The 44484-nt window shown below is 29.8% G+C and carries 41 protein-coding genes; 38 read left to right on the top strand and 3 right to left on the bottom strand.

The features are described 5' to 3' along the window. The first annotated feature begins 351 nt into the window (after positions 1 to 351). From ABHC41_RS09070 to ABHC41_RS08890, 37 genes are all read left to right on the top strand, one after another. A complete protein-coding gene (locus ABHC41_RS09070) occupies positions 352 to 1452 on the top strand; it encodes a DUF4178 domain-containing protein (protein WP_195237816.1) in 1101 nt (366 codons plus the stop codon). A gap of 12 nt (positions 1453 to 1464) precedes the next feature. Beyond that, positions 1465 to 1887 carry a DUF350 domain-containing protein gene (locus tag ABHC41_RS09065; RefSeq protein ID WP_092925649.1) on the top strand — a complete coding sequence of 141 codons (423 nt, stop codon included), beginning with the start codon at positions 1465 to 1467 and terminating at the stop codon, positions 1885 to 1887. Continuing rightward, on the top strand, positions 1887 to 3410 hold the full coding sequence (locus tag ABHC41_RS09060) for a polyamine aminopropyltransferase (protein WP_092925651.1): 1524 nt from the start codon (positions 1887 to 1889) through the stop codon (positions 3408 to 3410). The genes ABHC41_RS09065 and ABHC41_RS09060 overlap by 1 nt, the downstream gene beginning before the upstream one ends. Before the next feature lie 527 nt (positions 3411 to 3937). Continuing rightward, complete coding sequence (locus ABHC41_RS09055) at positions 3938 to 4138, top strand: 4Fe-4S binding protein (RefSeq protein ID WP_207733559.1); 201 nt, start codon at positions 3938 to 3940, stop codon at positions 4136 to 4138. A 12-nt stretch (positions 4139 to 4150) separates the two neighbouring features. Then, positions 4151 to 5299 carry a 2-oxoacid:acceptor oxidoreductase subunit alpha gene (locus ABHC41_RS09050; protein WP_271893096.1) on the top strand — a complete coding sequence of 383 codons (1149 nt, stop codon included), beginning with the start codon at positions 4151 to 4153 and terminating at the stop codon, positions 5297 to 5299. Further along, on the top strand, positions 5281 to 6093 hold the full coding sequence (locus ABHC41_RS09045) for a 2-oxoacid:ferredoxin oxidoreductase subunit beta (RefSeq protein WP_271893094.1): 813 nt from the start codon (positions 5281 to 5283) through the stop codon (positions 6091 to 6093). Before ABHC41_RS09050 ends, ABHC41_RS09045 begins: the two co-directional genes overlap by 19 nt. A gap of 18 nt (positions 6094 to 6111) precedes the next feature. Then, positions 6112 to 6645, top strand: a complete 534-nt coding sequence (locus tag ABHC41_RS09040) for a 2-oxoacid:acceptor oxidoreductase family protein (RefSeq protein ID WP_092925659.1) — start codon at positions 6112 to 6114, stop codon at positions 6643 to 6645. Between the two features lie 65 nt (positions 6646 to 6710). Further along, entirely contained in the window at positions 6711 to 8381 is a 1671-nt protein-coding gene (locus ABHC41_RS09035; RefSeq protein ID WP_166505487.1) for a methylmalonyl-CoA mutase family protein, read from the top strand. Between the two features lie 20 nt (positions 8382 to 8401). Continuing rightward, complete coding sequence (locus ABHC41_RS09030) at positions 8402 to 8800, top strand: cobalamin B12-binding domain-containing protein (RefSeq protein WP_092925663.1); 399 nt, start codon at positions 8402 to 8404, stop codon at positions 8798 to 8800. Positions 8801 to 8813: 13 nt separating this feature from the next. Further along, positions 8814 to 9752, top strand: coding sequence for a methylmalonyl Co-A mutase-associated GTPase MeaB (gene meaB / locus ABHC41_RS09025; protein WP_166505486.1), 939 nt, complete (start codon positions 8814 to 8816; stop codon positions 9750 to 9752). Positions 9753 to 9761: 9 nt separating this feature from the next. Beyond that, the gene (mce, locus tag ABHC41_RS09020) at positions 9762 to 10172 is read left to right on the top strand and encodes a methylmalonyl-CoA epimerase (protein WP_166505485.1); all 411 of its coding nucleotides are present in this window, start codon (positions 9762 to 9764) and stop codon (positions 10170 to 10172) included. 49 nt (positions 10173 to 10221) lie between these two features. Then, a complete protein-coding gene (locus ABHC41_RS09015) occupies positions 10222 to 11769 on the top strand; it encodes a carboxyl transferase domain-containing protein (RefSeq protein WP_271893091.1) in 1548 nt (515 codons plus the stop codon). A gap of 14 nt (positions 11770 to 11783) precedes the next feature. Next, positions 11784 to 12167, top strand: coding sequence for an OadG family protein (locus tag ABHC41_RS09010; RefSeq protein ID WP_166505483.1), 384 nt, complete (start codon positions 11784 to 11786; stop codon positions 12165 to 12167). Positions 12168 to 12188: 21 nt separating this feature from the next. After that, positions 12189 to 12578 carry a biotin/lipoyl-containing protein gene (locus tag ABHC41_RS09005; protein WP_207733558.1) on the top strand — a complete coding sequence of 130 codons (390 nt, stop codon included), beginning with the start codon at positions 12189 to 12191 and terminating at the stop codon, positions 12576 to 12578. 187 nt (positions 12579 to 12765) lie between these two features. After that, a complete protein-coding gene (locus ABHC41_RS09000; RefSeq protein WP_243240021.1) occupies positions 12766 to 13917 on the top strand; it encodes a sodium ion-translocating decarboxylase subunit beta in 1152 nt (383 codons plus the stop codon). A gap of 162 nt (positions 13918 to 14079) precedes the next feature. Next, positions 14080 to 14847: a class I SAM-dependent methyltransferase gene (locus ABHC41_RS08995; protein ID WP_166505481.1), complete on the top strand. Its 768-nt coding sequence runs from the start codon at positions 14080 to 14082 to the stop codon at positions 14845 to 14847. A 107-nt stretch (positions 14848 to 14954) separates the two neighbouring features. Then, complete coding sequence (locus ABHC41_RS08990) at positions 14955 to 16283, top strand: DUF389 domain-containing protein (protein WP_166505480.1); 1329 nt, start codon at positions 14955 to 14957, stop codon at positions 16281 to 16283. Between the two features lie 194 nt (positions 16284 to 16477). Beyond that, on the top strand, positions 16478 to 16858 hold the full coding sequence (locus ABHC41_RS08985) for a hotdog domain-containing protein (RefSeq protein ID WP_166505479.1): 381 nt from the start codon (positions 16478 to 16480) through the stop codon (positions 16856 to 16858). A 160-nt stretch (positions 16859 to 17018) separates the two neighbouring features. Next, positions 17019 to 18461, top strand: coding sequence for a Na+/H+ antiporter NhaC (gene nhaC, locus ABHC41_RS08980; protein WP_092925681.1), 1443 nt, complete (start codon positions 17019 to 17021; stop codon positions 18459 to 18461). A gap of 611 nt (positions 18462 to 19072) precedes the next feature. Beyond that, positions 19073 to 19876 carry an enoyl-CoA hydratase-related protein gene (locus ABHC41_RS08975; protein WP_195237811.1) on the top strand — a complete coding sequence of 268 codons (804 nt, stop codon included), beginning with the start codon at positions 19073 to 19075 and terminating at the stop codon, positions 19874 to 19876. Between the two features lie 11 nt (positions 19877 to 19887). Further along, complete coding sequence (locus ABHC41_RS08970; RefSeq protein WP_271893085.1) at positions 19888 to 20730, top strand: 3-hydroxybutyryl-CoA dehydrogenase; 843 nt, start codon at positions 19888 to 19890, stop codon at positions 20728 to 20730. Between the two features lie 59 nt (positions 20731 to 20789). Continuing rightward, a complete protein-coding gene (locus tag ABHC41_RS08965) occupies positions 20790 to 21974 on the top strand; it encodes an acetyl-CoA C-acetyltransferase (RefSeq protein ID WP_195237810.1) in 1185 nt (394 codons plus the stop codon). Positions 21975 to 22004: 30 nt separating this feature from the next. Further along, a complete protein-coding gene (locus ABHC41_RS08960; protein WP_092925689.1) occupies positions 22005 to 23129 on the top strand; it encodes an acyl-CoA dehydrogenase in 1125 nt (374 codons plus the stop codon). 22 nt (positions 23130 to 23151) lie between these two features. Beyond that, on the top strand, positions 23152 to 23949 hold the full coding sequence (locus tag ABHC41_RS08955) for an electron transfer flavoprotein subunit beta/FixA family protein (protein WP_166505475.1): 798 nt from the start codon (positions 23152 to 23154) through the stop codon (positions 23947 to 23949). Positions 23950 to 24007: 58 nt separating this feature from the next. Next, complete coding sequence (locus ABHC41_RS08950) at positions 24008 to 24982, top strand: electron transfer flavoprotein subunit alpha/FixB family protein (protein ID WP_166505474.1); 975 nt, start codon at positions 24008 to 24010, stop codon at positions 24980 to 24982. A 90-nt stretch (positions 24983 to 25072) separates the two neighbouring features. Beyond that, a complete protein-coding gene (locus tag ABHC41_RS08945; protein ID WP_092925695.1) occupies positions 25073 to 25453 on the top strand; it encodes a hotdog domain-containing protein in 381 nt (126 codons plus the stop codon). A gap of 22 nt (positions 25454 to 25475) precedes the next feature. Further along, positions 25476 to 26321, top strand: coding sequence for a 3-keto-5-aminohexanoate cleavage protein (locus tag ABHC41_RS08940; RefSeq protein ID WP_092925697.1), 846 nt, complete (start codon positions 25476 to 25478; stop codon positions 26319 to 26321). Positions 26322 to 26342: 21 nt separating this feature from the next. After that, entirely contained in the window at positions 26343 to 26996 is a 654-nt protein-coding gene (locus tag ABHC41_RS08935; RefSeq protein ID WP_271893081.1) for a 3-oxoacid CoA-transferase subunit A, read from the top strand. Next, positions 26997 to 27656, top strand: coding sequence for a 3-oxoacid CoA-transferase subunit B (locus tag ABHC41_RS08930; protein WP_195237809.1), 660 nt, complete (start codon positions 26997 to 26999; stop codon positions 27654 to 27656). Positions 27657 to 27671: 15 nt separating this feature from the next. Then, on the top strand, positions 27672 to 28703 hold the full coding sequence (locus ABHC41_RS08925) for a zinc-binding alcohol dehydrogenase family protein (RefSeq protein WP_092925703.1): 1032 nt from the start codon (positions 27672 to 27674) through the stop codon (positions 28701 to 28703). A gap of 19 nt (positions 28704 to 28722) precedes the next feature. Beyond that, entirely contained in the window at positions 28723 to 29973 is a 1251-nt protein-coding gene (gene ablA, locus ABHC41_RS08920; RefSeq protein ID WP_092925705.1) for a lysine 2,3-aminomutase, read from the top strand. Between the two features lie 105 nt (positions 29974 to 30078). Continuing rightward, positions 30079 to 31098, top strand: a complete 1020-nt coding sequence (locus tag ABHC41_RS08915) for a hypothetical protein (RefSeq protein ID WP_195237808.1) — start codon at positions 30079 to 30081, stop codon at positions 31096 to 31098. 162 nt (positions 31099 to 31260) lie between these two features. Beyond that, positions 31261 to 32571 carry a hypothetical protein gene (locus tag ABHC41_RS08910; protein ID WP_240275812.1) on the top strand — a complete coding sequence of 437 codons (1311 nt, stop codon included), beginning with the start codon at positions 31261 to 31263 and terminating at the stop codon, positions 32569 to 32571. Positions 32572 to 32624: 53 nt separating this feature from the next. Continuing rightward, positions 32625 to 34202, top strand: a complete 1578-nt coding sequence (locus tag ABHC41_RS08905; protein ID WP_092925711.1) for a lysine 5,6-aminomutase subunit alpha — start codon at positions 32625 to 32627, stop codon at positions 34200 to 34202. Next, complete coding sequence (locus tag ABHC41_RS08900; protein WP_092925713.1) at positions 34202 to 34987, top strand: OAM dimerization domain-containing protein; 786 nt, start codon at positions 34202 to 34204, stop codon at positions 34985 to 34987. Before ABHC41_RS08905 ends, ABHC41_RS08900 begins: the two co-directional genes overlap by 1 nt. Before the next feature lie 323 nt (positions 34988 to 35310). Next, positions 35311 to 36801 (top strand): Na+/H+ antiporter NhaC family protein, encoded by a 1491-nt coding sequence (locus tag ABHC41_RS08895; RefSeq protein ID WP_195237807.1) that lies wholly within the window; start codon positions 35311 to 35313, stop codon positions 36799 to 36801. Positions 36802 to 37179: 378 nt separating this feature from the next. After that, the gene (locus tag ABHC41_RS08890) at positions 37180 to 39618 is read left to right on the top strand and encodes a 5'-nucleotidase C-terminal domain-containing protein (protein ID WP_166505468.1); all 2439 of its coding nucleotides are present in this window, start codon (positions 37180 to 37182) and stop codon (positions 39616 to 39618) included. 98 nt (positions 39619 to 39716) lie between these two features. On the opposite strand, the gene ABHC41_RS08885 is transcribed toward ABHC41_RS08890, so the two are convergent. From ABHC41_RS08885 to ABHC41_RS08875, 3 genes are all read right to left on the bottom strand, one after another. Next, entirely contained in the window at positions 39717 to 40520 is an 804-nt protein-coding gene (locus ABHC41_RS08885; protein ID WP_092925719.1) for an ABC transporter permease, read from the bottom strand. Beyond that, positions 40507 to 41259: an ABC transporter ATP-binding protein gene (locus ABHC41_RS08880; RefSeq protein ID WP_092925721.1), complete on the bottom strand. Its 753-nt coding sequence runs from the start codon at positions 41257 to 41259 to the stop codon at positions 40507 to 40509. The genes ABHC41_RS08885 and ABHC41_RS08880 overlap by 14 nt, the downstream gene beginning before the upstream one ends. Positions 41260 to 41509: 250 nt before the next feature. Continuing rightward, positions 41510 to 42652, bottom strand: a complete 1143-nt coding sequence (locus tag ABHC41_RS08875) for a hypothetical protein (RefSeq protein ID WP_271893074.1) — start codon at positions 42650 to 42652, stop codon at positions 41510 to 41512. Positions 42653 to 42825: 173 nt separating this feature from the next. Between ABHC41_RS08875 and ABHC41_RS08870 the strand changes: the two genes are divergently transcribed. Continuing rightward, positions 42826 to 43833, top strand: coding sequence for a hypothetical protein (locus ABHC41_RS08870; RefSeq protein WP_166505466.1), 1008 nt, complete (start codon positions 42826 to 42828; stop codon positions 43831 to 43833). Positions 43834 to 44484: the final 651 nt, after the last annotated feature.

Raw genomic sequence — 44484 nt, 5'->3', positions numbered from 1 at the left:
TGAAAATCCAACTATATATGAGGTTAAAATAATTATAGAAGAAACTAATATAGATTTAGAAACTATAATAGCCTATTATAGAGGTGGACTAGATGAAAGTTTATTATGTGAGAATATACATAGACAAAAAAGAAGTAGAAATAGTTAATGTAAAATATATAATAATTATGATTAAAATATCCCATATAAGTTTTGCTTATATGGGATATTTTAAAGTGCATCTAACATTAAAAAACTTAAATAACAAATATGGATATATAAAGAGAAATTTGTATACAAATCTTAAAAAATGAAATTTTTATATGATATAATAAATATATGGTAAAATATGTAAAATAGGGGGGTGAAATTATGGTTAATGCTAGTTTTAGGCAATTAGAAATAGGGCAAAGGATAAAAATAAAATCTAATGTATATAAAATAATTTCTTATATAGTATACAAAGATGAAGAAGGTTCAACTTTTATAGAATACGAAATTTTAAGCGATAATAATAGCGTATTATGGTTAAGTGTTGGAATAAGTTATGATTATTTATATTTATTTAAAGAAACCCATCAAAAATCAGAAAACACATTATACAAGTCGGGATACAAATTAAAAGAAGACTTAAAAGCAGAAGTTACAAACTTTTATAAAGCAGATGTAGATTTATATGAAAAAGTAGTATTTAAAGAATATGAACATAAAGAATCTAAAAAAATATTTTCAGTAGAAATTTGGGAGGATGAAGTTACCTATTGTGAAAGCATTGAAGTAGATAATATAGAAATACTACAAGATGATTACATAGAAGAAAACAATCCTAAAAAAGAACAGAAAAAAGTGCAATATCTAAAATATGCTTTATTACTTTCAATACCTATAATTATATTAATAGTATATATGTTTATAAGTGATAAAAATTTTATACAAAACTACCTTAAAAATAACTCATCAAAATATACTTATTACACATCTATAACTTCAGATGCTAATAGTAAACTAAAAGCAGATGTATATTATACATCTATGTCCATGGATGAATCAGCAAAAGATATAATAGATAAAGCAACAACTTTAATAGAAGAAGTTCAAAGTAGTGATGATGAGTATAGTGTGGCTATACTTACAAAGGATGAATATGCTGTAGTTTATATAGGGATGGATGATAAGACATATATACAAGTATGTCCTAGAGAATATATGTATGTTAGCAACAATGATCTATATAATACAAGTCACTCTTCATCAAATGTATATTATAGAGATTTTTATTATACATTTGGATATAGAAATGACTACAGCAAATACAAAAGAAGAATATCTCCATTTAATACTTATAAAGGAAACATAGTCTCTCAAGATTTTAATAATAAATACAGAGAACTACAAACTTCAAATCAAAGTGTTAAAAGAGGTAGTGTATTTTCAAGAACATCATCTGGTGGTGGACTTAGTAGTGGTAAATAATAGGAGGAATATATGGAAGGTATTTTAGGAACGATAATCTATTCAGTAATAGGTTTTATACTTATGTTAGTTGGAAACTTTTTAGTAGACTTGGCTATACCTTGTCACTTTCCAACAGAAATAAAAAGAGGAAATAAAGCAGTAGGATATATAAGTGCAGCATCATCAATAGCAGTAGGAATACTTTTAAGAAGTGTTATAGCATCTCCAGTTAATCAAAATACAAATACAACAATACTACAAGATTTAACTTCAACAGTTATATACTTTGTACTTGGAATAGTACTTTGTATATTAGGTTACTTATCAATGTTAGTATTTAATAAAAAATATAACCTAAATGAAGAAATTGGAAATGGAAATAGTGCAGCAGGACTTATGGTTTCAGGAATATTTATAGGTCTTGCTATACTAATTAGTGGTGCTATACAGTAATGGTAAATAATAAATTTAATTACAAGATTTTAATGCTTACAACACTTATAATATCAGGCTGTTCGATAGTGTATGAACTTTTAATAAGTGCTGTAGGCTCATACTTATTAGGAGATAGTATAAAGCAGTTTTCTATAACAATAGGGCTTTATATGTGTGCTATGGGAGTAGGTTCTCATATTTCAAAATATGTTAAAAAGAACCTATTTGACTTTTTTGTATTTGTTGAAATAGCTGTCGGTATACTAGGAGGAATATCTTCATTAATACTATTTTTATCCAATGTATATATAGCTTCTAGTGAATTTATTATGTATATACAGATAGTTCTAATAGGAACTTTAGTAGGACTTGAAATTCCTATACTTACAAGAATTATAGAGGAAAATTGTGATAATTTAAGAGTAACTTTATCAAATGTATTTAGCTTTGATTATATAGGAGGACTTATCGGCTCACTTTTATTCCCATTATTTTTACTTCCTACTTTAGGGTATTTTGCTACATCTTTTTTAGTGGGAACGATAAACATAGTAATAGCTATAGTTATAATTCATAATTATAAAAGTTATATAAAAAATATTGAAACGTTTAAGATAGTCTCATATATATCATTAGTATTTATGTTTTTAGGAGTATTATATTCTGAAAATATATCTCAAAGTATTGAAAATTCACTATATCGTGATAGAGTTGTATTATCAAATCAAACGCAGTATCAAAAGATTGTTATGACAAGACACAAGGATGATTTAAGGTTATATTTAAATGGGAACATACAGTTTTCATCTAAAGATGAATATAGATATCATGAAGCATTAGTTCATATACCTATGGGAATAGTTAAAAATCATGAAAATGTATTGATACTAGGCGGAGGAGATGGACTTGCAGTTCGTGAGTTATTAAAGTATGATGATATTAAAAATATTACTTTAGTTGACATAGATAAAGAGATGGTAGATTTGTGTAAAACAAACCCACTTATAACTGAGATTAATAAAAACTCTTTATCTAGTGAAAAAGTAAATTTGGTATATGAAGATGCTTTTGAATTTTTAGAAAATACTAAAGAGGTTTATGATGTTATAATAGTTGATTTGCCAGACCCTAACAATGATAGTTTAAATAAATTATATACTAATATATTTTATAGACTATGTAAAAATGCATTAACTCAAAATGGAGTAATGACCGTTCAATCCACTAGCCCATATTACGCTAGAAAAGCATTTTGGAGTATAAATAAAACTTTAAAATCTGAGGATTTTAATGTATATCCATATCATGTGCAAGTGCCATCTTTTGGAGAATGGGGATTTAATCTTTCTTCAAAACAAGAGTTGAATTTGGATGATATTAAGGTTAATGTAAGTACCAAGTATTTAAACAAGGGTTCTATTGAGAGTATGTTCAATTTTGCACAGGATGAAGTTATCGATATTGAAAGTATTGATACTAATACTTTATCTCATCCTAAACTTATAAATTATTACGAAGAATCGGTTAAAAATTGGAAATAGTACGGGAGGAGTTTATGTCTATTACATATGAATTTTTTTCCAAGTATTTAATATATTAATATGGATATTAATTCCTATTGCTATATATAAATTTATAAAAAAATATAAAGAAAAGAAAGTATTAATAAATAGTAAAATTTCTAATTTAGAGAAAAGAGTTAATGAATTAGAAAATAAATAGTATAAGTTTAATCATATAAAAATACCATTAGCATAAATTTATGTTGATGGTATTTTTTTTATTCTAAGTATATAGAAAACATAAGTTAATTAATTTTATAAAAATAAAAAGTTGCTATAAATATATTTAAAATTTTTACCTTATATTATGTATTATTATTTTAGTAAAAGTTAAGATGGTATTCTTTTGAATTACTTCATATTTATTCGAGATAAAAGAATATACAGCAATCCAAAAGAATATATAGGAATAGAGTGAGAGTTAAAAATATTAGAAACTATAAAAGATAATTAGAAATATATATTTAATATCTTCAAACATTAAGACTATAAGGGGAGGGAGAATATTGCCTGGTAAGAAACTTGTGCTAAACGAAAAGTGGTGCAAAAGTTGTGGAATCTGTGTGGAATTTTGTCCGAAAGATGTATTAAAACTAGAAAATAGTAAGGTACAAATACAAAAAGAAAAAGATTGTATTTTTTGTGGATTATGTGAACTTAGATGCCCAGATTATGCTATATATATAGCACAAACTTCTGAGGATTAAAGAGGTGAGAATATGTCTAGGAAAGTAAAGTTATTACAAGGAAATGAAGCTTGTGTACATGGGGCACTTTATGCAGGTATGAAATTTTTTGCAGGGTACCCTATAACACCATCTACTGAAATAGCAGAAATTTCATCGTTTATGCTTCCAAGAGTAGGAGGTAAGTTTATTCAAATGGAAGATGAAATAGCATCTATGGCTGCAACTATAGGAGGATCAATTGCAGGACTAAAATCAATGACAGCTACTAGTGGACCAGGTTTTTCTCTAAAGCAAGAAAATATAGGGTATGCATGTTTAGCTGAAGTACCATGTGTTATTGTTGATGTTCAAAGATGTGGTCCAAGTACAGGGCTTCCAACATCTCCAGCGCAAGGTGATTTAATGCAAGCTAAGTGGGGAACTCATGGTGACCATCCAATAATAGTATTATCTCCAATAAGCGTTAAAGACACATTTGATATGACAGTAAAAGCATTTAACTTTTCAGAAAAATACCGTACCCCAGTTATATTACTTTTAGATGAAGTTATAGGACATATGAGAGAAAAGGTAGAAATACCAGAAATAAATGAATTAGAAGTGATAGATAGAATAAAAGTTACAGCATCTAAAAAAGACTATAAGGCTTATGATTCAAATTGCTTGGTACCTCCTATGGCAAATTTTACAGATGGTTATAAATATCATGTAACAGGACTTATGCATGATGACGTAGGGTTTCCAACTAACAGCATAGAGAAAACAAAAATATTAATGGATAGACTTATAAGAAAGATAGAATGTAACTTAGATGACATATTAACATATGAGGAATATAAAACAAAAGATTGTGAAGAACTTATAGTTACTTTTGGATGTATGAGTAGATGTAGCAAAGATGCAGTAAATATACTAAGAGAAGAAGGCATAAAAGCTGGACTTTTAAGTATAAAGACGGTATGGCCATTTCCTGAAGAAAAGATGAGAGAAATAAGTAAGCAAGTTCAAAATATATATGTACCTGAATTAAATAGTGGACAAATAAGGTTAGAAGTAGAAAGGGTAAGTTCAAAAGACTGTAATATTTATGGAATCAACAAATATAATGGAGATATTATAACTCCAGAAGAAATTGTAGATAAAATATTGGAGGTAAAAAGATGCCTAGTACAGTCATAGAAAATAATTTTAGAATGGATAGACTGCCACATATATGGTGTCCTGGATGTGGTCATGGGATATTAATGAGATCTATAGCTGTAGCTATAGAAGAGTTAGGTCTTATTAAGGAAAATGTTTGTATAGTATCTGGTATTGGATGTTCATCAAGGGCATCTGGATATTTAAACTTTAATACACTTCATACTACTCACGGTAGAGCATTGCCATTTGCAACAGGTGTAAAATTTGCAAGTCCTAATATGCATGTTGTAGTTATAACTGGTGATGGTGACTGTAGTGCAATAGGAGGAAATCATTTAATACATGCTTGTAGAAGAAATATAGATATAACAGCAATAGTATTTAATAATAATATATACGGAATGACAGGCGGTCAATACTCTCCAACTACTAACACTAATGATTTATCCACAACAGCACCATATGGAAATATTGACAGACCTTTTGATATATGTGAGCTAGCAATAGGAGCAGGAGCTACATTTGTTGCAAGGGCTACAGCATATCATGCAAAGCAAATGATAGATTATATTAAAAAAGGAATAAATCATAAAGGATTTTCTTTAATAGAAGGAATGAGTTTGTGTCCAACATACTATGGAAGAAAAAATAAGAAAGGGTCAGCAGTATCCTTAATGAATTTATTAAAAGAAAATTATTTAGATGTATCTATTAAAGATAAATTACCCAAAGAAAAATTAGAGAATAGATCATTTTATGGAGTATTTAAAGATAGTGTTATGCCAGAGTATACTGAGGAATATGAAAAAATTTTAAATAAATTCAAGTAAGTATAAGGAGATTATATTATGAGAAAAGAAGTTAGGCTTAGTGGTTCTGGTGGTCAAGGACTTATTCTAGCAGGTGTTATACTTGCAGAAGGCTCTATACTTTCAAATCTAAATGCAGTACAAACCCAATCATATGGGCCTGAAGCTAGAGGGGGAGCTAGTAAGGCTGAAGTAATAGTAAGTGATGAAGAGATAAATTTTCCAAAGGTAAGAAAAGCTGACATGCTATTATGTTTAACACAAAAGGCATTTGATGAATATTATCACACAGTAAAAAATAATGGAATTATAATTTTAGATTCTTCTATTGATGAGAAAGATATAATTAATGATGATAAAATTAAGGTATTAAAATTACCTATTATATATACAAGCAAGTATGAATTAAAAAAAGAAATGGTAGCTAATATGGTAGCACTTGGAGTAATATGCAATATGATACCAGAAATAGATACAGAACAAGTAAAAAAATCTATGTTAAGTAGAGTTCCAAAAGGAACAGAAGAATTAAATGAAAAAGCTTTTGAAAGAGGAATTTCACTATCAAAATAAATTAAAAGTTTAATAAAATATTAAAATATTTTAATTTTATTAATTAGGTATAGGGGGGGAAGCTTATGACAAATAACAAAGATGAGATACAAGTAAACTTAAAAAAATGGGAAGAAAATAAGGTTAATAAGAGTTTAAGTAAATTTTCAGAAAGAAAAGAAATATTTACATTTGATACAGGAGAAGAAGTAAAAAGACTATATACACCAATTGATGTAAATATGGACTATGAAAAAGATTTAGGTTATCCAGGGCAATATCCATTTACAAGAGGTGTTCAACCTACAATGTATAGAAGTAAGTTTTGGACTATGAGAATGTATGCTGGATTTGCAACTGCTGAAGAATCAAACAAAAGATACAAATATTTAATAGAACAAGGTTCTATGGGACTTTCAGTAGCATTTGATTTACCAACTCAAATGGGATATGACTCAGATGATGATATATCTGAAGGTGAAGTAGGCAAAGTTGGAGTTTGTATAGATTCATTAGCTGATATGGAAATATTATTTGACTCAATACCACTAGATAAAGTATCAACATCGATGACTATAAATGCACCAGCATCAGTTCTTCTTGCAATGTATATAGCAGTAGCCAAAAAGCAAGGTGTAAGTGCTAATAAGTTAAGAGGAACTATTCAAAACGACATATTAAAAGAATATGTAGCAAGAGGAACTTATATATTCCCTGTAAAGCCTTCTATGAGGCTAATAACTGATATATTTGAGTATTGTTCAAAAGAGGTACCAAAATGGAACACTATAAGTATATCAGGGTATCATATAAGAGAAGCTGGAGCAAATGCAGTTCAGGAAGTAGCATTTACTTTAGCTGATGGTATAGCCTATGTTAATTCTGCTATAGAAGCAGGACTTAATGTTGATGATTTTGCGCCAAGATTATCATTTTTCTTTAATGCACATAATAATTTATTAGAAGAGGTTGCAAAGTTTAGGGCAGCAAGGAGATTATGGGCAAAAATAATGAAAGAAAGATTTAATGCACAAAATCCAAAATCATGGTCGCTTAAATTTCACACCCAAACGGCAGGTTGTACACTAACTGCACAACAACCAGAAAATAATATAGTAAGAGTAGCAATTCAAACATTAGCAGCAGTTCTTGGAGGAACACAATCACTTCATACTAATTCAAAAGATGAGGCATTAGCTCTACCAACAGAAGATTCAGTAAGAGTAGCACTTAGAACGCAACAAATAGTGGCAAATGAAAGTGGAGTAGCAGATAGCATAGACCCACTAGCTGGTTCTTATTATGTAGAAAGCTTAACTAATAATATAGAACAAAAGGCTTTAGAATTAATAAATAAAATAGACAACTTAGGAGGAGCACCACAAGCCATAGAAAAAGGATTTATTCAACAAGAAATAATGGATAGTGCATATAGATATCAAAAAGAAATAGAAAATAATGAAAGAATAATAGTTGGAGTAAATAAATTCCAGATAGAAGAAGAAGCTCCAAAGGGACTTCTCAAGGTTGATCCTATGGTTGGTGAAAGACAAAAAGAAAAGATAAGAAAATTAAAAGAGAGTAGAGATAATGAAAAAGTACAAAAAAACTTAGAAGCTTTAAGAAAAGCTTGTAACTCCAATGAAAATATAATGCCATATATACTAGATGCAGTAGAAAGTTATGCCACATTAGGGGAAATATGCAAAGTTATGAGAGCTGAATTTGGTGAATATAAACAAACGGTAATGATATAGTGATTTAAGGAGGAATACAAATGAGACCAATAAGAGTATTAGTTGCAAAACCAGGCTTAGATGGACATGACAGGGGAGCTAAAGTAATAGCTAGAGCACTAAGAGATGCAGGGATGGAAGTTATATACACAGGCCTTCGTCAAACTCCATATCAAATAGTTCAAGCTGCAATCCAGGAAGATGTAGATGTTGTGGCTATGAGCATACTATCTGGTGCACATAATCATTTATTACCAAAGGTCGTAGAATTATTAAGATCTGAAGAGGCAGACGATATTTTGGTAATAGGTGGAGGCGTTATTCCAGAAGAAGATATACCTTTTTTAAAAGAAAAAGGTATAGCACAAATTTTTACACCAGGAACTCCAACAACAGTTACTATAGAGTTTATAAAAGAAAATCTCAAAAGAGAATTATAATAAAGGTGAAATTATGAGTGATATAGTAAAAAAAGTTATAGAAGGTAAAAAAAGGGATTGTGCTAGGCTTATTACTATTGTAGAAAATGAAATAAATGGATATGAAAAGTACCTAAAAGAAATATATAAATATACTGGAAGGGCTTATATAGTGGGAATAACAGGCCCTCCCGGTGCAGGAAAATCTACAATGACGGATAAGTTAGTAAAACACATAAGAAGTAAAGGAAACAAAGTCGGTATAATTGCAATAGACCCAACAAGCCCTTTTACAAAAGGAGCAATACTTGGAGATAGAGTAAGAATGAATGATTTAAGCTTAGACAAAGGTGTATTTATAAGGTCTATGGGGACAAGGGGTAGCCTAGGTGGTCTATCAAATGCAACACAATCTGCTGTAAAAATACTTGATGCTTATGGGTGTGACTTTATATTTATAGAAACTGTAGGAGTTGGGCAATCGGAAATCGATATAGTAAAAAACTCTGACACTACACTTATGATTATGGTTCCAGGTCTTGGAGACGATATACAAGCAATAAAAGCTGGTGTTATGGAAATTGGAGATGTATTTGTTATAAATAAGGCTGATAAGGATGGAGCGAAAAAAACAGCCTTAGAAATAGAAATGATGCTTGATTTTAAAAAAGATTGGAAATTTAGACCACCGGTAAACTTATGTGTAGCAGAAACTGGAGAAGGTATAGATACTACTTTTAAAAATATAATAAAGCATAAAAATTATTTAGAAAGTAGTGGCGAACTAACTAAAAAAAGATTTGAGCGAAACAAATTAGAAGTAAAAGAATTAGTACAAAGAAAGATTTCAAAGCTCGTTAAAGAACTAGAATATACAAACGAAGTCAATGAGCTTTTAGATAAAACTATAACTAAGGAAATAGATATATATTCGCTTAGCGATATATTAGTTGAAAAGATAATTAATGATTAGGAGGAAACTATGGAAATATTAAAAGTAGATCATGTGGGGATAGCTGTAAATAACTTAGAAGAAAGTTTAAAATTTTATGAAGATGTATTAGGAATAAATTGTGAAGGTACAGAAATTATAAATGAACAAAAAGTCAGAGTAGCATTTTTACCAGTTGGAGATACTGAACTTGAATTACTAGAATCAACTACTGAAGATGGACCTATAGCTAAATTTATAGATAAAAATAATGGACGCGGTGGAATACAACACGTAGCAATAAGAGTAGATAATATAGAAAAAGCAATAGAAGAAGTTAAAGCTAAAGGGTATAAAATGATAGATGAAGTACCGAGATATGGAGCAGGAAATGCAAAAATAGCTTTCTGTCATCCAAAAGGAACTGATGGAGTGTTACTTGAGCTAAGCGAAAGAAAATAAAATTTGCTTTACCATTTAATACATTAACTAAAGTTTTGGGGGTGGTTTTGTGTCACAAGAAAAGTTAAATCTACTTTATGAAAAAAGAAGTAAGATAGAACTAGGAGGTGGGCAAAAGAGAATAGATAAACAACATGCATCAGGAAAATTAACTGCAAGAGAAAGATTAAATTTATTATTTGATGAAAATACTTTTGTTGAATTAGATGCATTTGTAAAACATAGATGTTCAAATTTTGGTATGGAAAAACAAGAAGTACCAGGTGAAGGTGTAATATGCGGATATGGTAAAGTTGAGGGGAGATTAGTTTGTGCATTTGCACAAGATTTTACAGTACTTGGTGGGTCTTTAGGTGAGATGCATGCTAAAAAAATAGGCAAAGTTATGGATATGGCACTTAAAGTTGGAGCTCCAGTAGTAGGGCTTAACGATTCAGGAGGAGCTAGAATACAAGAAGGCGTTGATGCATTAGCTGGATACGGAGAGATATTTTATAAAAACACAATAGCATCGGGGGTAGTACCACAAATATCTGCAATTATGGGTCCTTGTGCAGGAGGTGCAGTATATTCACCGGCACTGACAGATTTTATATATATGGTAGATAAAACTAGTCAAATGTTTATAACAGGTCCACAGGTTATAAAAACAGTAACAGGTGAAGAAGTTAGTGCTGAAAGTTTAGGTGGAGCATCTACTCATAATACTACTTCTGGAGTAGCTCACTTTATAGCAAATAACGATGAGGATTGTATACAACAAATAAGAAAACTGCTTAGTTTTTTACCATCAAACAACTCAGAGAAAGCTCCAATAATAGATACAATAGATGATGCCAATAGAAAAAATGATATATTAAACAGCATAATTCCAGATGATGCCAAAAATCCATATGATATGAAAGAAATAATATATGAAATAGTAGATGAGTGTGATTTCTATGAAGTCCAACCATATTTTGCACAAAATATGATAACTGGATTTGCAAGAGTAAACGGAGAAAGTATTGGTATAATTGCAAATCAACCAAAAGTTATGGCAGGATCACTTGATATAAATGCATCAGATAAAAGTGCAAGGTTTATAAGAACTTGCGATGCTTTTAATATTCCGATAATTACATTAGTAGATGTACCAGGATTTTTACCAGGAACATCTCAAGAGTATGGAGGGATAATAAGACATGGTGCAAAAATGCTTTATGCATATAGTGAAGCTACAGTACCAAAAATAACTTTAATAACTAGAAAAGCTTATGGTGGTTCATATCTTGCTATGTGTTCAAAAGATCTGGGAGCAGATATGGTACTTGCTTGGCCAAGTGCTGAAGTTGCAGTTATGGGACCAAGTGGTGCAGCAAATATAATATTTAAAAATGATATAAAAAATGCCCAAAATCCTAAAGAAATGAGAGCAGTTAAGATAAATGAATATAGTGATGAGTTTGCAACTCCATACAAAGCAGCAGAAAGAGGATATTTAGATGATGTAATAGAACCTGCATACTCAAGAGTAAGAATAGCTGATGCACTTGATACATTATCATCTAAAAGAGAAGAAAGACCGCCTAAAAAACATGGAAATATACCTTTATAGGAAGGTGGTAATATATGAATATTAGTCAATTATTAGAAACTTTAAAAGATCCTACAATAACATTATCAATAGGAGAAACATTATTAGCAGGTGTTAGTGTAGCATTACTGTCTATGAGCGTAGTTTTTATAATTTTATTAGTTATAACAGCTATAATAAAGTTACTTCAAAGTGAAAAATCACAAGCTAAGCTTAAGGATAGTACTGAGAAAGAAACTATGACAGAAAGTAATGAATTTAAAAAAGATGAAAGTATAGAAGAATTAGTATCCGTAATAACTGCAGCAATAGCAGCTTCAACTGGAAATAGTACAAATAATATAATAGTAAGAAAAATATCTAGGACTAATAACTCAAAAACAAATTGGGAAAGAATGACTAAAAGTACTACTAAATAAAGTAGCAGGGGGAGTTTAATAATGATAAAAAAATATAATATAACAGTTAATGGAAATACATATGAAGTAGAAGTAGAAGAACTAAGTAGCGTAGCGAGTCATATTTCAAAAGTACCACAAGCACAAAGTACACACCAAATAGATAAAGCATCTAAAGTACAAAATAAAGCTCAATCATCACCTAAAGCCTCAAATAGTTCTGGTCAAGTAAATGCTCCAATGCCAGGAACTATATGCGATGTTAAAGTCAAAGAAGGAGATAGTGTAAAAAAAGGTCAAGTTTTATTAATACTTGAAGCTATGAAAATGGAAAATGAAATAATGGCAGATTCTGACGGAACAGTTACATCTGTTAATGTTTCAAAAGGAGCATCTGTAAGTGTTGGAGATATACTTTTATCTATAAAATAGTACTTTAGATTATAATAAAACTACAAATACTTTATATTACATATAATTTGAGCAAAAGATTAAGATAGAGGAGAGTTTTTATAGTACGTAAAATCAAACTTATCAGAATAGGGAAAATTACAATTTCCTAGAATAGAAAAAGGGGGACTTACCCGTGATAGAAGTTATAAATAATTTTATTTCATCTATGGGGATTGTTAATATATCATGGCAACAAATAATTATGATTTTTATTGCTTGTATTTTATTATATTTAGCAATAGCAAAAGAATTTGAACCATTATTATTAGTACCCATAGCTTTTGGTATGTTACTTACAAACCTTCCGTTGGCAGGTGTTATGAATGGGCCAATATCATCAATTAGTAATTTAGAATTAACAAATGAAGCTATAAATGGAACTATAAATACTAAATCACCAGGAGGACTTTTACATTATTTATATCAAGGTGCAAAGCTTGGAATATTTCCACCACTAATATTTCTAGGTGTAGGAGCATGCACAGACTTTGGGCCATTAATAGCAAATCCTAAAACCATGTTACTAGGAGCAGCAGCTCAATTTGGGATATTCTTTACATTTATAGGAGCATTACTCTTAGGGTTTACTGGGCTTGAAGCATCATCAATAGGAATAATTGGTGGAGCTGATGGACCTACTGCAATATACTTAACGACAAAGTTAGCATCTCACTTATTAGCACCTATAGCAGTTGCTGCATATTCTTATATGGCACTAGTACCAATTATTCAACCACCGATTATGAAAGCTTTAACAACTAAAGAAGAAAGAAGTATAGTTATGACACAATCAAAGTTGGTGTCTAAAAAAACAAAAATAATATTTCCAATAGCAGTAACAATAGTAGTATCACTATTATTGCCATCAGCAGCTACATTGATAGGACTTCTTATGTTTGGAAATTTACTTAAAGAGTGTATGGTTACAGATAGATTATCAGATACTGCAAGTAATGCTTTAATGAATATGATAACTATATTTTTAGGATTAGCAGTTGGAGCATCAGCAGAGGCAGAAATATTTTTAAGCATGCAAACTATAAAAATATTTGTACTTGGTATAATAGCATTTAGTATAGGAACTGGATCAGGTGTATTATTTGCAAAATTAATGAATAAATTTAGCAAAGATAAAGTAAATCCACTTATAGGAGCAGCAGGAGTATCAGCAGTTCCTATGGCTGCAAGGGTTGCTCATAAAGTAGCACAAGAAGAAAATCCAGGCAATTTCATACTTATGTATGCGATGGGACCAAATGTTGCTGGAGTTATAGGTTCAGCAGTAGCGGCAGGAATACTTCTTAGTTTATTTGGATAAATATATTTAGTAGACGAAGGATATCTCTAAAAGTTTTAAGAATTAAAAGAGATATCCTTTTTTAGTTAAAATATGGTATTTATATTTAATTGTATAAATTTAAAAAATTTGATGAGAAAAATTATAGGAATTGTTAGTAATTATAATAGAGGAGGGAGATATATGGATATATTAAAATATAATAGTAATGCTTGGGATAATGAGGTTAAAAAAGGAAATAAGTGGACAATGCCTGTAAGTAGTGAAGATGTAGATAAAGCAAGAAATGGAGAATATAAACTATTATTAACACCAACAAAATTAGTACCTAAAGAGTGGATAGGGAACATAAAGGATAAAAAGGTACTTTGCCTAGCATGTGGTGGAGGACAACAAGGACCAATTTTTTCTGCACTAGGGTCAAATGTAACCGTATTTGATAATAGCAAAGAACAGCTATTAAAAGATGAGCTTGTAAGTAAAAGAGATAATCTTAAAATAGATTTAGAACAAGGTGATATGAGAGATTTATCAAGATTTGAGGATGAAAGCTTTGATTTTATATTTCATCCAGTATCAAACACATTTATAGATAATATAGAAAAGACTTGGAAAGAGTGCTACAGAGTACTTACAAAGGGTGGTGTGCTAATAGCTGGATTTACAAATCCTATAGTATATATATTCGATTTATATGAATGGGAAAAAGGTAATTTAGCAGTAGCAAACACTATACCTTATTCAGATATAAAGCAACTGCCAAAAGAAAAACTAGAAGAATTTATAAAAAATAAAGAACCTTTAGAGTTTGGGCATACACTTTATAGTCAAATAGGAGGTCAAATTGAAGCAGGTTTTGTAATAGGTGGATTTTATGAAGATAAGATAGAAGATGATATATTAGGAAAATATATAGATACTTATATAGCTACGAAGGCAATAAAATTATAAATAATATATATAATATAGATTAGAAATCTAATTACTTGCAAATTGTACCATAATATAGTAAATTTAAATATATTAAATAGGACATTATATAGCTCAGGAGGAAATTTATGAAATTTAGTAAAGAAAATTTTATATATGAATTTACTAGAAACCAAGCCACCAATGAGGAGATACATGAAAACATATTAGAAGGAATGAATGTACACGGTGCAAACTTTATAATACTAATATGTGCAATAATAATAGCATCTGTTGGACTTAATATGAACTCTACTGCAGTAATAATAGGTGCTATGCTTATATCACCACTTATGGGTTCTATTATAGGTATAGGCTATGGTGTAGGTACTTATAATTTAAAGTTATTAAAAGAAGCTTTTAAAATACTAACAATATCAGTTTTTATAAGTATAATAACATCTACATTTTATTTTTCAATAACACCAATAACAACAGCAGGTAGTGAAATATTAGCAAGGACTAGTCCAACTATATGGGACGTTATAATAGCTTTTGTTGGTGGTATAGCAGGAATGGTTGGACTAACTCGTAATAAAATTAGTAACGTAATACCGGGAGTTGCTATAGCTACTGCACTTATGCCACCACTTTGTACAGCAGGATATGGACTTGCTACTAAAAATTATCATATATTTCTTGGTGCAGGATATTTATTTTTTATTAATTGCTTTTTTATAATAACGTCAACTTTTATAGTTACAAAAGCATTAAATTTACCAGCTAGAACTAATTTAGATGATGAAAAACAACATAAGGTAAAAAGAATTATATTAATTACAGCTGTAATAGTTATGATACCTAGCGTATTTTCTGCACTTAATATGATACAAGAAACAATAGATGAAAGTAATTTAGATGCTTTTATTAATACAGAATTAAAAGATCAATATGTAATAGAAAAAAACATAAATACAAAAAATAACACTATAACTTTAGCATTAATTGGAGAAAAAATATCAAGAAATGAATTTAAAATTTTAGAAAATAATTTACATAATTATGGATTTAAAGATATGGATTTAATAATAAAGCAAGATGAAGGAAGCATATCTGATATAGAAAAGTATATATCTGATATAAAAAATCAAAGTAATATATTTATAAAGGATAATAATGTATCTAATAAGACAGGTGATATAAAAGAAGATACAAATGTGCAAGAAATATCAAAAGAAATAAAAGTTATTTATCCTCAGATAAAAGAAGTATATTTAGGATATGTAACTAGTGATACTAATAGTTCAAAAGAAGTACCGGTACTTATACTATATACAAATGATGAAACCTTAAGTAAAAGTATACCTACTATAGAAAACTGGTTTAAAGCTAGAACTAAAGAAGATGGAGTTAAAGTTTATGTGCAAATGATTTCTACAGAAAAAGAAACTAAAACTGATAATGAATATAAAAAATAAGACACTAATAATAAGTTAATCAACATGTAAAAAAGCACTAAAAATTATAATTATGATTTTTAGTGCTTTTTTACATGTTACAAAAGTAGTATTTTTTACAAATTAATATATAGTTGTTTATGTAATATATATCTAAGTCTATTTCATAGTATTTAGTAAAGGTTAAAAATTAAATTAAGGAAGGGGGCAAGTAAATGAAGTCTTTAATAAGAGTTAGGATAGGGAAAAATGATGCTAACTATGGCAAAAATGTAGTAGATAGTTCAAAGATACTTAAATTATTTAAAGATGCGGCCACAGAAATACTTATAAAGCATGATGGAGATGAAGGCTTATTTAGATCTTATGACAATATAGAGTTTTTAGCACCTGTATATGCAGGAGACTATATTGAGGTTAGTGGAGAATTAATATCTTTTGGAACCACATCTAGAAAAATGAATTTTGAAGCGAGAAAGGTTATACAATCAGCATCAGATATAAGCGATTCAGCAGGAGAGGTATTACTAAGACCTATAGTTGTATGTAAAGCTACTGGAACTTGTGTAGTTCCTAAAGATAAACAAAGGAAATAGATAAAAATATGAATTATTAAGTTAAATATTATAAAAGTTATAAATATAGAATTTATAGAGTTTATTATACATGAATATATTAAAAATAACTAAAGAATTGGTATAATTTTCAGAAAATTTAATATAGATTAATAAAATATAAAAATAAGGGGGGAATATTTTGAAAGCAAAACCAAAAACCCAGAGAAAGGCAACTCTTATAGAATCTATAATACCATTAATACTTTTAGTTATAGTATTAGCATATTCACTGATAAAACTCGATGCGGATCCACATATACCACTTATAATAGGTTCACTTGTGGTAGGTTGTGTTGGAATATTTAGGCTAGGGTTTAGCTGGAAAGAGTTAGAAGTAACAATACTTGAAACTATAAAGATGGCAATGCAGGCGATACTTATACTTATGATAGTAGGTACACTTATAGGAACATGGATACTAAGTGGAACAGTACCATCAATGATTTATTGGGGGCTTGAAATATTATCACCAGCAATATTCCTACCAGCAACTACAATAATATGTGCAATAGTATCACTTGCTACTGGATCATCTTGGACTACAGCAGGAACTGTTGGTATTGCACTTATTGGTATCGGGCAAGGCCTTGGAATGCCAGCTCCACTTGTAGCAGGAGCTATAATATCTGGGGCATACTTTGGAGATAAAATGTCACCACTTTCGGATACTACAAACTTAGCACCAGCAATGGCAGGATCAGAGCTATTTGAACATATAAAACATATGATATACACTACTGGACCAGCACTTATAATAGCACTTATACTTTATGGAATAATAGGTATGAAATATGCAGGCAAAGAACTTGATATGGCAAATATTGAACTTATAAGAAGTACACTTAGTGATTCATATAATACTTTATCACCGATACTATTTATCCCACCTATTTTAGTAATAATACTTGTCATATGTAAAGTACCAGCGATACCAGGATTATTAATAGGAACACTACTAGGTGGAATATTTGCATATTTCTGTCAAGGATCTAATTTAACTGATATAGTAGGAGCTGCTCATTATGGATATGTATCAGAAACAGGAGTAGCTGATGTTGATGCACTATTAAGTCGTGGTGGTCTTGATTCTATGATGTGGACAGTTTCACTTATATTATGTGCACTTAGTTTAGGAGGATTACTTGAAAAAACGGGAATGCTAGAGGCACTATCAAGTGCACTTTTGAGATTTGCAAAAGGTTCTTTTGGATTAGTTTTAGCTACTATAGTATCTTGTATAGGAGTAAATTTAGCGACTGGAGACCAATATCTATCAATAGTTTTACCAGGAAGAATGTATAAAAATGAATTTAGAAAAAGAGGATATCATCCAAAAAATTTATCAAGGGCACTAGAAGATAGTGGAACACTAACATCACCACTTATCCCATGGAATACATGTGGGGCTTATATGTGGGTAACTTTAGGAATTCACCCATTTGCTTATTTACCATTTGCATTTTTAAACTTAATAAATCCTATAATATCTTTAATATACGCAGCTACTGGTATAACTATAGAAAAATTACCTCCTGAAGAAATGGGAAAAGTTAAAGAAGAAATAGAAAAAGGTATACTATAAATAAGAAAGAGGCTATCTTAATTAAAGATTAGCCTCTTTCTTATTTATAGAAAATTTTCAAAAAAAGTCTATTTTCAAACTTTATATGACAAATTTTTATAAAAAAGAAGGAGTATAAGAGAAAGCGAAGAATATTTATATATAAAAAATAATATATATAAAATTTATTAATAAATATTAGGATAAAAATTTTTAATTAATAACAAATGATGCTTATTAATAATTATAAGTATATGTAATACTGACTTATATATAAAAAAAATAATATACAAAAAATGTAAAATATAAAGAGGTAATATGAAGAATAAAGTAGAATATTATATATTATAAAAAGAAAATGTAAAAAAATAAAAATAAAAGAAGGAATATAGAAATAAATACAGAATATAATACATAAGAAAATATTTATCCTAAAATTTTAGCTACAAATTAAAAATGTAAAAAAATAAAAATAAAAGAAGGAATATGAAAATAAATGCAGAATATTAAGAACATGAGGAAAAATTTGGTTCAAAGCTGTAATTATAAATCACTAAATTACTAAATTGCTAAGAGAGGAAATAGGACATCTGTGTTACTATTAGTAAATAGGATATAAGGATGGAAAAAATATGTTTAAAAATTTAATTTGCACTAAAGAGGGGAATATATACATAATTAATATAGCTAGGGAAGAATATTTGAATTCTTTAAATGAAGAAGTATTAAAAGAATTAGATATGGCTATTGATATCATCAAAAAAGATGAGGAAATTTATGTAGGTATAATAACAGGTCAAGGAAGAGCTTTCGTAGCAGGGGCAGATATAGAAGCTATGAAAGATATGAATTTTGAAGAAGCGAGAAGATTTTCAAAAACTGGAAATGACTTGTTTAGAAAAATAGAAAACTGCGAGAAGCCTATAATAGCGGGGATAAATGGATTTTGCCTAGGTGGAGGATTAGAGATTGCTATGAGTTGTGATATTAGAATAGCAAGCACAAAAGCAAAATTTGGACAAGTAGAAGTCAATCTTGGTATATTACCTGGATTTGGGGGAACTCAAAGGTTATCTAGAATAGTTGGAATAGGGAAAGCTAAAGAACTTATATACAGTGCCAAAATAATAAAAGCAGAAGATGCACTAAACATAAATCTAGTAAATAAAGTTACATCGCATGAAACTTTACTAGAAGAATGTATAGATATGGCAAAGCTTATTGCATCTAAAGGTCAACTTGCCGTAAGGTATGCTAAAAATGCTATAAATAAAGGGTATGAAATAGATATAGATAATGCTATAAATCTAGAAAGCTATCTATTTGGGCTATGTTTTGCAAGTTATGACCAAGAAGAAGGTATGAGTGCCTTTTTAGAAAAAAGAGATCCAAAATTTAATATACATTGTGATAAAAAAGTAAGCAGTTCATTATAGGGGGAAATATCATGAAAATAATGGTAATAGGAAGCGGTACTATGGGAAGTGGTATTGCAGAAGTACTTATATCTAATGGACATCAAGTAATACTTAGAGATTTAAACAATGACAGTATAGAAAAAGGGATTAAGTTAATAACAAAAAGTTTAGAAAGAAAAGTAGCAAAAGAAAAGATAAAAAAAGAAGAAAAAAATGAAATATTAAACAGACTTAATTCAACTATAGAATTAGAAGAAGCAAAAGATTGTGATTTAGTAATAGAGGCTATAGTTGAAAATATACAAATCAAAAAACAATTACTTAAAGAACTAGATGGAATATGTAAAGAAGAAACAATATTTGCAACAAATACATCATCATTGTCGATAACAGACCTATCAATAAGCACTAATAGACCTGAAAAAGTAATAGGAATGCACTTTTTCAACCCAGCACCAGTTATGAAATTAATAGAAGTAATAGATGGTATGCTAACATCAAAAGAAACCCACAATACGATATTTGAATTATGTAAACAATTAAATAAAACTCCTGTAAGTGTATCTGAAGCACCAGGATTTGTAGTTAATAGAATCTTAGTACCTATGATAAATGAAGCAATAGGAATATTTGCAGAAGGTATTGCAAGTGCAGAAGATATAGATAATGCAATGAAGTTAGGAGCAAATCATCCAATAGGACCATTAGCATTAGGTGATCTTATAGGTCTAGACGTATGCCTAAATATAATGGAAGTACTATATAGTGAATTTGGGGATTCAAAATATAGACCACATCCACTTCTTAAAAAAATGGTTAGAGGTGGCATGTTAGGAAGAAAAGTTAAAAAAGGATTTTATGATTATCAATAACTAATTATAAAATTCATTAAATAAATAAAAATAATTGATATTGTCAAGGGAGGAAGAATATGAGAGAAGTTGTTATAGTATCAGCAGTTAGAACTCCTATAGGTTCTTTAGGTGGGGCACTTAAAGATGTAAGCTCTGTAGAATTAGGAAGTATAGCGGCTAAAGAAGCAATAAAAAGAGCTAATATAAATCCTGAAATAATAGATGAGGTGTTAATAGGTAATGTATTAAGTGCAGGTCTTGGACAAAATGTAGCAAGACAAGTTGCTATAAAAGCTAATATCCCAGTAGAAACTCCAGCACTTGCTATAAATAAAGTCTGTGGTTCTGGCCTTAGAGCAGTTAGTATGGCAGCACAGTTTATAGCTCTTGGAGATTGTGATGTAGTACTTGCTGGTGGATGTGAAAGTATGAGTAATGCACCATATTTATTAAATAGAGGTAGATATGGATATGGACTAGGGGATAATAAAATAGTTGACTCTTTAGTAAATGATGGCTTAACAGATGCCTTTAATAATTACCACATGGGGATAACTGCAGAAAATTTAGCAGAAAAGTTTGGTATAACTAGAGAAGAACAAGATAAATTTGCTCTTTTAAGTCAGGAAAAAGCTAAACAGGCTCAATTAAACAATAGATTTAAGGATGAAATAGTTGAAGTTTTAATACCACAAAGAAAAGGTGATCCTATTGTATTTGATACTGATGAGCATCCAAAGCATAACACTACTATAGAAAGATTATCTAAATTAAGACCAGCATTTAAAAAAGATGGAACTGTTAGTGCAGGAAATGCATCAGGAATAAATGATGGTAGTGCTATGGTTATACTTATGAGTAGAGAAAAGTGTGATGAATTAGGATTAAAACCATTAGCAAGTATAGTTTCTTATGCTTCAGCAGGGGTTGATCCATCTATAATGGGTTATGGTCCAGTTCCATCAACAGAAAAAGCTCTTCAAAAAGCAAACTTAAACCTAGATGATATAGATTTAATAGAAGCAAATGAAGCTTTTGCAGTACAAGCTTTATCAGTATCAAAAGGATTAGACTTTGATATGGAAAAAGTAAATGTAAATGGTGGTGCAATAGCGCTTGGGCATCCAGTAGGAGCTAGTGGATGTAGAATATTAGTTTCTTTAATACATGAAATGCAAAAAAGAGAAGATGCTAACCTAGGACTTGCTACACTTTGTATAGGTGGTGGACAAGGCACTAGTTTAATAATAAAAAAATGCTAAAATAGTGTATTCAAAAGAGGGGAGAAATTTATGGAAAAATATGAATTATTAAAACAAATGTATAGAGAGTTTACAGTAAATGAGGTAGCTCCTATAGCTCATGAGATAGATGAAGAAGAAAAATTCCCATATGCAACAGTTGATAAGATGGCTGAATGTGGAATGTTAGGAATACCTTTTCCGAAAGAGTATGGTGGAGAAGGAGGAGATTATTTAGGATACACATTAGCTGTTGAAGAACTTTCAAAAGCTTGTGGAACTACAGGGGTAATATTATCTGCTCATACTTCATTAGGTGCTAATCCAATATATGAATTTGGTACAGAAGAACAAAAGCAAAAGTTTTTAGTACCACTTGCAAAAGGTGAAAAATTAGGTGCTTTTGGCTTAACTGAACCTAATGCAGGTACAGATGCATCAGCTCAACAAACTACTGCAGTTTTAGATGGAGATAATTATATATTAAATGGAACTAAGATATTTATAACTAATGCAGGTCCTGCTGATATATATATAGTTATGGCTATGACTGATAAATCAAAAGGAACTCGTGGAATATCAGCTTTCATAGTTGAAAAAGGAACAGAAGGATTTACAATAGGTAAAAAAGAGAAAAAACTTGGTATAAGAGGTTCTGCAACTTGTGAACTTATATTTGAAAACTGTGTAATACCTAAAGAAAACTTATTAGGTAAAGTTGGACAAGGATTTAAAATAGCTATGAAGACACTAGATGGTGGTCGTATAGGAATAGCTGCACAGGCATTAGGAATTGCACAAGGTGCATTAGATGTTACAGTTGATTATGTAAAAGAAAGAAAGCAATTTGGTAGAAGCTTATCGGCATTTCAAAATACTCAATTTGAACTTGCTAATATGAAAACTAAAATAGAAGCTGCAAGACTTTTAGTATATAAGGCTGCAAGCAAAAAAGATGCAGGTAAACCATATAGTGTAGATGCTGCTATGGCAAAACTTTATGCATCTGAAGTAGCGATGGAAGTTACAACTAAAGCAGTTCAACTTCACGGAGGATACGGATACACTCGTGAATATGATATAGAAAGAATGATGAGAGATGCAAAAATAACTGAAATATACGAAGGAACAAGTGAAGTACAAAGAATGGTTATAAGTGCAGACTTACTTAAATAGCAAATTTTTAGGAGGAAAGAATATGAATATATTAGTTTGTGTAAAGCAAGTACCAGATACAACAGAAGTAAAATTAGATCCTAAAACTGGTACATTAATAAGAGATGGTGTACCAAGTATTATAAACCCTGATGATAAAGCAGGTATAGAAGAAGCAGTAAATTTAAAAGAAAAAATGGGTGCAACAGTTACAGTGTTAACAATGGGACCACCACAAGCTAAAAATGCATTAAAAGAAGCAATAGCAATGGGTGCTGATAAAGCAATACTTCTTACAGATAGAGCTTTTGCAGGAGCTGATACATTAGCTACTTCAAAAACTATAGCAGGAGCTATAAAGAAGTTAGACTATGATTTAATAATAGCAGGAAGACAAGCAATAGATGGAGATACAGCACAAGTTGGACCTCAAATAGCAAATCATCTTGATATACCATCTATAACTTATGTTGAAAAGTTAGAAGTAGAAGGTGAGAATGTAATAGTAAATAGAGCTTTTGAAGATGGATATCAAGTTATAAAGGCTAAAATGCCACTTCTTATAACTACTTTAAAAGAGATGAACACTCCAAGATATATGAGAGTTTCTAGAATATATGATTGTATGAGAGAAGAAAAAATAGAAACTTGGACTTTAAAAGATATAGATGTTTGTTTAGAAGAGATAGGACTAAAAGGTTCTCCAACAAAAGTTAAAAAATCATTTACTAAGGGTGTTAAAGCAAAAGGAACACTTTATGATGTAGATGAAAAAGAAGGAGCATCAATAATAGTAAATGCTCTTAAAGAAAAGTTTATAATAACTGAAGCTAAGGCTTAAAAACTAAACAATTTGACGAAATATTTCTCAAAGAGTAGTGATTATAGGAGGAAAAATAATGAGTGTAATGGTTTTTGTTGAGCAAAGAAGCGGTGAGATCCAAAATGTTTCTTTGGAATTAATAGGAAGAGGTAAAGAGTTAGCAGATAAATTAAATAGTAAAGTAAGTGCAGTGCTTCTTGGACATAATGTTAAAAGTTTAAGTGAAGAGCTTATACAATATGGTGCAGATGAAGTAATTTGTGTAGATGATGAAAACTTAGATGTATATGTTACTAATACATACACTAAAGCACTTTGTGATGTTATAAATAAAAAAGATCCAGAAATAGTTTTAGTAGGAGCAACTACAATAGGTAGAGATTTAGCACCAAGAGTTAGTGCAACTATTGGAACAGGGCTTACAGCAGACTGTACATCACTTGAAATAGATGATGAAACTAGTGGCCTTTTAATGACTAGACCTGCATTTGGTGGGAATATAATGGCGACTATAATATGTCCAAATCATAGACCACAAATGAGCACTGTAAGACCAGGAGTTATGAAAAAGTTAAAAAAAGATGCTACAAGAACTGGAAATGTTGAAAATTTTGCAGTAGATTTTAGTGAAAATGGTAAAAATGTAGAAGTATTAGAATATGTAAAAGAAACTATAAAGAAGGTTAACATAGAAGATGCTAATATACTTATATCAGCAGGAAGAGGAATAGGTTCTAAAGAAAATATGGATGCTTTATATGAATTAGCAGACATATTAGGGGCTGAAGTAAGTGCTTCTCGTGCTGTAGTTGATGCAGGATGGGTTGATAAATCTCGTCAAGTAGGACAAACTGGTAAAACTGTAAGACCAGACCTTTACCTTGCTTGTGGTATATCAGGAGCTATACAACACTTAGCTGGAATGGAAGAATCTGAATTTATAGTGGCTATAAATAAAAATAGTGAAGCACCTATATTTGAAGTTGCAGATGTTTCTATAGTAGGAGATGTTAATAAAGTTATTAAAAATTTAATACAAGAATTAGCATAATAAATTTAAATTTACTAATTGGTGTAGGTCTAGTAAAAAGGCCTATCCCAGTTACTAAATATACAAACAAACATAAAGGGGGATTTTCACATGAAAGCAATGATAAGAATAAGAATGGGAAGTAATGACGCTCATTATGGTGGAAATTTAGTAGATGGTGCTAAAATGCTTCAATTATTTGGAGATGTAGCTACTGAATTACTAATACAAAATGATGGTGATGAAGGATTATTTAAAGCATATGATAGTGTAGAGTTTTTAGCTCCAGTATATGCTGGTGATTATATAGAAGCAGTTGGTGAAATAGTTAATGTAGGAAATAGCTCAAGAAAGATGGTATTTGAAGCTAGAAAAGTTATAGTACCAAGAACTGATATAAATGAATCAGCAGCAGAAGTTTTAGAAAATCCAATAGTAGTATGTAAAGCTAGTGGAACTTGTGTAGTGCCTAAAGATAAACAAAGATTATAGTTACTTAGGGGGAGACTTTAATATGCAAAAGGTTATAATAACTGCAGCTATATGTGGTGCAGAGGTAACAAAAGAACATAATCCAAATGTTCCATATACTGTTGAAGAAATAGTAAGAGAAGCAAAGTCTGCTTATGATGCTGGAGCAAGTATAATACATCTTCATGTAAGAAAAGATGATGGAACTCCAACACAAGATATAAATAGATTTAAAGAATGTATAGACGCTATAAAGGTTGCTTGCCCTGATGCAATTGTTCAACCTTCAACTGGAGGAGCAGTTGGAATGAGTAATGAAGAAAGAATTCAACCAGTAAATTTATCTCCAGAAATGGCAACTCTAGACTGTGGAACTTGTAACTTTGGTGGAGATGAAATCTTTGTGAACACTGAAAATACTATAAAAGAGTTCGGAAAGAAAATGATAGAATTAAATGTTAAGCCAGAAATAGAAGTATTTGATAAGGGTATGATAGATATGGCTCTTAGACTTAACAAAAAAGGATTTATAAATGATAATATGCACTTTAACTTTGTAATGGGAGTTAATGGAGGTATAAGTGCTACTTATAGAGATTTAATGTTTATGAGAGAAAGTATACCTGAGAATGCTACATTTACAGTAAGTGGAATAGGAAGATCTCAATTTGATATGGTGGCTTTAAGCATATTATTAGGTGGACATATTCGAGTAGGATTTGAAGATAATGTATATATGAAAAAAGGAGTCCTAGCATCATCAAATGGAGAATTAGTTAAAAAAGCTGCAAATATAGTAAAAGAGCTTGGAAGAGAAGTAGCAACACCTAAAGAAGCTCGTGAAATACTAGGTTTGAAAGCAAATATATTAAGCACACAAGAAGCTTAAACAATTTAGGGGGAAGCTAAAATGAGTAAAGTTGTATCTTTAGAAATACTAAAGAATCTTTTTAAAGATGATATGACTATCATGATAGGTGGATTTTTAGGCTGTGGAACAGGGGAAATCCTTATAGATTCACTTATAGAATCTGGTGCTAAAAATTTAACTATAATAGGAAATGATACTTCTTTTGTTGATAAGGGAATTGGAAGGCTGATAGTAAATAATCAAGTTAAAAAGGTTATAGCATCTCATATAGGAACAAATGCGGAAACTGGAAGGTTAATGAATGAAGGTAAACTAGAAGTTGAATTATCTCCACAAGGAACTCTTATAGAAAGAGTAAGAGCAGGTGGATTTGGTCTTGGTGGAATATTAACTCCAACAGGAGTTGGAACTTTAGTTGAAGAAAATAAAGAAAAAATAACGGTAAATGACAAAGAATATTTATTAGAATTACCATTAAGAGCAGATATAGCGCTTGTAAAAGGTAGCCTAGTAGATACATTTGGAAATACAGTTTATAAAGGAACTACTAAAAACTTTAACCCAATGATAGCTATGGCAAGTGACCTAGTAATAGTTGAGGCTGAAGAAGTAGTAGAAGCAGGAAGTTTAGATAAAGAGATGATAATGACTCCAGGTGTAGTAGTAGATTACATAATAAAGGAGGCAAAATAAATGAATCCTAAAGAGATTATAGCTAAAAGAGTGGCTAAAGAATTTGAAAATAATCAATTAGTAAATTTAGGGATAGGACTTCCAACATTAACTGCAAACTACATAGAAGAAGGCATAAATGTAATTTTCCAATCAGAAAATGGAATGGTTGGTATGGGTAGAGTTGCTAATGAAGATGAAGTAGATCCATATATAACTAATGCAGGTGGTCAATTTGTAACTATAAATGAAGAAGGAGCTTTCTTTGATTCATCAATGTCTTTTGGTCTTATAAGAGGAGGACATGTGGATGTAACAGTTCTAGGAGCTTTAGAAGTAGATCAACATGGAAATCTAGCTAACTGGATAGTACCTGGAAAAATGGTTCCAGGTATGGGTGGAGCTATGGATTTAGTAGTTGGAGCTAAAAAGGTTATAGTTGCAATGCTACACACTGTAAAAGGTAAATCTAAGATACTTAAAGAGTGTACTCTTCCATTAACTGCAAAAGGTGTAGTTGATATGATAATAACTGAACTTGCTGTTATGGAAGTAACAAAAGAAGGTTTAGTTGTAAAAGAGATAAGTGAAGATGTAACAATTGAAGAATTAAGAGAAATGACAGATGCAGATTTAATAATATCTGATGATTTAGTATATATGCAAGCACAAACAGTATAATAAGGGGGATTAGTCATGAAAGGATGTAAATACGGAACACACAGAGTTATAGGGGAAAATGTACTTCCACAACCAGCTAAAAAAATAAACAATGATATGAATATTTATGATAATGAAATATTAATAGATGTTCAAGCTTTAAACATAGATTCAGCAAGTTTTACTCAAATAGAAGAAGAGTGTAACCATGATGTAGAAAAAATAAAGTCAAGAATATTAGAAATAGTAGAAGAAAAAGGGAAAATGCAAAACCCAGTTACTGGTTCTGGTGGAATGTTAATAGGGACAATAGAAAAAATAGGATCTGATTTAGTAGGAAAAACAGATTTACAAATAGGAGATAAGATAGCTACGCTTGTATCATTATCATTAACTCCATTAAAAATAGATGAAATAATAGACATAAAAGCAGATATAGATAGAGTTGAAATAAAAGGAAAAGCTATATTATTTGAAAGTGGTATATATGCAAAATTACCAACAGATATGGAAGAAAACCTAGCATTAGCTGCTCTTGATGTTGCTGGTGCTCCGGCTCAAACACAAAAGTTAGTTAAAGAAGGGGATAGTGTTTTAATACTTGGAGCTGCTGGTAAATCTGGAATGCTTTGCTGTTATGAGGCTAAAAAGAAAGCTGGAAAAAATGGTAGAGTAATAGGACTTGTTAGAGATGAAAAACAAAAAGCATTCTTAAAAGAAAATAACCTTGTAGATGAAGTTATAGCTGTAGATGCACAAAATCCTAATGAAGTACTTAAGAATGTATTAGAAGTTAATGAAGGAAAAGAGGTAGATTTAGCTATAAACTGTGTAAATGTTCAAAATACAGAAATGAGTACAATACTACCTGTTAGAGACGGTGGAGTAGTATACTTCTTCTCAATGGCAACAGCATTTACAAAGGCAGCACTTGGAGCTGAGGGTGTAGGTAAAGATGTAGATATGATAATAGGAAATGGATACACTAAAGGTCATGCAGATGTTACAATAGCAGCTTTAAGAGAAAGTGAAACAATAAGAAATATATTCAAAAAATTATATGTATAAAATATAAGGGGTGGAGATTATGGAAAGAAAAATATTTACAGACGTTAGTAATGAATTATGGAATGATTGGACTTGGCAAGTAAAAAATAGAATAACAACAGTTGAAGAATTAAAAAAATATATACCACTTACAGAAAGTGAAGAAGAAGGGGTTAAGGAGTGCCTTAAAACTCTTAGAATGAGTATAACTCCATACTACTTATCATTAATAGATCCAACTAATGCAAATGATCCAATAAGAAAGCAAGCTATACCAGTTGCAAGTGAACTTAAAGTATCAGATGCTGATTTAGATGATCCACTTCATGAAGATGGAGATTCACCAGTGCCAGGACTTACTCATAGATATCCAGATAGAGCATTACTTTTAATAACAGACCAATGTGCAATGTATTGTAGACACTGTACAAGAAGAAGATTTGCTGGACAAAATGATGGAGCTCAACCAGTTGATAGAATAGATAAAGCTATAGAATATATAAGAAATACTCCAGTTATAAGAGATGTATTATTATCAGGTGGAGATGCACTTTTAATGAGTGACGAGAGATTAGAGTATATAATAAGCAAATTAAGAGAGATACCACATGTTGAAATAATAAGAATAGGAAGTAGAACTCCAGTAGTTATGCCACAAAGAATAACTGATAATTTAGTAAATATGCTTAAGAAATATCATCCAGTATGGTTAAACACTCACTTTAATCATCCAAATGAAATAACTAAAGAATCTATAGAAGCTTGTAAGAAGATGGCAGATGCAGGTATACCTCTAGGAAACCAAAGTGTTTTACTACGTGGGGTAAACGATTGCATGCACGTAATGAAGAAATTAGTTAATGATTTAGTAAAAATAAGAGTTAGACCATATTACATATATCAATGTGATTTATCTAATGGAATAGAGCACTTTAGAACTCCAGTATCTAAAGGTATAGAAATAATAGAAGGATTAAGAGGACATACATCAGGATACTGTGTACCAACATTTGTTGTAGATGCACCAGGTGGTGGAGGTAAAACTCCAGTTATGCCAAATTATGTAATATCTCAAAGCTACGATAAAGTAATACTTAGAAACTTTGAAGGTGTTATAACTACTTATACAGAGCCAACAAACTACAATCATACATGTGAATGTGAAGTTTGCAAAGGTGAAAAAGAAGTTCATAAGGTAGGGGTAGCAGGTCTTTTAAATAATGAAAGAATGGTACTTGAGCCAACTGAATTAGATAGAAAGAAAAGAGAGCTAAGTACTCAATTAGGTTAGTAAAAATTAACATTAAAAGATATTATAGGTAATATTACCTATAATATCTTTTAAAAAAATCATTAAAATCTACATCGCTTAGATTAAATTTTTAAGGATATAATTATGGATATATTAAATGAAATTTTAAAATATAAGAGTATGTCTATTATAGGAAATTACAAGAATGTAGGTAAAACTACTACTTTAAATTATATATTAAAAGAATGTATAAATAAAAATATAATACTAGGACTTACATCAATTGGGGTAGATGGAGAAGGTGTAGATGTTGTTACTAAAACTGATAAACCTAGGATATATGTAAATAGAAATACTATAATAGCTACAGCTAATAGTTTGGCTTTAAATAGTGATATAACCAAAGAAATTCTAGAACTTACAAATATAACAACACCACTAGGGAATATAGTTATATTTAGATCCTTAAGCGATGGATATATAGAACTTGCAGGTCCATCTATAAACACTCAAATAAAGTACATATGTGAAAGATTAAATCACTTTGGTGCAGACTTAAGTATAGTTGATGGGGCTTTATCTAGAAAGACATTGGGCTCACCATCTATAACAGATTCTACAATATTTTGTAGTGGAGCTGTAATAAATAAAGATATAAATAAGGCAATAGAAAAAATAATATATGAAGCTAATATACTAAATCTTGATAAATTAAATGATGATAAATTCTATGAAATTTATGAAAATATAAAAGAATATAAGATTAGCTTAGTAAATAAGGATTATTCATACAAATGCCTAAATATAAATACAACTCTAAACTCTTCTAAAGAAATTATAGATAGTGTAGATGAAAATACTAAGTATATAGTTGTAAATGGAATAGTTACTAATAATTTTATAAACAACTTTATAAAAAGTGGTAGTAACTATAAAAATATAACTATATTGGTCAGCGATAGTACAAAGATATTTTTAGATAAGGAAATATTTGATAAGTTTATAAAGCTTAAAGGAAGTATTAAGGTTGTAAATAAAGTTAATCTAATTGGATTAAGTATAAATCCAACATCAATAGAAGGATATATCTTTGATGATAAATATTTTATAGATAGTATACAAAGTAAAACTAATATAAAAGTATTTAATGTTATGAATGTTTAGAAATTAAGCTTTTATAAACAAGAAGGTGATTATATTAAGTCATTTATAATAAACGAAGTAAATACAATTACACCATATGGAGAGAAAGAAAAAGCTAATATAAAAATATATAAAAAAGAAAATAGTGAAAAATTAATAAAAGAACTTAATTATATAGAGAATATGATTAATAGCTTAAAAGAAAATGACATGGTGTATGATAATATACAATATGAGTTTTGTAAAATTAAAAATATAACAAATACTCTAAATCGGTTAAAACAGAAAAATGCATTAGACGAAATAGAACTGTTTGAAATAAAAAACTTTGCTATAAATACTAATGAAATAATAAAAAATTATTTAAAATTGAATATTAATATAGATTATATAAACTTTAAAAACTTAGATGCAGTTGTAAAGATGTTAGATCCAGATGAATTAAATTTAACTACATTTCAAATATATGGTGCATATAGTAAAAAGTTATTGCATATTAGACAAAATAAGTTAAATATTGAAAAGAAAATATTTAGTGAAACTGATAAAGATAATATAGAAAAATTAAAACAAGAAAGACTAGAGATTGTTGTAAATGAGGAACAAGAAGAGTTAAGAATAAGAAAAGCACTAAGTGAAAAGTTGTATAACTATTTAAATGATATAAATGAAAATATAAAATCTATAGGGAAGTTAGATTTACTTATTGCTAAAGCAAATTTAGCACTTAAGTATAATGCTATAAAACCTAATATAAATAGAGAAAATAAAATTTTCTTTAAAGATCTTATAAATCCGAGTCTTCAGACAATTTTAAGTTCACAAAATAAGGAATATATTCCAATAACCATAGATATAGATAAAAAAATTACTATAATAAGTGGTGCTAATATGGGTGGAAAAAGTGTAAGTATGAAAACTATAGCACTTAACCTATATTTATTCCAATGTGGATTTTATGTATTTGCCAAAGAGGCTAACTTATGTGTATTAGACTTTATATACATAATAAGTGATGATATGCAAGATATAAACAAAGGTCTAAGTACATTTGGAGCAGAGATCCTAAAGTTAAAAGAAATAACAAAACTTATGAAGTTAAGGGATGGATTTATTGCATTAGATGAATTTGCAAGGGGAACCAATCCGATAGAGGGAAGGTTACTACTAAAAGCAATATGTGAATATTTTAAAAAGTACAATTCTATAAGCTTAATATCTACACATCTAGATGATATAAATATAGATGATGTTACTTATTACCAAGTAGTAGGTCTTAAAAATGTAGATTTTGATGGTTTAAAACGTCAAATAGATTTAAAGATTGGAGTAGGTAAAAGTTCAAAAGGTGTACAAATACTTCAAGAATACATGGATTACAGATTAGAGAAAGTAAGTAAAGAAACTAAAGTTCCAAAAGATGCTATAAATATATGTAGATTATTAGGATTAGATAATGAAATAGTAGATATAGCTGATAAGCTAAGTAAATAAAGCTTGTAGATATAGCTGACAAACTAAGTAAATAAAGCTTAAGGGGGATTAATATGAGTAAGTTAAATTTAGATTTTAGTATAGTGGAAAAAGCTCGTGAATCAGCGCGTAATATAGTGTTAGATACACAAGAATTTATAAACAAACACACTACAGTAACAGTTGAAAGAAGTATACTTAGACTATTTGGCGTAGATGGAGTAGATGAATTTGGTGTGCCACTTCCAAACGTAGTTGTAGATAGCATTAAAAACTCAAACAATGGCTCTTTAGGTATGGGGGTTGCTTATTATATAGGTAATGCTATGATAAATACAGGACTTACTCCACAAGAGATAGCACAAAAAGTATCTCAAGGAGAATTAGATCTATGTTCCCTTAAAGAGCATGATGTATTTGATGTTAAGCTTAAAATAAATGAAATAGCTAAACAAAGTGTAGATCAAATAAAGGCAAATAGAAATAAAAGAGAAGAATTCTTAAATGAGTATGGAGATAAAAGTGGACCATACTTATATGTAATAGTAGCTACAGGAAATATATACGAAGATATAACTCAAGCTGTAGCAGCTGCAAAGCAAGGAGCGGATATAATCGCAGTTATAAGAACAACTGGACAAAGTTTACTTGACTATGTTCCATATGGTGCTACGACTGAAGGATTTGGAGGAACTTATGCAACAGGTGAAAACTTCAGATTAATGAGAGAAGCACTTGATGAGGTTGGAGCTGAACTTGGAAGATACATAAGACTTTGCAACTACTGTTCAGGATTATGTATGCCAGAAATAGCAGCACTAGGAGCACAAAATAGATTAGACGTTATGCTAAATGATGCTTTATATGGAATATTATTTAGAGATATAAATATGAAAAGAACAATGATAGACCAATACTTCTCAAGAATAATAAATGGATTTGCCGGAGTCATAATAAACACTGGTGAAGATAACTACTTAACAACAGCAGATGCAGTAGAAGAAGCACATACTGTACTTGCATCTCAATTTATAAATGAGCAATTTGCATTAGTTGCAGGATTACCTGAAGAACAAATGGGACTTGGACATGCATTTGAAATAAGCCCTGATGTTGAAAATGGATTCTTATATGAATTAGCTCAAGCTCAAATGGCTAGAGAAATATTCCCTAAAGCACCTCTTAAGTATATGCCACCAACTAAGTTTATGACTGGTGATATATTTAAAGGTCAAGTACAAGATGCATTATTTAATATGGTAACTATAATGACAGATCAAAAATTACACTTATTAGGAATGCTTACAGAAGCAATTCATACTCCGTTTATATCAGATAGAGCACTTTCAATAGACAATGCTAAGTATATATTTAATACTATGAAAGATCTAGGAAGTGAAATAGAATTTAAAAAAGATGGAATAATGTGTAATAGAGTTAATGAAGTTTTAAACAATGCATATGAATTAATTTCTCAGATAGAAAAAGATGGATTATTTAAAACATTAGAACAAGGTAAATTTGCAGGTATAAAAAGACCAATAGATGGTGGAAAAGGTCTTGATGGAGTTGTTATGAAAGAAGCTATGTACTTCAATCCATTTGTAGAACTAATGTTAGAAAAAGAGTTAGTGTTAGGGGGGAATTGTTAATGAGCGGACTATATTCTATGGAAAGTAAGGAATATGATAAAAACCTTGATTTAAAAAATTTAAAGCCTTATGGAGATACATTAAACGATGCTAAAGTACAAGTAAGTTTTACATTACCAATAAAAGATGATGAAAAAGGTATAGAAGCTGCAAAACTTACAGCTAAAAATATGGGACTTGGTGATATAAATGTAGCACATCATAAAGCACTTGATAGTGAATTTACTTTCTATGTTGTATATGGAAGTTTAGAAAAAGGTGTAAACTATGAAGATATACATGTAGAAGTAGCACAAGAAGATACTATGGATAAATATGAAATAGAAGACTATATAAAAGAAAATATAAAAAGAGATGTAGTAGTAGTAGGTGCAAGTACAGGAACTGATGCACATACAGTTGGAATAGATGCAATAATGAATATGAAAGGTTATGCAGGAAACTATGGATTAGAAAGATATGAAGGTATAGAAGCTTATAACTTAGGAAGTCAAGTTCCTAATGAAGAGTTTATAAAAAAAGCAGTAGAGCTTAAAGCTGATGTATTATTAGTTTCCCAAACTGTAACTCAAAAAAATGTTCATATAGAAAACTTAACTAATTTAGTAGAATTATTAGAAGCTGAAGGTTTACGTGATAAAGTAGTACTTCTTTGTGGTGGACCAAGAATAAGTCATGAACTTGCAAAAGAATTAGGTTATGATGCAGGATTTGGACCAGGCAAATTTGCACAAGATGTAGGAAGTTTCTTTGTAACTGAGTTAGTAAATAGAAACTTAGTATAATAAAGATCAGAGATTTATAAATCAACCGAGGAAATTGTTATACTACAGCATCTGATGAAAATAATTAAAAATTTATAGAAATATTATATAAAATTAAACAAAAACTGACATAACATAATGACAATTAGAATAAGTATAATGTTTATTTATAGGATGTAACAATATTTTTTTAATAACCAAAATTTAAGTAGTGCTTTATGGTTAAAATCAACAGACTTATGCATTATGACAGTGCATAAGTCTGAAAAGTTACTGGATAGTGTTAGGTTTAACCTAAATTAAATACATTATCAATTATACATTATATCAAGGGGGCTCATTTTATGGGGTTTTGGATTGGACTATTAAAATTTTCACCAGTATTTATGCTGGCAGGTCTAATGATTTCGGGTATGGACTGCTTAATAGCAGCTCCAATAGCTACAATATATGCATTTATTGTAGCATCAATAACAGACAAGCTTAAATTTAATGATTTAGTTGACTGTGCAGTTGACAATGTAAAACATTTAAACTTAGTTTTCTTTATACTAATGCTTGCTTACGCTATGGCAGAAGCATTTATGGCTACAGGGGTTGGGGCTTCAATAGTTAATATAGCACTTTCTCTAGGCGTAACAGGTAGAACTGTTGCAGTTGTTGCATTTATAGTTACTGGTATACTTTCAGTGGCTACTGGAACTTCATGGGGAACTTTTGCTGCATGTGCTCCAATATTTTTATGGTTAAACCATATGGTTGGTGGTAGTATATTATTAACAACTGCATCTATAGCTGGGGGAGCTTGTTTTGGAGACAATATAGGGCTTATATCAGATACAACAGTTGTAAGTTCTGGTATGCAAGGTGTTGAAGTAATAGATAGAATTAAATCTCAAGGGCCATGGTCTATAGTATGTTTAATAATATCTATAGTACTTATATATGGACTAAGTATGTCTATGGGATTACCAACAGATGCTGCAAATGCTGCATTAGCAATAGATCAAATACCAGCACAAGTAATGACTGATTTAGAAGTTGCAAGACCATCAGCAGTAGAGCTTTTAAATCAAGTAAAAACAGGAGTACCATATTATATGGCAATACCATTATTACTTGTTTTAGGAGTAGCTATTAAAGGTTTACCTACATTAGCGTGTTTATCTGTTGGTATAGTATCATCATTTATATTTGGAATTTTTGCAGGAACTGTAGATTCTTTAAAAGGCTTTTTAGATTTAATGATGAGTGGATTTGCAGATGCAGGTTCTTGGGTTATAGTAATGATGATGTGGGTTGGAGCGTTCGGTGGAATAATGTCTAAGATGAAAGCTTTCGAACCATTATCAAATTTAGTTATGTTCCTTGCTAGAAATGTAAAACAATTAATGTTTATGAATGGTTTATTATGCTTAGTAGGAAATGCTGCACTTGCAGATGAAATGGCACAAATTGTTACAGTAGGTCCTATAACTAAAGAATTAGTTGAAAATAATGTGGAGGGTAGTGAAGAAGATTTATACCAACTACGTTTAAGAAATGCTACTTTCTCTAGTTCTCTAGGGGTATTTGGTTCTCAATTAATACCATGGCATGTTTATATAGGGTTCTATTTAGGAATATTAACAGCTGTGTATCCACTTCATCAATTCGTGGCATTTGATATAATAAAATACAATGTTATGGCATACGTTACAGTTGGATCTATACTTATATTAACATTAACTGGACTTGATAAATTTATTCCTAAGTTTGGTTTACCAAGTGAGCCAAATATTAGATTAAAGAAGAAACAAAAAGAAGAAAAAGAAAGTGTGACTGTATATTCATAAGTTAAATATATGAAAATATAAAATACCCACTAGGTTATATAACCTAGTGGGTATTTTATATTTTCATTTGTTAATGTAAAGATAAAAAGCGTACTATATAAAAGAAATTATGCATAAAAAACAAAATATTAGCAAATTTAGATGAAAAATGTTTACTAAATATTAAAAATGTTATACTATATAATTAAATATTACACAAATAATTTGAATATTAAATTATTAAAAATATGTAAAAAAGGGTAAAAGTATTTAAAGTTTATGGTAATTAAAATAAAAATTTAATATAAGTCTACCTTATATAATTAAGTTTTATTATAAACTATTAAAATATTTATATAGTTTATATAATATATAATCATATATCTTGGGGAGGATAAAATGAGTAAAAAACTAAATTTAAGAAAAGTGACATCATTAGCATTAGTACTAGGATTATCAATACCAATGTTATATCCATCAGAAGTAAGGGCATTAGAAGAAAATAAAAAAATAACAATACTTCATACTAATGACATACATGGTAGATTTGTTAAAAATGATAAGACAATAGGAGTAGATGTATTATCAAGTATAAAAAAACAAACTCCAAATTCATTGTTATTAGATGCAGGAGATACAATCCATGGTTTACCATTTGTAACATTAAATAAAGGTCAAGATGCAGTTGATTTAATGAATGCAGCAGGATATGATTTTATGACACCAGGAAATCATGACTTTAACTATGGTTATGAGAGATTATTAGAACTTGTTAAAAAACTTGAATTAACAAATGGACAACAAAAGATGAGGGTTTTATCATCAAACGTAACTAAAGATGGTAAAAGTGTATTTACACCAAATGCTATAAAAGAAATAAATGGAGTTAAAGTAGGTATCTTTGGATTATCATCTCCAGAAACTGCATACAAAACAAACCCTAATAATGTTAAAGGATTAAAATTTGAAGATCCAGTTCAAATGGCAAAAAAACAAGTTGAAGAATTAGAAAAAAATGGTGCAGAAGTAATAGTAGGACTTGCACATGTTGGAATAGATGAATCAAGCGATCCAACAACTATAGATATCGCAAATGAAGTAAATGGTATAGATGTTATAGTAGATGGACATAGTCATTCAAATTTACCAAATGGCAAAAAAGTAAAGGATACTTTAATAGTTAGTACTGGAGAATATATGCAGAATATAGGCAAAGTAGAGTTAGAGGTATCTAGTGTAAATGGAAAGCATGAAGTTGTTAATGCAAATGCAAGTCATATTACTAAAGAACAAGCAAGTAAGATAGCTTCAGATAGTGTTGTTGAAAATAAAATAAAAGAAATAGAAGAAGCTCAAGATAAGATATTATCTGTAAATGTAGGGAATACGGATGTTCATTTAGAGGGAAGAAGAGAAAATGTTAGAACTAAAGAAACTAACTTAGGAAACCTTATAACAGATGCGATGATTTCAGAAACTAATGCAGATGTAGCTATAACTAATGGTGGAGGAATAAGAGATAGTATAAATATAGGAGATATAACTAAAGGAGAAGTAATAAAAGTTCTTCCTTTTGGAAACTACATAGTAACAAAAGAATTAACTGGAGCTCAAATAAAAAAAGTATTAGAACACGGGGTTAAAGACTACGGAACACCAGCAGGTTCATTTACACATATAGGCGGAATGAAAATAGTAGTAGATCCTAGAAATGAAGTGGGAAATAAAGTAATAGATATAACTATAAACAATAAAAAAATAGATATGAATAAAAAATATACAGTAGCTACTAACGATTTCATGGCAGTTGGTGGAGATGATTATCCATGTTTTAACGATGAGTCAATAATAAACGAATACAGTGGCTTAGATGAAGCTTTAATAAAATATTTAGAAAAAACTGGTACTGTATCACCTAAAGTTGAAGGTAGGATAACATCAGTAATAGAAAAATTAGTTGGAGACAATAGATATCATACTGCAACTAAAATAAGCTTAAGTGGATTTGAAAAGGCAGACAATGTTGTATTAGTAAATTCAAATGCTATGTCAGATGCACTTAGCGCAACACCATTTGCAAAACTTAAGGATGCTCCAGTATTATTAACAGAAAGTTCTAAGTTAAGCAACGAAACTAAAGCTGAAATACAAAGATTAGGTGCTAAAAATGTATACATAGTAGGTGGAGATAGCGTTGTTAATGAAAATGTTGTTAATGAACTTAAAACTATGAATTTAACTACTGAAAGAATAAGTGGAAAAGATAGATATGAAACTTCATTAAAAATAGCTAAAAAACTAGGTGATGTAAGTGAAGTAGTAGTAGTAAATGGGGTAAGAGGACTTAGTGATGCAGTAAGTATAGCACCAGTTGCAGCAAATAAAAATATGCCTATATTACTAGCATCTGATACTAATGGAACTAAAGTATTTGATGAATTTATAAAGGATGAAAAAATAACAAAATCTTATGTAATAGGAAAAGAAGGATCTATATCAGAAGAGGTAGCTAAAACACTTCCAAATTCACAAAGAATAGGTGGAATAGACAGAGATGAAACTAATGCTATGATAATAGATAACTTCTATAAAGATATAGAAATAAAAAATTTATTTGTAGCCAAAAATGGAATGAATAGAGAACAAGATTTAGTAGATGCACTAGCATTAGGGGTTGTTGCATCTAAAGAAAATTCTCCTATATTAATAGGTAGTGATAAATTAAATGATAAACAAAAAGAAGTATTAGGAAATAAAACTATAAAATCTCTAACTCAGGTTGGAGGAAATGGAAATGAAGGTATAGTTAAAGAAGTTTCTAATATGATAAAAAGATAAAAATATGCTTTAAACAATTTTATACTAAAATATAAAAACACCTCCGTTTCGTTTTGAAACGAGGTGTTTTTGTAATAGGTATATTTAAACATGATTATTTATCTTCTGGAATTATAAAACTTTTCTATAAGATTTAAAATAGCATACATAATCCAAGCGCAAAAAGCAAGTACAAATACTCCCATCATAACCAAATCTAACTTAAATACCTGGCTTCCATAAACTATTAAATAACCAATACCAGCTCTTGATACTAAGAACTCACCAACTATAACACCAACCCAAGCCATACCTATATTTATCTTAGTAAGGTTTATTAAATTACCAATATTAGAAGGAATTATAAGTTTAAATAATATTTGTGATTTAGTAGCACCAAAACTTCTTAACATTTTAATTTTTTCTTCATCAACATTTATAAAATAATTATAAGCAGAGAGTATAGTAACAACAACAGATATAGTAACAGCAGTAACTACAATACCTTCAATACCAGCACCTGCCCAAACTATAATAATAGGAGCTAGAGCTGTTTTAGGAAGAGCATTTAATATAACTAAAAATGGGTCTAAAATTTTTGATAATTTTTCAGACCACCAAAGTGCTATTGCAACTAATATTCCAAGCACTGTACCTATAATTAAACCAAGTAGAGTTTCATATACTGATATTCCAACATGAGTTAGAAGTTGACCATTTTGAACATAGCTTATAAAAAGCGAGTATATATCACTAGGTTTGCTAAATAAGAATGTGTTTATTATATTTAGATTAGCAAGTACTTCCCAAAGAATTAAAAATCCTGCAAATATTAATATCTGATATAAAAGAATTTTAGTTTTTTCTTTTTTAACGTTTTTTAGATAATTTTTATATCCATCTGAATCTTTACTTAATCTCATCACTATCTAGCTCCTTCCATAGTATGTCAAAGTATTTTTGAAAATCAGGAACTTTTCTGGTTTGAAGAGGTGTTAAATCTTCATTTTGTCTTAGGTCTATGTTGTATACATTTTTAACAGTTGCAGGTCGTTTAGATAGTGCTACTACTTTGTCTGACATCGATATAGCTTCACTTATATCATGAGTTACTAATATAGCAGACTTATTCTCATTTTTAATTATTTTATAAACATCATCACTAACTAAAATCCTTGTTTGGTAATCAAGGGCTGAAAAAGGTTCGTCTAAAAGTAATATATCTGGATTTACAGATAGAGTACGAATAAGAGACACCCTTTGCCTCATTCCTCCTGAAAGTTCTTTTGGATACATATATCTATATTCCCAAAGACCATAAGTTTTTAATAAATTTTCAATACGAGATATATTTTTATCAGTTTTTATATTTTGGATTTCAAGTCCAATTGTTATATTATCGATTATATTTCTCCACTCAAGTAAATGGTCTTTTTGAAACATATATCCTATATTTCCATTTATATTAATATCCCCACTAGTAGGTTTTAAAAGTTTTGTTAATATATTAAGTATAGTTGATTTTCCAGAACCACTAGGTCCAAGTAGAGTTAGAATTTGTCCTTCGTTTAGGGAGAAACTTATATCTTTTAGAACTTCTAGTTCTCCGTCTTTTGTGTAAAAGGTTTGACACAGGTCGCTAACTTTTACAATTTCATTCATGTAATTCACCCCTAAAGTAGATTTTTGGTATATATTATATTATTAAAGTATGAGTGGATTTGTACCTATTTTAAAATATTTATATCTTATATAAGCATAAACATATATAAGATATAACTAGTAAATTAGTGAGTATAGCAAAGTCAAAAAAATAATTTTATGACTTCTTAGTAGATATAGTTTAATAGATAAAAAAGATAGCGTGATAATTACCACGCTATCTTTTTTATCTATTAATAGTTTTTATTAATTAATCTTCAATCTCGTCATAGGTATCAGAAGATCCACAATTACATGGTTTTGAATCGTGACAACCATGGTGATTATCACAACAATCATTATCACCAGGTTGTGAAATATCGCAATCGCATTCTATATCAAGAGTTCCTTTTACACCTATTACATCTTTTATTATAGTATATACAGTTTCTTTAGGTCTAAAGCATAATACTATATCAGCTTTAAATTTATATTTATTAGGACCAGATTTAAGGTTTACTAATTCACTAGAACCAGATTCAGAGTTTTCTGATTCACCAGAATCAGACTCAGAGTTTTCTAAACTAGAAGAACTATATACAGGGTATAATTCACTAGCTCTAGTAACACAATCTACCTTAAATCTACCATCGAATTTTTTGTATATTAAAGAATCTCTTTCAAAAGGAACACATAGGTTTCCGTAGAAATAAGGAGATGGAAGTCCTAAACCTGTTTCTTTAAGATTATTAAGATTTATACAATCACTTAACTTTGTAATTCCAGGGATTTCAAACACACCTAAAAACTCTTTATCTGGGCAATCTTTTAACTGAGCTTTTACTATTACCTTAAAATCACATACGTAATATTCTACATCATTATGATATATTTTTATCTTAATTCCTTCTGATTCATCATCGCAACCTTTAGTATTGCAAATAGCATCTAAACAATAGTGCTTTTGAAATTTTTCTTTTGATATATACTCGTTGTATAATTTTTTAGAATAACCACTAGAATCTTTACAAGAGCAAATAGGTCCACTAATAGGTTTAAAACATAAATCTTCATCGTCTAAACACTCTTTAAGGATAGCATCAGGGTGCTTTGGATCATCGCTATAATTATTTCTTAAACCTAAGCATTTATATTTAACACCTACTACTTCTTTTATACATACTTTTTCACCAGCTAAACCATAAGTCAAAGGTGTTACTACTTTAAATGTAGCATTTCTTAAAATTGTTGATAGTGTCGCACTTTTTAAAATTGCGCAGCTAAATATTCTATTAGTTAATATTGGGTAGCATAATGTATCCTTACAATCCCATTTTAAACCTTTACAGCATCCGTCAGAACAATAATCTGATGGCACAAATTTTTTTGTTGTCAAACCTCTAAAGTCATCCATCTATAAATATCCTCCCAATTATATTAATTTATAAAAAGATTTTAATCTTCTTACCCATATGATATGAAATAAAAGGACAATTGTTACAGCTTGTATTTAAATAAAATATTTTTTAACAAGGTATAAATATTATCTATATGAATATATTGTAGTATTATTAAGGAGGGGGTAGGATGACATTTATACAAAATACTGAAATACTAATAAGAAAATCAGATAAGTGTATATCAAAGATATTTTTTAAGAATGGAATTAATATAGCAAATTTTGATTCAAACTTCGAGTTAATATCTTCAAGTAAAGTAATTGATAATATAAAAGGAAGTACAGATATATGGTTTGATATAGATGAACAAGATAACATATATGGAATATATGATGATAAGCAGGGAAGCTTAATTAAAATAGACATAAATAATGACAAAATAAATAAAGCTAGTATTATTAGTTATGATAATTCTAAACATACAATAAGTTTTCCATATATAAGTAAGATAGGTAAAGATATTCATATCATATATTATTTAAAGGATAATAAAAGTAAATTATACAAATTAATTCATAATATAAAAAGAGATAAAGAAGATATAATGTCAATTATAGATATAGTCGGATATGAAGATATAAATAATTTTACTGTAATATGTGATAATACCAATATAAGTGTGTTTTACTTTAAAGTAGTAAAAGGATACGAGGAAGTATTTATGTGTACCTTAAATCATGAAAACTCAATTTGGTATAATCCAATACAAATAACCAATTCAAACAAAGAAAAAATCCATTTATCAGTTACAAAAGGAACAAACAATACGTACCATATAGCCTATTCAGAAAACAATTCTAGTAAATACCAACCAATCTATAAAAGAGTCGATTTAAATAAAGAAGGCATATCGATAAGTGACAGTGTATATGTAAATAAATCCTCAGCTTGTAATATCCCTCATATAATAGAACATAAAAATATTTTACATATGCAATGGATAGAATATGGAAATTTAAATATAAGTAAATCTTCTGATTTTGGTAAATCATGGGGCACACCTATTATAGATGATGATAGCATAGAGTATCCATTTATAAGATATTACTATAAATCAAATTGTGAGGCAGATAAAGAATATAAGGTATCAAATGTATATGGCTGCAGAAACTATATAAATATACTTGGAATATAAAAGGAATTAATGTATTTAGAATATAAAAAATAAGTATAAATATAAAATATTAATACTTGTTTTAGTAATATTTTAAGAATTTAAGATTATATTTATAGCATATAAATTATAGTGGTAGAAAGATATTATAATTAAGAGTAGGCAAGGGGGAGAGCGTGTTGGATAAATATAAAAGATATGCTTCAAAATCAAAATCATCTAAAAATGATATAGAATGCGATAACTCCAAAGTTATAGAGCGTACGTATGATAAATATAAAAGAGAAACAGTAGGAAGGGGAGCGAAAGGAGAACAAGGTCCTCAAGGTAAGATAGGACCACAGGGACCAAGAGGAGAGAAAGGAGAGCAAGGACCTGAAGGGAAGGTAGGACCACAGGGACCAAGAGGAGAGAAAGGAGAGCAAGGACCTGAAGGTAAGATAGGACCACAGGGACCAAGAGGAGAAAAAGGGGAGCAAGGACCTGAAGGTAAGATAGGACCACAGGGACCAAGAGGAGAAAAAGGGGAGCAAGGACCTGAAGGTAAGATAGGACCACAGGGACCAAGAGGAGAAAAAGGGGAGCAAGGACCTGAAGGTAAGATAGGACCACAGGGACCAAGAGGAGAAAAAGGGGAGCAAGGACCTGAAGGGAAGGTAGGACCACAGGGAC

The sequence above is a fragment of the Romboutsia sp. 1001216sp1 genome (genome assembly GCF_039841805.1).
Taxonomy (GTDB): Bacteria; Bacillota; Clostridia; order Peptostreptococcales; family Peptostreptococcaceae; genus Romboutsia_C; species Romboutsia_C hominis.
Note: the sequence above shows the minus strand (reverse complement) of the source record. Positions and strands in the feature narration are given on the sequence as shown.

Coding starts and splice junctions, on each gene's coding strand:
- ABHC41_RS09070 (WP_195237816.1), top strand. CDS start 352: ATGGTTAATGCTAGTTTTAGGCAATTAGAAATAGGGCAAAGGATAAAA.
- ABHC41_RS09065 (WP_092925649.1), top strand. CDS start 1,465: ATGGAAGGTATTTTAGGAACGATAATCTATTCAGTAATAGGTTTTATA.
- ABHC41_RS09060 (WP_092925651.1), top strand. CDS start 1,887: ATGGTAAATAATAAATTTAATTACAAGATTTTAATGCTTACAACACTT.
- ABHC41_RS09050 (WP_271893096.1), top strand. CDS start 4,151: ATGTCTAGGAAAGTAAAGTTATTACAAGGAAATGAAGCTTGTGTACAT.
- ABHC41_RS09045 (WP_271893094.1), top strand. CDS start 5,281: ATGCCTAGTACAGTCATAGAAAATAATTTTAGAATGGATAGACTGCCA.
- ABHC41_RS09040 (WP_092925659.1), top strand. CDS start 6,112: ATGAGAAAAGAAGTTAGGCTTAGTGGTTCTGGTGGTCAAGGACTTATT.
- ABHC41_RS09035 (WP_166505487.1), top strand. CDS start 6,711: ATGACAAATAACAAAGATGAGATACAAGTAAACTTAAAAAAATGGGAA.
- ABHC41_RS09030 (WP_092925663.1), top strand. CDS start 8,402: ATGAGACCAATAAGAGTATTAGTTGCAAAACCAGGCTTAGATGGACAT.
- meaB (WP_166505486.1), top strand. CDS start 8,814: ATGAGTGATATAGTAAAAAAAGTTATAGAAGGTAAAAAAAGGGATTGT.
- mce (WP_166505485.1), top strand. CDS start 9,762: ATGGAAATATTAAAAGTAGATCATGTGGGGATAGCTGTAAATAACTTA.
- ABHC41_RS09010 (WP_166505483.1), top strand. CDS start 11,784: ATGAATATTAGTCAATTATTAGAAACTTTAAAAGATCCTACAATAACA.
- ABHC41_RS09005 (WP_207733558.1), top strand. CDS start 12,189: ATGATAAAAAAATATAATATAACAGTTAATGGAAATACATATGAAGTA.
- ABHC41_RS09000 (WP_243240021.1), top strand. CDS start 12,766: ATGGGGATTGTTAATATATCATGGCAACAAATAATTATGATTTTTATT.
- ABHC41_RS08995 (WP_166505481.1), top strand. CDS start 14,080: ATGGATATATTAAAATATAATAGTAATGCTTGGGATAATGAGGTTAAA.
- ABHC41_RS08990 (WP_166505480.1), top strand. CDS start 14,955: ATGAAATTTAGTAAAGAAAATTTTATATATGAATTTACTAGAAACCAA.
- ABHC41_RS08985 (WP_166505479.1), top strand. CDS start 16,478: ATGAAGTCTTTAATAAGAGTTAGGATAGGGAAAAATGATGCTAACTAT.
- ABHC41_RS08975 (WP_195237811.1), top strand. CDS start 19,073: ATGTTTAAAAATTTAATTTGCACTAAAGAGGGGAATATATACATAATT.
- ABHC41_RS08970 (WP_271893085.1), top strand. CDS start 19,888: ATGAAAATAATGGTAATAGGAAGCGGTACTATGGGAAGTGGTATTGCA.
- ABHC41_RS08965 (WP_195237810.1), top strand. CDS start 20,790: ATGAGAGAAGTTGTTATAGTATCAGCAGTTAGAACTCCTATAGGTTCT.
- ABHC41_RS08960 (WP_092925689.1), top strand. CDS start 22,005: ATGGAAAAATATGAATTATTAAAACAAATGTATAGAGAGTTTACAGTA.
- ABHC41_RS08955 (WP_166505475.1), top strand. CDS start 23,152: ATGAATATATTAGTTTGTGTAAAGCAAGTACCAGATACAACAGAAGTA.
- ABHC41_RS08950 (WP_166505474.1), top strand. CDS start 24,008: ATGAGTGTAATGGTTTTTGTTGAGCAAAGAAGCGGTGAGATCCAAAAT.
- ABHC41_RS08945 (WP_092925695.1), top strand. CDS start 25,073: ATGAAAGCAATGATAAGAATAAGAATGGGAAGTAATGACGCTCATTAT.
- ABHC41_RS08940 (WP_092925697.1), top strand. CDS start 25,476: ATGCAAAAGGTTATAATAACTGCAGCTATATGTGGTGCAGAGGTAACA.
- ABHC41_RS08935 (WP_271893081.1), top strand. CDS start 26,343: ATGAGTAAAGTTGTATCTTTAGAAATACTAAAGAATCTTTTTAAAGAT.
- ABHC41_RS08930 (WP_195237809.1), top strand. CDS start 26,997: ATGAATCCTAAAGAGATTATAGCTAAAAGAGTGGCTAAAGAATTTGAA.
- ABHC41_RS08925 (WP_092925703.1), top strand. CDS start 27,672: ATGAAAGGATGTAAATACGGAACACACAGAGTTATAGGGGAAAATGTA.
- ablA (WP_092925705.1), top strand. CDS start 28,723: ATGGAAAGAAAAATATTTACAGACGTTAGTAATGAATTATGGAATGAT.
- ABHC41_RS08915 (WP_195237808.1), top strand. CDS start 30,079: ATGGATATATTAAATGAAATTTTAAAATATAAGAGTATGTCTATTATA.
- ABHC41_RS08910 (WP_240275812.1), top strand. CDS start 31,261: ATGATTAATAGCTTAAAAGAAAATGACATGGTGTATGATAATATACAA.
- ABHC41_RS08905 (WP_092925711.1), top strand. CDS start 32,625: ATGAGTAAGTTAAATTTAGATTTTAGTATAGTGGAAAAAGCTCGTGAA.
- ABHC41_RS08900 (WP_092925713.1), top strand. CDS start 34,202: ATGAGCGGACTATATTCTATGGAAAGTAAGGAATATGATAAAAACCTT.
- ABHC41_RS08895 (WP_195237807.1), top strand. CDS start 35,311: ATGGGGTTTTGGATTGGACTATTAAAATTTTCACCAGTATTTATGCTG.
- ABHC41_RS08890 (WP_166505468.1), top strand. CDS start 37,180: ATGAGTAAAAAACTAAATTTAAGAAAAGTGACATCATTAGCATTAGTA.
- ABHC41_RS08885 (WP_092925719.1), bottom strand. CDS start 40,520: ATGAGATTAAGTAAAGATTCAGATGGATATAAAAATTATCTAAAAAAC.
- ABHC41_RS08880 (WP_092925721.1), bottom strand. CDS start 41,259: ATGAATGAAATTGTAAAAGTTAGCGACCTGTGTCAAACCTTTTACACA.
- ABHC41_RS08875 (WP_271893074.1), bottom strand. CDS start 42,652: ATGGATGACTTTAGAGGTTTGACAACAAAAAAATTTGTGCCATCAGAT.
- ABHC41_RS08870 (WP_166505466.1), top strand. CDS start 42,826: ATGACATTTATACAAAATACTGAAATACTAATAAGAAAATCAGATAAG.